This window comes from Brevundimonas sp. P7753, assembly GCF_013386595.1.
GTDB lineage: Bacteria > Pseudomonadota > Alphaproteobacteria > Caulobacterales > Caulobacteraceae > Brevundimonas > Brevundimonas bullata.
This window is the reverse complement of the sequence record NZ_JACARP010000012.1, coordinates 1-56524: the sequence shown is the minus strand read 5'-3', so window position 1 is coordinate 56524 and position 56524 is coordinate 1. Positions and strand designations below refer to the sequence as shown.

Sequence of the window (56524 nt, the reverse complement as noted above, 5' to 3'; positions counted from 1 at the left end):
TCGGCCAACACGATCAGGCGAAGCGTGAACGCGAAGCCCTGGGTCCGCTGGAAACGCCGGAACTGGCGACCGCCCGCACGGCGCTGGAAACGGCGCAAGCCGATCTGACCGCCGCCCGCGAAGCCGTCGAGGCCGCCGAAGCCGCGCGCGGTGACCTGGCCCGTGCCGAGGCCGAGGCCCGCACTGCGGCCCGCGCCGCCGAGGACCGGCTGGGTCGCTTGCAGACCGAGGCGCGGGGCCTGGCGCAACTGCTGGTCACGGGCAAGCGCGACCACCCGCCCGCTCTGGACAAGGTGTCGGCGGCCAAGGGTTACGAGGCCGCTCTGGCCGCCGCTCTGGGCGATGATCTGGATGCGGCGCTGGACGCCCGCGCCACCGCCCACTGGGCCGGCGCCGAGGCCACTTCCCCCGTCTGGCCCGAGAGCGTGGCCCCGCTGGCCGACCATGTGAGCGCGCCCGCCGAGCTGGCCGCGCGTCTGGCCCTGTGCGGCGTCGCCAGCCAGTCCGATGCGGCCCGTCTGGCCAAGCTGTTGCCGACCGGCGCCCGCCTGGTGACGGTCGAGGGCGACCTCTATCGTTGGGACGGTTTCGTCAGCCGCGCAGAGGCCCCGCGTCCCGCCGCCGTGCGTCTGGCCCAGCGCACGCGGCTGGCCGAGCTGGAAGCCGAGATCGACACGGGCAAGCCCGCGCTGGAAGCGGCGCAGACGGCTCAGAAGGCGGCGACCGAGGCCTTCCGCGCGGCGGAAGAGGCGGTCAAGACCGCCCGCCTCAAGCCCTTCGCCGCCGACAAGGCCGTGACGTCAGCACGCGACCGGGTCGAAAGCCTGATGCGCGACCAGACCCGGCGCGAAGCTCGCGCCCAGGCTTTGGACGAGACGGTCGCCCGTCTGGACGGCGAGGTGGCCGAGGCCAAGGCCGCGCTGGAGGCCGCGCAGAGCGTCGAGGCGCCGTCGGAGACCATCGCTGGCTTGCGCGACGAACTGGCTGCGGCTCGCGTGGCGGCGGATGCGGCGCGGCAGGCGGCCCAGACCGCGCGCTCGACCCGCGACGAGGAGGCCAGAGACCGCGCCGGGCGCGAACAGCGTCTGGGCAGCCTGAGCCGGGCCCACGCCGGTTGGGCCGGGCGCTCCAAGGACAGCGCCGCCCGCGTCGCGGCCCTGGGCAAGGACGCCGACAAGACCTCAGCTCTGCTGAAACAGGCCGAGATCGCGCCCCAGGGCTTCGCCGAGCAGCGCGGCGCCTTGATGGACGCCCTGATCGCCGCCGAGACGCGCAAGAGCGCCGCCGCCGAGGCCCTGTCCCTGGCCGAGAGCACGGCGGGCGACAGCGACCGCGCCAGCCGCGCCGCCGAGGCCACCGCCGGCGCCGCGCGCGAGGCCCGCGCCGGTCTGGCCGTGCGCGCCGAGGCCGCCTCTGAACGTCTGGTCGAGGCCGAAGCCACCCTGCGCGAGACAGCGCAGATGTCGCCGGACGAACTGGGCCAGAAGCTGCTGGACGACGCCATCGCCCGCCCGCCCGACACGGCCGGCGCCGAGAGCCTGCTGTCCGGGCTGGAGCGCGAGCGCGAGGCCCTGGGCGCGGTCAACCTGCGCGCCGAGGAAGAGGCCGCCGAATACGGCGAACGTCTGGGCGCCATGAAGTCGGAACGCATCGACCTGACCCAGGCCATCGCCAAGCTGCGCGACGGCATCGACGAACTGAACGCCGAAGGCCGCGAGCGGCTGACAGCGGCGTTCGACGTCATCAACGCCAACTTCAAGGCCCTGTTCGAGGCTCTGTTCGGCGGCGGCCAGGCCGAGCTGAAGCTGGTCGAGAGCGACGATCCGCTGGAAGCCGGGCTTGAGATCTACGCCTGCCCGCCCGGCAAGCGGCTGTCGGTCATGAGCCTGATGAGCGGCGGCGAGCAGGCCCTGACGGCGGCGGCGCTGATCTTCGGCGTCTTCCTGGCCAATCCGGCGCCCGTCTGCGTGCTGGACGAGGTCGACGCGCCGCTGGACGACGCCAACGTCGACCGCTTCTGCCGGATGCTGCACGAGATGCGGTCGCGCACCGACACCCGCTTCATCGTCATCACCCACAACCCGGTGACCATGAGCCGGATGGACCGCCTGTACGGCGTCACCATGCCGGAGCGCGGCATGAGCCAGTTGGTCAGCGTCAACCTGAACCAGGCCGAGCAGATCGTGGCGGGCTAAGGCGCGCGAGACCCCAGCACTTCGATCCGTATGAACCAGCCCAGGATCGCCGGTCCCTCGACGACATAGCGACGAAACATCCGGCGGGGCTGGCTGAGCAGGCGATGGAGCCACTCCAGCGAGAGTTTCTGGAACAGGCGCGGCGCGCGTTGCTGACGACCCGTCAGAAAATCGACCGAGGCCCCGACGCACAGGGCCACGCCATGGGGACGACCGGCCACCCGAAGCGCATAGGCGAACCGCTCCTGCTTCGGAAAGGAGATGCAGGTCAGAAGCACATCCCAATCGGCGGCCAGAACCTCCCCCACGGCCCTGTCCCAGGCGGGTGCGCCGGGCGTCAGAACGGGGGCGTCCAGGAAGCTCAGGCGCGCCTTCCGGTAGCGCGCGGCCAGATCGTCGAAAGCGGCGCGATCAGGGCCGAAGACGGCGATGGCCAGTTGTTCGGCGGCGTCGGAGGCCAGCAGGTCCGCGGTCATGTCCGAGCCCGGATAGACCGCCAGCCGCTTGCCGCGCAGCCGGGCCAGATGGCCCAGGATGCGGCTGTCGCAGAGCTTGAGGTCGGCCCCCTGATAGACCTCACGATCCACCCGGCCTTCCATCAGCTTGACGACATGGTCGACGTTGGGCGTGACGACATAGGCGTAGGGACCACGCGCCAGCCTCGCCACCCGATCCAGCAGGGCGGGGCCGTCGTCGTCGGTGAAATCCAGCGTCATGAAGCGCGTCATGGACGAAGCCTATCGTCTGGCGGTCAACACCCGGTTACGAAGGCGGCATGACCCTCGCCTTGCTGATCCTGAGCCTCCTGACCACCCCGCAGCTGACCCCAGAGCATCGTCTGGTCCTGACCGGCGTCGGGCGCTTCGCCATCTTCGCCGACGTGGCCTCGATAACGCCCGATAGCGACGGGGTGCGGATGCGCTCGCTACAGGTCAGCGAGGAGGACATGGTCATCGGCGACGCGGCCTATGTCGGCGGCTGGTCCTGGTGGCGGTTCGACTGCGCGGCCCAGACGGCGGACCGGCTCGACTTCGCCTCGCTGAAGGCGGACGGGACCGAGGGGCCGATCACGCCGACGAAGTCAGCGCCCTACGCCATCGCGCCCGGCGGGGATGCGGCGGAACTGGCGGCGGTGGCGTGCGGGGCCGATGCGCGGGCGATTGATGCGGTCAGCACGGCCGATGCGGTGCGGATCGGGCGCGAACGGATGCAAGACTGAGGTTCTCGTGCCCATCTGCCGTCATCCTCGGGCTTGACCCGAGGATCGGGTTATCCGCTTCCGCGACATCGGTAAGGTCGAGCGAGCCCCGACACTCGATCCTCGGGTCAAGCCCGAGGATGACGGCGTGACTGCGAGCGGCTTAGACGCCCTGCCCCAGTTCAGGATCACGAGGCGTCGCGTTCCGATCCAGGTCCACCCGATCGCGCGGCAGGGCCTGGGGACATTCATCGCGCATGAAGGCCAACATCTTCTCGCGCACCTCGCAGCGCAGGTCGAAGGCGAGCGAGGCGTTTCTGGCGCTGGTCAGGCAGCGGACCTGGGCGACCCGCTCGGTGATGTCCGTGACCTGCAAGGAGACCACGTCGCCGTCCCACAGCGGCGAGGCGTGGGCGATGGACTCCAGCTTGACCCGCAGCCGGTCGATCGGCGCCTCGTAGTCCACATAGAGGAAGGCGACCCCGATCAGGCTGGCGTTGTCGCGGGTCCAGTTCTGGAACGGCTTCTGGATGAAATAGGTCAGCGGCAGAATCATCCGCCGCCAGTCCCACAGCTTGACCACGACATAGGTGGAGGTGATCTCCTCGACCCGGCCCCATTCGCCCTCGACGATGACGGCGTCGTCAAGGCGGATCGGCTGGGCCGTGGCGATCTGGATGCCGGCGATCAGGTTGGTCAGGAAGGGTTGCAGCGCCAGACCGGCGACGATGCCGACCACGCCCGCCGAGGCCAGCAGCGACATGCCCCACTGGCGCACGCCCGGAATGGTCAGCAGGGCCAGCCCCAGCGTGACCAGGCCGATCAGGATGGCGGCGACGCGTTGCAGGATGCGCGTCTGGGTGACGTGCTTCCTGGCGTAGAGGTTGTCCTCGGCCTCCATGTTGAACTTACGCAGATGGACGATGGCCCCCATGTCCACCGCGCCCGCGATCATCCAGCCGCACACCAGGATGAAGGCGAACAGCAGGGTCCGGCGGATGAACAGCGAGGGTTCAGGGTCCAGCGGCGACACCGTGACGGCCAGGGCCAGGGCGATGATCATCACCGCGATGCGGACCTTGAGCCGGGCGCGGCCCACCATGCCTTTCCAGAACAGGTCGCGCTTGCGCACGGCCAGCTTGAGCAGGGCGAAGACCACCTGGTTCGCCGCCCAGCCGATGAAGACGAAAACCGCGGTGATGATGGTGATCACTGCCCATTCCGGCAGCCAGTAGAACTGGTTCCACAGGGCGAAGACTTTGTTGGTCAGGTTGGTCACGAACTGGGGCATGAGCGCAGCCTAGCCAGCTTCTCCGCGCACGGCCACGCCCTCTTTCCTCCCCACATCGTGGGGAGGGGGACCGCTTAGCGGTGAAGGGGGCGGCACAGAGGGTCGACGTCGAGTCGCCCCCTCCGTCTCGTCCGCTGCGCGTCCGATCCACCTCCCCATTCGCTCCGCGAACAGGGAGGAAAGACGCGGATCAGATTGCCGCTTCGACCAGGTCGGCCAGGCGCGCGGCGGCGTCTGGAATAGCCACCGAGCGGGCGGCGGCGGACATGGCGGTCAGCTTCGTCGGGTCGGACAGGATATCGCTAAGGGCGGCGGTCAGGCTGTCCACCGTCACGTCGTCCTCGGCGATGACGCGGGCGGCGCCGGCGTCGGACAGGGCGCGGGCGTTCAGGGTCTGGTGGTCGTCCATGGCGATCTTCAGCGGGATCAGCACGGACGGAAGCGCCGCGACGGCCAGTTCCGAACAGGTCGAGGCCCCGGCGCGGCCGACGACCAGATGCGCCCTGGACAGGCGGTCGGCCATGTCGCGGAAGAAGGGGGCGACCTCGGCGTTGATGCCGGCCTCCAGGTATATCTGACGCGCGCTTTCCAGCGTCTCGGGGCGCGACTGCTGCTGGACCTTCAGGCGGTTGCGGATGGCCTCGGGCAGGGCCGCCAGCGCGCGGGGCGCGGTCTCGGACAGGATACGGGCGCCCTGGCTGCCGCCGGTGACGAGGACATGGATCGGGCCGTCGCCGGCGGGCGCGACATAGGCGCGGTCGAACAGGGCGCGGATGTCGGGGCGGACCGGATTGCCGACCAGCTTGGCGCGGGCCTTCACCTTGGCCGGGGCGCGGCCCAGGGTCGGGAAGGCCGAGGCCACCGTGCCGACCGCCGGAGCCAGCATCCGGTTGGTGCGGCCCAGCACCGCATTCTGTTCATGGATCAAGGTCGGGCGACGCGTGGCCACGGCGGCGACCAGAGCGGGGGCGGAAGGGTAGCCGCCGAAGCCGACGACCACGTCCGCGCCGATGCGGGCGAAGGCGGACTGCGCCTGCCCCACCCCCTTGAGGATGGCCAGGCCCGCCTTCAGCAGGCCGATGGGGCCGCTGCCGGTCGCGGCGTCCAACGCCAGACGTTCCTCGGCGGGAAAGGCGTGGGCGTACTGCTCGCCGCGCGCATCGGTGGCCAGCACCACGCGCCAGCCGCGCGAGGCCAGCTCGCGGGCCAGGGCCTCGGCGGGGAACATATGACCCCCGGTGCCCCCGGCGGCGACGACGCAGACCTTGTTCTTCTCAGTCATGAGAACCTCAAATCAGATAGTCATCCCGGCCCGTGCCGCAGGCCAAGAGCCGGGACCGCCACAAACGCGGCGTATGGAGCGGTCCCGGATAGCCATTTCGGGCTTCCGGGATGACGAAGACGCGTCAGGGCAGCAGGCGACGACGCGGCGGGGAGATGTTGGAGCCTGGCTCATAGGCCCCCGGACGACGCCGCGTCAGGGCCAGCGCAAACCCCATGGTCAGGCCCATGGCCATCATCGACGAGCCGCCATAGCTGATGAAGGGAAGCGTCATGCCCTTGGTCGGGATCAGGTTCAGATTCACCGCGACGTTGATGCAGGCCTGAAGCCCGATCAACATGAAGAGGCCAGCCGCCGCCGTCTGCTCGAACGGGTCGTTCAGCTTCATCGCCTTCTTCATCCCGCGGATGACGATGAAGGCGTAGAGGCCGATCATGAACAGGCTGAGGATCAGGCCGAACTCCTCGGCGCCGACCGAATAGATGAAGTCGGTGTGCAGATCGGGCACCCGGCGCTTCATCACCCCCTCGCCGATGCCGCGCCCGACCAGGCCGCCGGCGCGGATGGCCTCGGAGGCGCGGTCGATCTGATGGGTGTCGGTCGTCTCGGGCGACAGGAAGCGGCTGAGGCGGTCGCGCATGTGGCTGAAGGTGAAGTAGAGCGACACCACCCCGCCCGCCCCCATGGCGGCGATGACGGCGACCCATTTCAGCGGAACCCCGGCCATGAAGAAGACGGCCATGAAGGTGGTGGTGATCAGCAGGGTCTGGCCGATGTCTGGCTGAATCAGCAGCAGGCCGACCGTCAGGGCCCATAGGCCGAAGGCGATGCTGACGCCCGGAACCCCCTGCCCCTTCTGGGCCTCGGCGAACATCCAGGCGGCGAAGACGATCAGGCCGGGCTTGGCGAACTCGGACGGCTGAAGGCTGAACGGGCCGAGGTTCACCCAGCGTGCGGCGCCCTTCACCGTGTCGCCTATAAACGGCAGGGCCGCCATGACCACGATGGCGCCGAACAGGGCCAAGACGGCGATGCGCCGCACCCCGCGCGGCGACAGTAGGGACGCCGTCAGCATGACGGTCGTCCCCATCGAAGCCCAGACGATCATCCGCCAGGAATAGTGGAAGGGATCGGTGATCGACTCGTCGGCCAGGATGGCGGCGGGGCTGGAGGCGAAGCTGAGCGATACGCCGAGCGCCACCAGGGTCAGGGCCGCGCCCAGCAGGCCACGATCCACGGTCCAGAACCAGCGCGCGATCAGGCTCTGATCATTGCGCGAAAAGGGATGGCTGTAGCTCTGGCTCATGCGGCGGGCTCCGCTTTCGCGCCCAGCGCCAGGACGGCGGCGCGGAAGGCTTCGCCCCGCACCTCGAAATCGGGGAACTGGTCGAAGCTGGCGCAGGCCGGGGACAGGAGGACGACCTGCTCGCCCCCGGCCTTCGCGGCGTCGGCGGCGGCCATTTCGACCGCGCGCTCCATGGTGTGGGCGACGATGTGCGGGGTGCCGCCGAGGGTTTCAGCAAACGCCTCGGCGGCCTCGCCGATCAGATAGGCCTTGGCGACGTGGGGGAAGAGGTCGCGCAAGGCTTCGATGCCGCCCTCCTTGGCCTTGCCGCCTGCGATCCAGAAGACGGAGGGGTAGGAGGCGAGCGCCTGACGCGCGGCGTCGGCGTTGGTGCCCTTGGAGTCGTTGATGAAGCGGACGCCGTCGAGACGGCCCACGGCCTCCATCCGGTGCGCCAGACCGGGGAAGGTCATCAGGCCCTCGACCGCCGCGTCATGCGACACGCCCAGGGCGCGGGCGGCGGCATAGGCGAAGGCGGCGTTCTGGGCGTTGTGACGGCCGGGGAGCGAGCGGGCGGCGGCGAGGTCGGCGACGGGCTGGCCGTCGAGGCTCAGCCTGCCGGGCGCGGCTTCCATGCCGTCATTCCGGGGCGGCGTAGCCGAACCCGGAACCCAGGCCTCGGCGACATGAGCAACCGTCTGGGTCCCGGGTTCCGAACGCTGCGCGCCCGGCCCCGGGATGACGGAAAGGGTGGAAACCGTGCAGACCCGCCGTCCCTGCGCGCGCAAGTCGCTTGCGATCCCCTGCCCCCAGGCCTCGTCAACGCCGACCAGCGCCAGCGCTTCCGGCCCTTGCGCCTGGAAGATGCGTTGCTTGGCCGCGACATAGCCCTCCATGCCGCCGTGGCGGTCCAGATGGTCGGGGCTGATGTTGGTCAGGATGGCCACGTCGGGCGCGAAGCTGGTGGTCAGGTCCAGCTGATAGGACGAGACCTCGATGACATAGACGGCGTCGGGCGTCGGGGCCGGCAGGGCCAGGACGCCGATGCCGATATTGCCGCCGATGTGGACGCTCAGGCCTGCCGACTTCAGCACCCAGCCGATCAGGGCCGTGGTGGTCGACTTGCCGTTGGTGCCGGTGATGGCGACGACGCGGGGGCGCTGGTCCTTGGGCAGGGCGTCCAGGGCGCGCGCGAACAGCTCGACGTCGCCGATGACCGGCACGCCCGCCGCATGGGCGCGCTCGACGGTCCAGTGCGGCTTGGGATGGGTCAGGGGCGCGCCCGGCGACAGGACCAGGGCGGCGAAGCCCGACCAGTCGGCGCGGGTCAGGTCCTCGACGAGGAAGCCCTCGGCCTCGGCCTGCATCCGGCCCGAGACGCCGTCGTCCCACAGGACGGGGACGGCGCCGCCGGCCTGAAGCGCGCGCGCGGCGGTGATCCCGGACCGGCCCAGGCCGAAGACCGCGACGCGTCTGCCCTCGAAGCCGGGAACCGGGATCATCCCTGACCTCCGTCATCCTCGGGCCTGTCCCGAGGAACCAGAAGCGCAGACGCCAGCCATCCTGCCTCAACGTCGAACGTCGAGGGTCTGGATCCTCGCCACAAGGGCGAGGATGACGCAGCGGAGAAGGCTGTCATCGCAGCTTCAGCGTGGCCAGACCGAGCAGCGCCAGCATGGCGGCGACGATCCAGAAGCGGATGACCACGGTGGATTCCGGCCAGCCCATCTTCTCGAAATGGTGGTGGATGGGGGCCATCAGGAAGATGCGCTTGCCGGTCAGCTTGAAGTAGCCGACCTGGATCATGACCGAGGCCGCCTCGACCACGAACAGGCCGCCGACGATGCCCAGCACCAGCTCGTGCTTGGTGGCCACGGCGATGGAGCCGAGCGCGCCGCCCAGGGCCAGCGAGCCCGTGTCGCCCATGAAGATCTTGGCCGGGGGGGCGTTGTACCAGAGGAAGCCCATGCCGCCGCCGATCATGGCGGCGCAGAAGATGGCCAGCTCGCCCGAGCCGGGCACGTGGTGGACCTGCAGATACTCGGCGAAGACGAAGTTGCCGACCAGATAGGAGATGATGCCGAAGGCGCCCGCCGCCATCATGACCGGCACGATGGCCAGGCCGTCCAGACCGTCGGTCAGGTTCACGGCGTTGGAGAAGCCGATGATGGTGAAGGCGGCGAAGGCCACATAGAACCAGCCGATGTTCAGCAGGACCGCCTTCAGGAAGGGAAAGGCGATCGAGGTCTCAAGCCCCGGCGAGGTCGGGGAATAGGTCATCCAGACCACGGTCAGCACGCCGGCGATCACGGCGACGACCGCCTGGGCCGCCAGCTTCTGTTTCGAGGTCAGACCCGCCGAGGTCTGCTTGGTCACCTTGGCGTAGTCGTCGATGAAGCCCAGCACGCCGAACGCCGCCGTCACGCCAGAGACGATCCAGATATAGGGATTGGTCAGGTCGCCCCAGAGGAAGACCGCCACGCCGATGCCCGCCAGAATCATCAGCCCGCCCATGGTCGGGGTGCCGACCTTGGACAGGTGCGAAACCGGGCCGTCCTCACGGATCGGCTGGCCTCGGCCCTGCTTGGCGCGAATCCAGTTGATGAAGCGGCTGCCCATGGCGACCGCGACGATCATGGCTGTGGCCATGGCCAGGGCGACGCGCACGGTCTGATACTGGATCAGGTGCAGCAGCGGATATTCCTGCGCAATGTCCGCGTAGTAGAGATAGAGCAGGTAGAACATTCTTGAGTGACCCTATCGCGTCGCGCGCGGCGCGCCGCTGCCTGAGGGGTTGTTGCCTTGATCGGCTGAGCCGAGATTTGCAAGCGCGGCCGCGACCAGCGAGGCCTTGGACCCGTTCGAGCCCTTGACCATGACGATGTCGCCGGGGCCGACCAGCTTGTTCGCCTCAGCGGCCAGTTCGGCGGCGGTGGCGCGCCACAGGCCGCGCCGCGACGGGGGCAGGGCGTCGTGAAGACGGCGCATCTCCATCCCGGCGGCGTGGACGACGTCCAGACCGGCGGCGGCGATGGGCTGGATCAGGCCTTCGTGCAGGGCGCGGCTGTGCTCGCCCAGTTCCAGCATGTCGGTCAGGATGACGACGCGGCGTCCGCCCTCAGGCACCGGCCTGGCCCCTAGGCTGAGGAAGCCCGCCTTCATCGACAGGGGATTGGCGTTGTAGCTTTCATCGATCAGGGTGAAGGTGCCGCCGGGGATGGCGACCGTCTTCAGCTGGCCGCGTCCCGCCAGAGGCTGGAAACCGGCAAGCGCCTGCAAGGCTGTGTCCAGCGACACGTCCAGCGCCCGCAGCATCAGGATGACGCAGAGGCTGTTCAGGCCCCAGTGCACGCCCGACTGGGCCAGCCGGTAGTCGAGGCGATGGCCGTCGATCTCGGCGGTGACGCGCGCGCCCTCGGCGTCGGCCTTGAAGCCCAGCAGACGGGCGTCGCAACCCGCGCCAGAGCCGAAGGTCTGAACGACCGCGCCGGCATCCACCGCCGCCTGACGCACCAGATCGGCATGGGCGTCAGCGGCGTTGATCACGGCCACGCCGCCGGGGACCAGGCCCTCGAAGATGGTCGCCTTTTCGCGCGCCACGCCGGCCTCTCCGTCGGCGAAGGCTTCGATATGGACCGGGCCGACCGTGGTGACGCAGGCGGCGTGCGGGCGGACGAACTTCGACAGAGGCCCGATCTCGCCCGGCGCATTCATGCCGATCTCGAACACCGCGCGTTCCGTGCCGTGCGGCATCCGCGCCAGGGTCAGCGGCACGCCGATGTGGTTGTTGTAGCTCTTGATCGAGGCGTGGGCAGAGCCGGCGAGGTCGAGGCCCGCCTTGATCGCCTGGGTCACGCTGGTCTTGCCGACGCTGCCGGTGACGGCGCCGCGCAGGCGGGCGCGGTCGCGGGCGGCGACGCCCATGGCCTCCAGCCCCTTCAGCGTGTCGGGAACCAGGACGTAAGGCCCGCCCTCGACCGGGCGATCGACCAAGGCCATGGTCGCGCCGGCGGCGAAGGCGGCGGCAGCGAACTCATGCCCGTCGCGGGCGCCGTGCAGGGCCAGGAACAGGTCGCCGGGCGCGATCTCGCGGCTGTTGTAGGTCAGGCCCGAAACGCCAATGTCTTGGGCGGCGTCGGGTCCATGAAGTGTCCCCCCGGTCGCCGAGGCGATGGCTTCGGCGGTCCAGAGCGGGGTTTGGATGTCAGGCATGATCGCGCAGGGCTTCAGTCGCTTCGGTGGCGTCGTCGAAGGGATGGATCACCCCGGCGACGATCTGTCCCTGTTCATGCCCTTTTCCGGCGATCACGACCACATCTCCTTCACGCATCAGCGATACGGCGTGGCGAATGGCTTCGCGGCGGTCGCCTATCTCCAAAGCGTCGGGGCAGCCGGCGCGGACCTGGGCGCGGATGGCGGCGGGGTCTTCGGAACGCGGATTGTCGTCGGTGACGATGGCCACGTCGGCCAGACGACCGGCGATCTCGCCCATCATCGGCCGCTTGGCGCGGTCGCGGTCGCCGCCGGCGCCGAAGACGACGATCAGACGGCCCGTCGCGTGCGGGCGCAGGGCGTTGAGCACTGTCTCCAGACCGTCAGGCGTGTGGGCGTAGTCGACATAGACCTCGCCGCCGCGCGCGCTTTCGCCGGGGATGCGTTGCAGACGGCCCTGGGCGCCGCGAATGAACGCCATCGCCGGGATGACGCGGTCGGGGTCTTCGCCGCCCGCAATGCACAGGCCCGCCGCGACCAGAGCGTTCGAGGCCTGGAAGGCCCCGGCCAGCGGCAGCAGGATGTCGTGGATGCGGCCGCGCGCATCGATGGTCAGGCGCTGGCCTTCCGGCGTGGCCCGGCGCGCGATCAACGACAGGTCGCGCCCGCGCTCGCCCACGCCCATGACGCCCAGACCCGCCATGATCGAAGCCGAGGCGAAGGCCGAATAGGCGTCGGAGTCGGCGTTCAGCACCGCGGTCCGGCCGCGCGGCAGCAGAGCCTCGAACAGGCGCAGCTTGGCGGCGCGGTAGGCGGCCATGTCGCCGTGATAGTCGAGGTGGTCTTGGGTCAGGTTGGTGAAGCCGGCGGCGCGAATGGCCACGCCGTCCAGACGGCGCTGGTCGATACCGTGCGACGAGGCCTCCAGCGCCAGGTGGGTCACGTCCTTGGCGGCCAGTTCGGCCAGCAGGCGCGCGGCTTCGGCGGCGTCGGGGCTGGTCAGGCCGGGGCCGGTCAGGGCGTAGGTCTGCTCGCCCTTCTGACCGACGACGCCCAGGGTGCCCATGCTGGCCGACTTGTGGCCGAGGCCCGCCCAGATCTGGCGGCAGAAGTTGGCCACCGAGGTCTTGCCGTTGGTGCCGGTGATGGCGACGCAGGTCTTGGGCTGGGCGCCGTAGAAGCTGCGCGCGGCCAGGGCATAGGCGCGGTGCACGTCGCCCGAAGTCACCAGCAGGGGCGCGGCGCCCGCCGGGGTGTCGGACGGGGCCAGGATGGCGGCGGCGCCGCGAGCCAGAGCTTGCGGGATGAAGGCGCGACCGTCGGCGGCCGAGCCCGGCAGGGCCACGAACAGGGCGCCCGGCGCGACCTTGCGGCTGTCGGACGTGACCGAGGTGATCTCGGGGTCCGAGCTGACGTCGCGACGCAGCAGTTCAGAGAGACGCAGGGCGTTTTGGGGCGCGCTCATCGGCCGTCGCCCTCGACGTCCTGGAACTCGGGGATCTTTTCGCCGAGAGCGGTGGACCAGCGGTCGGCCTTGCGCTCGACGCCGAGGAAGGGGGCGATGCGGTCGGCGATCTTGCCGACGGCGGGCGCGGCGACATAGCCGCCGGTGCGCGGATAGGAGGACGGCTCGTCCACCAGGACGAAGATCGTATAGCGCTTGGCCGTCACCGGGCCGTCGGCGGGAAAGACGGCGGCGAAGGAGCCGACGGCGTGGGTCGGGTCATAGCGACCGTTGACCAGCTTGTTGGCCGAGCCCGTCTTGCCGCCGACCCGCAGGCCTGCGGCATCAGCGAATCGGCCCGAGCCGCGCGTCACGTTGCGGCGCATCAGGTCCAGCATGGTGGCCGAGGTCTCGGGCGAGACGACCTGACGCGTGCGGGCGTTGGGCAGGCCGCCCTTGCGCAGGGTCAGGGGCACATAGCGGCCCCCGTTGGCCAGGGAGGCGTAGGCGGCCACATACTGGATCGGCGTGACCATGATGCCGTAGCCGAAGGACAGCGAGGCCAGGGTCGAGTCGTCCCATTTGCGGATGTGCGACGGACGGGCCGATTCCTTCAGTTCGATCGGCGCCGCGTCCAGCAGGCCCAACCGCTGGAAGTATTCACGCATCACGTCGCCGCCCATTTCGACGGCCAGACGCGAGGTGCCGATGTTGGACGAGTGCAGATAGACCTCTTCCAGCGTCAGCACCTTGTTGGTGGCGTGGAAGTCCTTGATGCGGCGCTTGCCGATCTGCAGGGCCTGGGAGGCGTCGAACAGGGTGTTCATGTCGGCGCGGCCGGTGTCGATGCCGGCGGCGACGGTGAAGCTCTTGAACACCGAGCCCATTTCATAGTGGGCCGAGGTGACGCGGTTCAGCAGGGCCTCTTCGGGCGCGCTGTTGCGGCGGTTGGCGTCGTAGGTCGGCCAGCTGGCCATGGCCAGGACCTCGCCGGTCTGAACGTCAGTGACCACGGCGACCGCGCCCTTGGCCCCGGCGGCCTCGGCGGCGGCGGCCAGCTCGTTCTCGACCACGCCCTGAACGCGCAGGTCGATCGACAGCTGGAAGTCCTCGCCGGCGGCGCCCGCCGCGCGGATTTCCTGATTGAAGGCCAGCTCAGAACCCGACACGCCCTCGCCGCCCGTGTCGGCGCGGCCGATCAGGTGGGCCGCCGAGGTGCCCAGCGGATAGACGCGGCGATCCTCGGGCTCGAACGAGACGCCGCCCAAAGCCAGGGCGTGAACCGCGCTGCGCTCGGACGGGGTCAGGCCGTTCAGGGCCAGCAGACGACGGTCGCCGCTGAGCACGCGGTCCAGGCGCTTGGCCGAGATGCGCGGCACGGCGCGGCGCAGCTGGGCCTTGGCGCTGGCCGGGTCCCAGATCTCGCGCGGGTCGATATAGAGGCCGTAGTGGGTGATGTTGGTGGCCAGCAGCTGGCCGTTGCGATCCACCAGATCGGCGCGCGTCAGGGCGTTGGCGTTGAAGCCCGCGCCCGCCGCGCCGCGCGGCGCGAACAGGGCCGCGTGGGCCGCGCCCAGGGCCAGACAGGCGAAGACGGCGCAGAAGACCGCCATGATCAGGAAGATGCGGACGCGGGTGTCTTCTTCCGGGCGACCGTCGGCGCGGGCGCGCTCGAACGAGTGCTCCATCCACCAGACGCAGGAGGCGACCCAGCGCCCCCAGGCGGCGAAAAGACCGCCGACCGACGGGCCTTGAGCGCGCGGCTGCGGACGGCCCGGCGCGGGACGGCGATAGTCCATGCCGTGGTGATCATGCACGCTCAATGCAGGCTCCCCTCGACTACGGGTTCAGCAGCAGGCGCTGCGGGCGCGACCGCCACGGGCGCGGGCGCAGCGGCGACGACCGGCGGCGGCGCGATGGCGGGCAGACCGGCCTCGACCGCCTGACGACGGACATCGACCGGCCCCAGGCCGATTTCACGCGACAGAGCCTCCAGCCGGGCGGGCTGCTCCAGCCGGGTCGCCTCGGCGCGCAGCAGGCGGACCCGCTGGCGGTTCTCGCGGATCTCGCTCTCGATGCGGCTGATCTCGGCGCTTTCGCGCGCGGCGGCGGCCTTGGCGATATAGACCGAGAAGACCAGGGCGGCGACACAGACCACGCCGATGATCTCGACGCAGCGCACGCCGCGGACCTTCCAGTCGAACAGGCGCTTGACCGGGACGGGCACGGCGATCATGCGCGTTTGCCCTTGCCGGCCCGACCCTCGATCGCGCCCCAGGCCGGCGCCTCAGTGCGGATCGCCGCGCGCAGCTTGGCCGAACGGGCGCGGGGGTTGGCGGCCAGCTCGGCCTCGCCCGCCTCGCGCGCGCCCTTGAACATCAGGTCGAAGCTGGGCTTACGCAGTTCCACCGCGACCGGGGCATGGCGCGAGCCGCCGGGCGCATTGCCGGTGCGCTCGGTCATGAAGGCCTTGACGATGCGGTCTTCCAGCGAATGGAAGGTGACGACGACCAGACGCCCGCCCGGCGCCAGGGTCGCCTCGGCGGCTTCCAGGCCGCGTTCCAGCTCGCCCAGCTCGTCGTTGACGGCGATGCGCAGGGCCTGGAACACGCGGGTCGCGGGATGGATCGGCGCGCCGCGACGACCGCCCAGGGCCTTTTCGACCACTTCAGCCAGATCCAGCGTGCGGCTGAACGGCTGCTCGACGCGGCGGCGCAGGATGGCGGTGGCGACGCGGCCCGACTGACGCTCGTCGCCGTACTGCTTGAAGATGTGGGCCATCGGCCCGTGGTCCCAGGTGTTGACGATGTCGGCGGCGGTCGGCCCCGTATCGCCCATGCGCATGTCCAGCGGCCCGTCGCGCATGAAGGAGAAGCCGCGCTCGGCCTGATCCAGCTGCATCGACGAGACGCCGATGTCGAAGACGGCGCCGTCCAGTTGGGCCTTGCCGCTCTCGGCGAAGGCTTCAGACAGACCCGAGAAGGGCGTGCGGATCAGCTGGAACTGGCCCGGATAGGCGGCGGCCACCGCATCGGCGTGCGGCTGAACGGTCGGATCGCGATCCAGACCGATGACCTGGGCGCCGCGATCCAGGATGGCGCGGGTATAGCCGCCGGCGCCGAAGGTGGCGTCGATGACGACATCGCCGGGCTGCGGGTTCAGGGCTTCAAGAACTTCGGCCAGCAGGACAGGAGCGTGAGGCGACGTCATGCTGCCCCTCCGGTCTTGGCGACCGCAGCCTGACGGCGCATTTCACCGAACTGCTTCAGGCCCTCGCGCGCCATGCGGCGCTGCTCCGCGCGGTGCGCGGCCCACTTGTCCTTGTTCCAGATCTGGAAACGCTCGCCGACGCCGTAGATGACGACCGTGTCGGACAGCTCGACCTCGGCGCACAGATGTTCCGGCAGAGTGATGCGGCCGCCCGAGTCATAGGCCAGCGGCTTCTGCTCGCCGAAGATCGAGGCTTCCAGCGCCGAGCGGTAGGGGTCGCCGAAGGGCAGACTTTCGATGACGGCGCGGTATTCGGCGAACAGCTTGTCGCCGCCCGCTTCCAGGCAATCGGCTTCGATGGAGGGGAAGCAGAAGACGCCGTGTTCCGCGCCGTTTTCGGCCGTGCGGAATTCCTGGGGGATCAAGAGACGGCGCTTGCCGTCCAGCTGCTTCTCGTAGGTCGAGAGAAACACGCTTTGCCCAATCGAGCCGTTCGGCCCGCCCCTGAAGTCCGTTGAAACATCCACGCGTCGGGCGACAGCCCCTACTCATGAGGCTGTGGGATAGCATGGGATCAGATGGGCCTCAATGGGATTAGTTGACACCCTTTAACCAAATTTGCAGTTCGACGAACGCTTCAGCAAGTGTAAAATGAGAACATACAAGCAACATCAAGAGTATTCACAGCCTGTGGACGGCTTTTTCCGCCATGTTTTCAACGCAGGAGTTAACGCCGCCCTCTCCCGCTGGGAGAGGGCTTGAGCCTCCAAGAGCGCAGCGATTGGCAAAGGCGAAAGGGTGAGGGTTCGCGATTAAAGTCGGCCGAAGGCCGTGGCGCGACGGCTTGCGCCGACTGAAACGCCAGCCCCTCACCCTTTCGCGCAAGAACGATCACCTCCGGCTCTCGTGCGCTCAAGCCCTCTCCCGCCGGGAGAGGGAGGAGACAGCAGGCCTCAAGCCGGTAGGCCCAAAACAAAACGGGCCTCAAGTAGCCCAAAGGGCGATAGGCCCAAGAAAAAATGCCAGACGGCCTGTAAGCCGGGTTCTGTTCCGCCCCGAAAGGCGGCGACGATCATTCCTCTGGACCGCCCATTGCTGGACGGTTCTCGCGACCTACCCGGACGCCTCGGGCGGTGAACCCTGCGGGCGAACCCGCGCGACGTCCCTATTCGGTCTTGCTCCAGGCGGGGCTTGCCATGCCGCCGACGTTGCCGCCGACGCGGTGGGCTCTTACCCCACCCTTTCACCCTTCCCCGGGCCGGAGCCCAGGCGGTTTGCTTTCTGTGGCGCTATCCCTCGGGTCACCCCGGGCGGGAGTTACCCGCCGCCTCTTCACCGTGGAGCCCGGACTTTCCTCGACAAGAGCAAGCTCTCGCCGCGACCGCCCGGCCGTCTGGCGGGGGCTAAGTGCGCGCGAACGCGGCGCGCGTCAATCCAGAACGCCGGTGACGCTCTCGACGCTGGCCAGTTGCAGCAGACCGACCAGGCGGGCGCGGGTCTCGCCGTCGGCGACGCCGTCGATGCGGTCGGGCCGCCAGTGGCGCTGGAAAGCCTCGACCGTCAGGCGGGTTTCGTCGTCGTATTCGCCGCCGGGTTTCACCCCGTAGCCCAGTCGATGCAGCCCCGAGCGCAGGACGATGACGCCCAGCCCCTCGTCGCCCGGCGACAGGTCGCTGCCCAGGGCGGCGATGCGTTCGGGCGCGGGATCGAACCACAGGCCGTGGCCGGCCTCAGCCAGACGTTTCCACGGGAAGAGCTCGCCTGGGTCCTGCTTGCGGTCCGGGGCCGCGTCGGAATGGCCGATGATGCGGGCGTCAGAAATGGTCCAGCGCGAGCGGATGTCGGCGATCAGAGCGATGACCGCCTGAACTTGCGCCTCGGGAAAGGCGCGATAGCCGAACTCATGGCCCGGATTGACGATCTCGATGCCGATGGAGGCGGCGTTGACGTCGGTCTCGCCCTGCCAGACGCCCCGGCCCGCATGCCAGGCGCGGCGCTCTTCCGGCACCAGACGCAGGATCACGCCGTTCTCGTTGACGACATAGTGGGCCGAGACTTCGGCGGCGGGGTCGCGAAGCCGAGAGACAGCCTCATCCGCCGTCTGCATCCCGGTGTAGTGCAGCACCAGCATGTCCGGCAGCCCGCGCCGGGCGTTGAAATTAGGCGACGGGGCGTCGGTGAAGGTCAGCATGACGCCCGATCAGCGCCCTTCGCGTTCCCAGCCGTAGGCGACCCAGGTGTCGCCGACCTTCTGAGCGTCGATCACGCCTTCGTCCTGACGCGCCTTGGCCGTGCGAGCCCGTCGGGCGCGGAAGGCAAAGCCGGCGAAGAAGACGACCACCCCGGCGATCAGGGCGATCACGGCCACGGCGGCGGCTGTCAGCACGGCGAGCACCGCACCCACGGTCAGGGCGAGGGCCGTAGCCACCAGCCCGCCGAACCAGACGAAGGGCGCCATCAAGCCGCCGCCGGTGCGGCGCCGGGCGTTGAAGCCGATCTGGGCGAAGGGGTCGGACTGAATCATGGAACTGCCTTTCATGGCGCACCGATGAAGGAACGCCCGAACCTCAATGTCGGTCCATCGACCTGAACGGTCAATGGACTGCGACATCACGGCTCAGTCAGGAAACGCCTCAGAAGGCCGGCTGGTCGGCCAGCACCACGGCGCCGCGGCTGCGCATCCGGTCAGCCTCGACCCGATTCAGCACCGCCTGGGCCGCCGGATCACCCATGACCTGACCGACCGAGACCATGGCCTCGGCCGCCTGACCCGAGGCGCCGAAGGCCGAGGCCAAGGCTTCCCACGGCGACTGTGGCGTCGGGAAGCGCTTGAACCGCACCGATTCGCTGGTCGGGATATTGGCCAGCTTGCGCGCCTTGATGACGGCTTCGTTCAGACCGCCCAGTTCGTCGACCAGACCCAGACCCTTGGCCTGGGCTCCGGTCCAGACCCGGCCCTTGGCGATTTCCCGCACCCGCTCGACCGGCAGCTTGCGGCCCGTCGACACGCGGGCCACGAAGTCTTCGTAGACCCGATCCATCGAGGCGGCGAAGGCGGCGCGCTGGGCTTGGTCAAAGCCCTGCACCGGCGAGAAGGCGTCGGCGTAGTCGCCGCCGACCTTGAGGCCGCGCATGTCGACGCCGAAACGACCCAGGGCGTCGGCCAGCACGAACTTGCCGCCGAAGACGCCGATGGAGCCGGTCAGGGTCGAGGGCTGGGCCACGATCCAGTCGGCTTCCGAACTGACCCAATAGCCGCCCGAGGCCGCATAGGCCCCCATGGAGACGACCACCGGCTTGCCCGCCGCCTTGGCCGCGCGCACGGCGGCCAGGATCTGTTCCGAGGCCTCGGGCGAACCGCCAGGCGAGGAGACGCGGAAGACGATGGCCTTCACGGCCTTGTCCTCTATGGCGTCATAGATGGCCTTGGCCGTATCGTCGGAACGGATGTCCGAGCCCGAGCCGAAGGGCGAGGCGCCCTGGCCGCGTCCGGTCATGATCGCGCCCTCGCCGCCGACGATGGCGATGGCCGACTTGCCCGAGCCGTTGCGTGCGCCCTGCATAGAGGCGTAGTCGCCGAACTTGATGATCTTGGCGTCCTTGCCGGCCTTGGCCTTGGCGGCGGCTTCGGCCTCTTCGACCTGACCGATCTTGTCGACCAGCTTCAGCGCCAGGGCCTGTTCCGCCGAATAGGGGCCGGCCTCGATGGTCGCTTTCAGGGCCTCGGGCGTGGTCTTGCGGTCGCGCGCCGTATTGGCCAGGGCGCCGTCGTAGATGGAGGTCATCCAGGCCGTCATCGCCTCGCGGTGCGGGGCGGTATAGTCGCTCTGAGTGTATTCGTTGACGGCGTTCTTGTACTCGTAGCGCTGCTCGAACTCGGGTTTGACGCCGTATTTTTCGAAGGCGCGGCCCAGGAAGAGGCTGTCGCTGGAGAGGCCCACAGCCTGGAAGCTGGCGGTGTTCTGTATCCACAGCTGGTCGGCGCTGGCGGCGACCATATAGCTGGAGACCACCGCGCCGATCGGCATGAAGCCCTGGCTGTGGGCGATGACGGTCTTGCCCGAGGCGCGGAAGCGGTGGATCGCCTGACGCACTTCGTCGGCGGCGGCGGGGGTCATGCCGCCCTCCGGCGCGCGGACCAGCAGCACCTTGACGCTGGCGTCCTTCTCGGCTTGGGCCAGGGTGTCGACGATGTGGATCACCGACAGGCCCGAACCGCCGAAAGCAGCAAAAGGATTGGTCGGCTGCTGATCCGTCAGCCCTTCGCGCAGGTCCAGCTCCAGCACCGAGTTGGCGGGCGCGGTCGGCTTGGAGGCTCCGGCCGCCGCCGCGAAGAACAGCAGGGCCGCAATCGGCAGGACGATGAAGAAGGCCACGAGCCCGGCGAAGACGCCGAGCATGGTCAGGAAGAACTGTTTCATGAAAAAGGCGGCCGTCCCGTCAGTGGCCACGCGCGGCCTGCCGCGAGCATAAAGCGCGGATGGTGGCCGTCAAATGAAGGGGCGGTAATGAAACGCGAAAAGGGCCCGCCGTCGCCGGCAGGCCCTCCCCTCGTCTTCGTTTCAGCCGATCAACGACCGATGTCGTAGGTCCCGCTGATGTCGATGCGGACCGTCAGTTCGCCAGCCGACACCGGGGTCGAGGCGCTTCCGGCGTCCATGGCCATGGCGCGGGCGTACATGGGACGCGGCGGTTCCGGCATGTAGCCGCCGCCCTCGGTCAGGGTGCGCACCCCGCCCAGCTGGACGCCCAGAGCCTGGGCATACAGCCGCGCCTTGTCCTGCAAGGCGCGCACGGCCAGCTGGCGCGCCTGATCCTCGGCGGCCTTGGCGTCCTTGAGGCCGAAGGCGATGCCGTCGATCTGGTTGACGCCGGCCGCGACCACGGCGTCGGCGGTCGTGCCGACCTTGGTCAGGTCATTGATGATCACGGTGACGCGGTTCGTCGCCTGATAGCCGCGCAGCTTGGGCGGTTCGTTCTGCTGATAGTCGTACTGCGCCGACAAATTCAGGCCCGAGGTCTGGATGTCGCGCTCGTTGATCCCGGCGCGGCGCAGGGCGGCGACGACGCGGGTCATCTGCTGCGCGTTCTGGGTCATGGCCTCCTGGGCCGTGGCGGCCTCGGTGACGACGCCGAAGTTGATCGTCGCCTGATCCGGCGCGACCTTGACCTCGCCGAAGGCCGACAGGTTGAGGGCGGGCTGTTGCGCCATGGCGTGCACCTGCATCGGAGAAGCGCCCGTCTGGGCAAGGGAGACGGCGGGAACCGCCAGGGTCATCAGGGCCGTGCCCAGCATCAGGGCGCGTGCGGTGCGGGTCATCATCGTCTCCGTGGAAATCCATTGGCCGGACGTGTTCGCCAGCCACGACCTACCTTGGCCGTTTCAACCTGAACAAACGCAAAAGCCCCCAAAGCAGGTTCCATTCATCGACATGAAAAGCGTGACAGGTCCGGGGCGGCTTTGCAGCGAGCGCATCCCCTGCTAGGCACGTCATCCCTGCTTCGGGGGCCTGTAGCTCAATGGTTAGAGCCGACCGCTCATAACGGTCTGGTTGGGGGTTCGAGTCCCTCCGGGCCTACCACCCTCTCCTCGCATCGCGGCCTGCGCCGCGCCTTCGGCCAGTCGGTGCAGTTCCCGCCCCGAGCAGCGCGACCAGTCGACGCCCTCCAGAAGACGCTCCAGCGATGCCGGACGCCTCACGCTCATGACGGGGTCGACCCGCCTCGCGTCATGCCTGCGACCAAGCCAATCAACAGTCCCACGGCCAGAGCCCGGTTGCCGGGATCACCGGCGCGCGCCTCCTCGACCCGCAGGGCCAGTTCGCGATCCAGCCACGCCAGATGCCGCGCGAAGTTCTCATCCGCCTGCGATGCAGTGCTCATCCCCACTCTCCCGAAACAGCCCGCCCAGGCAGGCTTGAAGGAAGCTACGCACGGCTTGTGACACCCTCAAGTCAATTGTTCGCTTTTTGTTCTATTTTCTCGCTACGCGTCGCCCGCCCCTTTGTGCCGCGAGGCTGGAGCCTATATGGCGATCTCCCGAAGGAGAGCCGCCATGTCCTACATCGCCCGCGACGACCGCCCCGCCGACAAGGCTGAACGCTACGCCGAGGTCGAGGCCGAGATTCTGGCCGTGCTCGACGGCGAGCCGAACCGGACGGCCCGGATGGCGACCGTGGCCGCCATGCTGGCCGACGCCTTTCCCGCCTTCTTCTGGACCGGCTTCTACGTCGTGGACGAGGCCAAGCCGCAGGAACTGGTCGTCGGGCCCTATCAAGGGACGCTGGGTTGCCTGCGCATTCCGTTCGGGCGCGGCGTCTGCGGCGCGGCGGCGCGCGACCGCCAGACCCAGGTGGTCGAGGACGTCCACGCCTTCCCCGGCCACATCGCCTGCGACAGCCGCTCGGCCAGCGAGATCGTCGTGCCGGTGCTGGATGCGGCGGGCGAGTTGATCGCCGTGCTGGACGTGGACGCGACGGAGATCGCCGCCTTTGACGCCGTGGACGCCGAGGCGCTGGAGCGGCTGATGGCCAAGGTCTTTGCTGCATGAGCCGCGCCCGCAGCGTCCTCTACCTGCCCGCCTCCAACGCTCGCGCGGTGGAGAAGGCGCGCGGTCTGGCTTGCGACGTCGCGGTGCTGGACCTGGAGGACGCCGTTGCGCCCGAGATGAAGGCCGAGGCGCGAGCGGCGGCGGTCGCCGCGGCGCGGGAAGGCGGCTTCGGGCCGCGCCTGGGCGTGCGGATCAATGGTCTAGACACGCCTTGGGGCGCCGACGACCTGGCGGCGCTTCGGGATGCGCCGGTGGATCTGATCGTCGCGCCCAAGGTCGAGAACGCCGCGACCGTGCGCGCCCTGTCTGACGCGATGCGCCCCAGCGTCGAGCTGTGGGCCATGATCGAGACGCCGCGCGCCCTGGTGGATCTGCGGGACATCGTCGAGGCGGGCGGGGCGTTGAAGGGGCTGATGCTGGGCGTCAACGATCTGGCCAAGGACCTTAAGATCGGCGCTGCGCTGGACCGCGAGCCGCTGAAACCCTGGCTGGCGGCGGTCGTGACCCATGCACGGGCCAACAGCCTGAGCGCCATCGACGGGGTCTTCAACCGGATCAAGGACGAGGCTGGCTTTGGGGCCGAATGCGCGCAAGGGCGACTGTACGGCTTTGACGGCAAGAGCCTGATCCACCCGTCGCAGATCGAGGGGGCCAATGCGGCGTTCGGGCCGACTGCGGAAGAGATCGCCTGGGCGCGGAGGGTGGTCGCCGCATTCGCCGCGCCCGAGGCCGAGGGCCTGGGTGTCCTCCGCGTCGAGGGCGAGATGGTGGAGCGGCTGCATCTGGCGGCGGCGCAGGATTTGCTGGCGGAGTTATGAGCCTTCCCCCCTTGCGGGAGAAGGACGCTAGGGAGTGGCGCGCAGACTCTACAAACCGTAGACACGGCTGATGACCGCACCGCTTCCGACACCTTCCAAAACCCGCGCCTGGGTCTGCGCGCCCGGCGTGCTGAAGGTCCCCTTCCTGTCGGCCTTCCTGCCCGACTATGACCTGTCGGCCCTGCCCGGCTCGCAGACCGAGGCCGTGCTGGGCTGGGGAATGAAGCCGACGGCGGCGGCGGGGCGGCGCTGGGCGGCAAAGCAGGGCAAGCCCTATGTGGCGCTGGAGGACGGCTTCCTGCGCTCAGTCGGGATCGGCGAGAGCGGGGCGACCAGCCTCAGCCTGATCGTTGACGACATCGGCGTCTATTACGACGCAACCCGGCCCAGTCGGCTGGAGCAACTGATCGCGACAGCGCCCGACTGGTGCGACGCGGCGATGCGGGTCCGGGCGCGCGGCCTGATCGACCGCATCGTGGCGTCGGGCGTTTCGAAGACCAATATGGGCGGGCCGCTGGACGCCGCCCTGCTCAAGCCCGGTCGGCGGGTGCTGATCGTGGATCAGACCTTTGGCGACGCCTCCATCGGCTATGGGCTGGCGACGGAAAAGAGCTTCTCGGACATGCTGGCGACGGCGCGGCGGGACGAGCCGGACGCCCAGTTGATCGTCAAGCGCCACCCGGCGGTGGCCGCGGGGCGCAAACAGGGATGCATCCCGGCCAGCGAACTGGACGGCGTCACCTTGATCGACACGGACGTACGGCCCGCTGACCTGCTGGCGGCGGTGGACGCGGTCTATGTCGTGACCTCGGCCCTGGGGTTCGAGGCCCTGCTGCGTGGCCTGCCCGTGCGTTGCTTCGGCGCCCCCTTCTATTCGGGCTGGGGTCTGACGACGGACGCGGTTTCGACCGGGCGGCGCGGCGTGGCGCGTGATCTGGATCAGGTCACGGCGGCGGCGCTGATCGCCTACACCCGCTATGTCGATCCTGTCACCGGCCAGCGCTGCGAGGCCGAGCAGGCGCTGGACAGGCTGATTGCGCTCCGCGACCGCGCCGACCGGCTGGCGGGCGACTGGGCCGCCGTCGGCTTCGCCCCGGCCAAGCGCCCGCCGGTGCGCCGCCTGTTGAACTCGCCCAAGGGCCGCGTGCGCTATTTCTGGCGATCCAGCGCCGCCGTCGCCCATGCGCGGGCGACGGGCGGCAAGCTGATCTGGTGGGCCGGCAAGGAGACGCCGCAGATCCGCGCCGCCGCCGACGCCTTTGAGGGGCCGGTCGTACGCATGGAGGACGGCTTCATCCGTTCGCGCGGCCTGGGGTCCGACTTCTTCGGCGCCCTGTCGGTCGCGCTCGATGACCAAGGCGTCTATTACGACCCGACCCGGCCTAGCCGTCTGGAGAGCCTGATCGAGGCGGGCGAACCGTCGCCGGATCAGACGGCGCGCGCCGAAGCCCTTCGCGCCCGCGTGGTCGAGGCGGGCCTGTCGAAATACAATCTGAAGGGCGCGGGCGTCCCGGCCCATTGGCCGAAAGACAAGCCGATCCTGCTGGTCGTGGGTCAGGTCGAGAATGACCGCTCGATCATGATGGGCTGCGGGCCGGACCTGCGCACCAACTCGGGGCTGGTGAAGGCGGCGCGGGCCGACCACCCGGACGCCTTCCTGATCTACCGCAACCACCCGGACGTGACGGCGGGCAACCGGCCCGGCCTGCTGGATCATGCGGCGATGGAGGAGGTGGACGCCTCCGCCGACGATCTGGACATCGTGGACTGCCTGAACGCCTGCGGCCGGCTGGCGACCCTGACGTCGCTGACCGGGTTCGAGGCCCTGATGCGGGGCAAGGCCGTCAGCGTCTATGGCCGGCCCTTCTATGCGGGCTGGGGCCTGACCGACGACAAGTTGGCGTTTGATCGCCGCACCCGTCGCGCCAGCCTGCAATCCGTCATCCACGCCGCCCTGATCGGCTACCCGGTCTATGTCACGCCTGAGGGTTGGCCGTGCGAGGCCGAGGACCTGGTCGAGGCCCTGATCGCCGCGCACGATCATCCCCTGCCCGCCCCGCCGCGCGGCCGCATCAACAGATGGTGGCGCGGCATAAAAGCCAGTCTCGACCGGAGCCTTCCACCGGCCTATTGAGGTCGTTCGTCATCGCAACGGACTTTATCCTAGTGCCCCAAGCCGTCATCTCCGCCACCGGCCTGTTCACGCCGGAGCAGTCGATCTCGAACGCCGAACTGGTCGCCGCCTACAACGCCTGGGCGGAAGGCTGGAACGCCGAGAACGCCGAGGCCATCGCCGCGGGCGAGTTGGAGCTGAAGACGCCCTCGTCAGAGGCCTTCATCGAAAAGGCCTCGGGCATCCAGTCGCGCTTCGTCATGGACAAGTCGGGCATCATCGACCCCGAGCGCATGCTGCCGCACCTGCCCGCGCGCGGCGACGACGAGCTGTCGATCCTGGCCGAGATGGCCGTGAAGGCGGCGCAGGACGCGATCAAGGCCTGGGGCAAGCCGGTCAGCGAGATCGGCGCCGTCATCTGCGCCGCGTCCAACATGCAGCGCCCCTACCCCGCCATGGCCATCGAGGTGCAGCAGGCCCTGGGCATCGAGGGCTTCGCCTTCGACATGAACGTGGCGTGCAGCTCGGCCACCTTCGGCATCAAGACGGCGGCGGACTTCGTGGCCTCCGGCTCGGTCAAGGCCGTGCTGATGGTCAACCCCGAGATCTGCTCGGCCCACCTGAACTTCAAGGATCGCGACAGCCACTTCATCTTCGGCGACGTGGCCACCGCCGTCATCATCGAGGCCGAGGATCAGGCCGGACCGGGCGGCTGGGACATTCTGGGCACGAAGCTGAAGACCAGCTTCTCCAACAACATCCGCAACAATTTCGGCTTCCTGAACCGCGCCGCCCTGCCGACAGGGGCCAGCGAGCCCGTGTCGTCCGACGGCCTGACCGACAAGATGTTCGTCCAGCAGGGCCGCAAGGTCTTCAAGGAGGTGGTGCCCATGGTCTCGGAGATGATCCTGGACCACGCCGCCGAGTTGAACCTGGACCCGCACGGCCTGAAACGGATGTGGCTGCACCAGGCCAACATCAACATGAACACCCTGATCGGCAAGAAGGTGCTGGGCCGCGAGCCCGAGCCGGAAGAGAACGTCATCATCCTGGACGACTACGCCAACACCTCCTCCGCCGGATCGATCATCGCCTTCCACCTGAAGCACGACGGCTTCGCGCCCGGCGATACGGGCCTGATCTGCAGCTTCGGCGCCGGCTATTCGGCGGGCACGGTTTTTGTGCAAAAGCGGCCCTGAAACCAGATAACGGGAATCATTATTTCCGGCCCCGCTTGCACTGTTCGGAAAATTTTGCAAACCGTTACGGGTGTCGAGAACCTGGGGGACGACGCCCGAATGACTCAGACAGTTTCACCGTGGGCAGAAAAGCTCAGCGATCCGTTGGCTCATGACGTGGCCACGGTGCTGAAACATATGGGCGGCTCGGCCCATCAGGACATCGTGGTCAACTGCGTCGCGGCGCTGAAGCGCCAGCGCGGCGAGTCCGTGACCCAGGACCTGAAGGCCAAGATCGTCGAGGTCTTCGAACGCTACCGCGACTTCTTCATCAAGCCATTCGGCGAGAACTCGCTGCGCTGGGCCCTGGCGCCGGGCGTCGCCTAGACCTCAGCCTTTTTCAGGCAAACGAAAAGGCCCGCTCCTCTCGGAGCGGGCCTTCGTCGTATCTAGCGCCAGACTTGGAGGTCAGGCCTTAGAAGCGACGGATGTAGCTGACCGAATAGGCGTCAGCCTCACCGCCGTTGTCGCGGAAGTCGCGACGGGTCCAGTCGGCGCGGACGCCGTTGACGCCGTCGACGTAGTAGTTGGCGCCGACGCCGTAGTTCCAGCTGTCGCCGCCCACGTCGGTGTTGGCGCCGGGGAACTCCTGCTTCAGCTCGGTGTGGCCGTAACCGCCGCGAGCGAACAGTTCCAGCTTATCGCTGACCGGGTATTTGCCGACCACGTAGCCGGCGGCGTCCCACTCATGCTTGATCGAGCCGTCGATGCCGGCGACGGTGAAGTCGTCGTCCTTGACGCCCACGGAGGCCTCGGTTTCGACGGCCAGGTAACGGTTCAGGTTCACGCCCAGGCGGCCGGTCACGGCGCCGGTCGTGGCGGAGTCGCCTTCCAGATGCGTGTAGCCCAGCGAGCCGTAACCACGGGCATCAGGACCAGATTGAGCAAATGCCGGAGCGGCGATTGCAGAAATAGCGGCGGCGGCGAGAAGAATGTTACGCATTGTTTCTATAACTCCTAGTAAAACCAGATGTGGTGACTTCTGCGGTCACCGGCCCCATCCAGCGAGGAGTTAAATGGGTATTCCGCCGAGGTGTTCCATAGGCGAATGAATACACGGGCGTAACCGTGCGCTACCAGACACATACAGCGTTACGCTGATAACGACTTTATTCGGGCGTGAAAAAGGCGGCCCCGAAGGACCGCCTTTGCACGCTCAAGCCTGAGAGGGACTCAGCGGTCTTTTTCGCGCTCTTCACCTGAGCGCGCCGCCAAGGCGGCCTGGGCCGCCGCCAGACGGGCGATCGGCACGCGGTAGGGGGAGCAGGAGACGTAGTCGAGGCCCACGCTCTCGCAGAAGGCGATGGACGACGGGTCGCCGCCGTGTTCGCCGCAAATGCCCATCTTCATGTCCGGCTTGACCGCGCGGCCGCGCTCGGCGGCGATGCGGATCAGGTCGCCCACGCCGTCCTGGTCCAAGCGCACGAAGGGATCTGTCTCGAAGATGCCCTTGTCCAGATAGGCCTGCAGGAAGTGGCCCGAGTCGTCGCGGCTGATGCCGAAGGTCGTCTGGGTCAGGTCATTGGTGCCGAAGCTGAAGAACTCGGCGTACTCGGCCAGGTCGGCGGCGCGAAGCGCCGCGCGCGGCAGTTCGATCATGGTGCCGACCAGATAGTCGACGCTGTCGCCCGCGTCCGCGAACACGGCCCGCGCGGTGCGGTCGGTCAGTTCGCGCAGGTACTTCATCTCCAGACCCAGGGCGACCAGCGGGTGCATGATCTCAGGGATCGGAGCGACGCCCGACGTCTTCTTCACCTCCAGCGCCGCCTCCAGGATGGCGCGGACCTGCATCTCATAGATCTCGGGATAGGCCACGCCCAGGCGGCAGCCGCGGTGGCCCAGCATGGGGTTGGTCTCGTGCAGTTCCCGCGCGCGCCGCTTCAGCTTGGCGGCGTCCAGACCCGAACCGGCGGCCAGGGCGTCGATGTCGGCGTCGGTGTGCGGGATGAACTCGTGCAGCGGCGGGTCCAGCAGGCGGATCGTCACCGGCAGACCGGCCATGATGGTGAACAGGTCGGCGAAGTCGGCCTTCTGGAAGGGCGCGATCTTGGCCAGGGCGATGCGGCGGCCCTGCTCGTCGTCGGCCAGGATCATCTCGCGCACGGCGGCGATGCGGGCCTCGTCGAAGAACATGTGTTCGGTGCGCGACAGGCCGATGCCCTCGGCGCCGAAGCCGCGCGCGGTCTTGGCGTCCAGCGGGGTCTCGGCGTTGGCGCGGACTTTCAGGCGGCGCACGCCGTCGGCCCAGGCCATCAGGGTCTGGAAGTCACCCGTCAGCTCCGGCTCGATCATGGCCACGGCGCCGTCCAGCACCTCGCCCTTGCCGCCGTCGATGGTGATGACCTCGCCCGCCTTGAAGGTGCGGCCGCGCGCGGTGAAGGTCCCGGCCTTCTCATTGATCGAGATTTCGCCCGCGCCGGAGACGCAAGGCCGCCCCATGCCGCGCGCCACGACAGCCGCGTGGCTGGTCATGCCGCCGCGCGCCGTGACGATGCCGCGCGCCGCGTGCATGCCGTGGATGTCCTCGGGCGAGGTTTCCTCGCGCACCAGGATGACGGCGTCGCCGACCTGCGACAGGCGCTCGGCCTCGTCGGCGTCGAAGACGATCTTGCCGGTGGCCGCGCCGGGCGAAGCCGGCAGGCCCGCCGCGACGACGGTCCGGGCGGCGTTGGGGTCCAGCGTCGGGTGCAGCAATTGATCGAGCGCGGCGGGTTCGACCCGCGACACGGCCTCTTCCTGCGAGATCACGCCCTCGGAGGCCAGATCGACGGCGATCTTCAGCGCCGACTTGGCGGTGCGCTTGCCGTTGCGGGTTTGCAGCATCCACAGACGGCCCTGCTCGACCGTGAACTCGATGTCCTGCATGTCGCGGTAGTGGCTTTCCAGCCGCCCGACCACGTCGACGAACTCGGCGAAGACGACCGGCATGGCCTCTTCCATCGAGAGAGCGGTCTCGCCCATCTCCTCGCGGCCCGCCTTGGTCAGGGACTGCGGCGTGCGGATGCCCGCGACCACGTCCTCACCCTGGGCGTTGATCAGGAACTCGCCGTACAGCTTGGCTTCGCCTGTAGAGGGGTTGCGGGTGAAGGCCACGCCCGTGGCCGAGGTCTCGCCCATGTTGCCAAACACCATCGACTGGATGTTGACGGCGGTGCCCCAGCTTTCGGGGATGTCGTGCATGCGGCGATAGAATTTCGCGCGGTCATTCATCCAGCTGGCGAAGACGGCCGAGACGGCGCCCCACAGCTGGTCGTGCGGGTCCTGCGGGAAGGGCTGGCCCAGCTCGCGTTCGACCAGGACCTTGTAGTCGGCGACCACCTTTTCCCAGTTCTCGGCGGTCAGGTCGGTGTCGATCGAGACGCCCAGACGATCCTTGTGGTCGTCCAGAACCTCTTCGAACTGATCGTGGCCGATGCCCAGCACCACATTGGAATACATGGTGATGAAACGGCGATAGCTGTCGAAGGCGAAACGGCGGTCGCCGGACAGCCTGGCCAGCCCCTCGACCGTCAGGTCGTTCAGGCCCAGGTTCAGCACCGTGTCCATCATGCCCGGCATCGAGGCCCGCGCGCCCGAGCGCACCGAGACCAGCAGGGGGTTGGCGGCGTCGCCGAAGGTCTTGCCGACAATGCCCTCGACGGTCTTCAGCCAGGCGGCGGCCTGTTCGGCCAGCTCAGCCGGATAGGTCTCGCCGTTGGAGTAATAGTGGACGCAGGCTTCCGTCGTGATCGTAAAGCCGGGTGGCACCGGAAGGCCGAGAGAGGACATCTCGGCCAGGTTCGCACCCTTGCCGCCGAGAAGGTTCTTCATCGACGCATCGCCGTCAGCGGAGCCCCCGCCGAAGCCGTACACCCACTTGGTCATCTTGCAGTCCCTGAGCCGTGGTCAGTCGTCGCAGGATCGAGTCCCGCTTACGGTGGCCCTGACTAGCGTGCTGCAAGCGCGAAGGCGAGGCCGTGGGTGTAACAATCCGTGTGAGGATGTGTCGGGATGCAGATTTTCAGCCTTCTGCGCCGCCCCCTCCGTCTCGTCGGCTCCGCCGCCGATCCACCTCCCCATCGCTGCGCGACAGGGAGGAAAGACACGCGCCCTTTCCTCCCCACGAGTGGGGAGGGGGACCGCGAAGCGGTGGAGGGGGCGACGCGACGGTCGGTAGGGAGAGCCCCTACCCCGCGATCTGGCCGAAGTCCGCCACCCGGCCCATGACGCCGCGCACCTGACCCAGCAGCTTCAGGCGGTTCTCACGCTCCTCGGCCACCTCGGAGTTGACCATGACGCCGGTGAAGAAGGCGTCCACCGGACCGCGCAGGCGCGCCAGGGCCGTCATGGCGGCGGCGAAGTCTTCCGTCTCCAGCGCGGCGTCCACAGCGGTCGCGGTGGCGGCGGCGGCGAAGGCCAGCGCGGTTTCTTCCGCCGGCTGGTTGGGCAGGCCGGTGGCGACGGCGCCTTCCGGCAGCGGGCCTTTCTTTTCCTCGGCCTTGAGGATGTTCGACGCCCGCTTGTAGCCGGCCAGCAAGTTGGCCCCGTCGTCCGTGGCGAGGAAGGCGGCCAGCGCCTCCACCCGACGCACGATCCGCACCAGATCGTCGTCGCCCAGAGCGAAGACAGCGGCCACGAGGTCATGGCGCTGGCCCTGATCGCGCAGCAGGACGGTCAAGCGGTCGGCGAAGAAGGCGCTGAGTTCAGTTTCAAGCGACAGCTTATCGACCGCCCGCTGAACATTGTCCTTCTCCAGAGCCGCCATGGCCGCCGAGAAGGCGTCGCCGCGAAGGCCGATACGAGCGCCGCTCTCCAGCACCAGCCGGATCACCCCCAGCGCCGCGCGGCGCAGGGCGTAGGGGTCGCGTGAGCCGGTGGGCTTTTCGTCGATGGCGAAGAAGCCGACCAGGGTGTCCAGCTTCTCGGCGATGGCGACGGCGACCGTGACCGGGGCGGTCGGGACGCTGTCGCCCGGACCTTGCGGCTTGTAGTGGTCGCGCACGGCGTCGGCGACGGCGACGGGGTAGCCGGCCAGACGGGCGTAGTAGCCGCCCATGATCCCCTGCAATTCGGGGAATTCGCTGACCATGCCCGAGGCCAGATCGGCCTTGGACAGGCGCGCGGCCTGTTCGGCCTGATCCGCGTCGGCGCCGACCAGAGGCGCGATTTCACGGGCCAGAGCGGCGATGCGGTCAACCCGCTCGGCCAGGGTGCCCAGCTTGGCGTGGAAGGTGACGCCCTTCAGCTTGTCGTTCCAGGCGTCAAAGCCGACCTTTTGATCCTCGTCCCAGAAGAAGCGGGCGTCGTTCAGGCGGGCGGACAGGACGCGGCTGTTGCCGGCGGCCAGGGCCTTGCCGCCATCGGTCGCCTCGACGTTGGCGACGACGAGGAAGTTGGGGGCGAGACCATCCTTGGCCGGATCGCGCACGGCGAAATACTTCTGGTGCACCTTCATCGACAGGCGGACCACTTCGGGCGGCAGGGACAGGAACTGCGGGTCCATGTCGCCCAGGATCGGCGTCGGCCATTCGGCCAGACCGGCGACCTCGTCCAGCAGACCGTCGTCATCGACCAGCACCAGACCACGCGCGGCGCAGGCGGCCTTGGCGGCTTCCAGAATACGCAGCTTGCGGTCGGCCACGTCCAGCAGGACGAAGTCGCGTTCCAGCTTGGCGCGATAGTCGGCGAAGTCCTTGACCGCGAACGGCTTGCCGCTGCCGAGGAAGCGATGGCCCTCGGTCACGTCACCCGATTGGATGCCGTCGATCTCGAACGGCACGACCGCCCCGTCGAACAGGGCGATGATGCGCTTGATCGGGCGCACCCAGCGCAGGCTTCCCGTGCCCCAGCGCATCGACTTGGGCCAAGGGAAGCTTCGGACGATCTGATCGACGGCCTCGGCGAAGACCTCGGTCGTCTGCCGGCCCTGGCTGCTGATCTCGGCGAACCAGACGCCGTCGCGCTCGACCAGTTGCTCCTGCGTCAGGCCGGTCTTGCGCAGGAAGCCTTCCAGAGCCTGAGCCGGAGCCGAGGTCTTGGGCCCCTTGACCTCTTCGTTGCGGTCTTCGGCGGCGACCGGCAGGCCGTCGATCACCAGGGTCAGGCGACGGGGACCGGCGAAGACGTTCAGCGCCTCCCACGTCAGGCCCGCGGCCTTCAGACGCTCGGAGACCATGCGCTCCAGGTCGCGCGCGGCGCCCTGCTGCATACGGGCGGGGATTTCTTCGGAGAAGATTTCGAGAAGAAGCTGGGGCATTCGATTAAATTCCGTCATCCCCGGACAAGTCGCGGAGCGACGCCGATCCGGGGACCCAGACGGCGGAGTTTAAAGCAGAAGGAGCCGTGCGGAGCGCCGGCGCCTGGGTTCCGGGTTCGGCTACGCCGCCCCGGAATGACGGCAGGGAGAGGCTCACGACGACGCCTTCTCATGTTCGACTTGTGCGAGCGCGCAGGCTTTGCACAGGTCGCGGATGCGGCCGATGTAGCTCTGGCGTTCGGCGACGGCGATGGCGCCGCGAGCGTCCATCAGGTTGAACAGGTGCGAGGCCTTCAGCACCTGGTCATAGGCGGGCAGGACCAGCGGCTGGCCCTGCGGCCCCTTCATGGTCAGGAAGTGGGCGGCTTCGCGCTCCATGTCCTCGAAGCGGCGCTTCAGCGCGGCGACGTCATAGCCGTGGAAGTTGGCTTCGGACTGCTGACGCTCGTTCTCGAGGAAGACCTCGCCGTAGGTCAGGCCCTCCTTGTTGAACTTCAGGTCATAGACGTTGTCGACGCCCTGAACATACATGGCCAGACGTTCCAGCCCGTAGGTCAACTCGCCCGAGACCACGTCGACCTCGATGCCGCCGACGCCCTGGAAGTAGGTGAACTGCGTCACCTCCATGCCGTCGCACCAGACCTCCCAGCCCAGGCCCCAGGCGCCGACGGTGGGGTTTTCCCAGTCGTCCTCGACGAAGCGGATGTCGTGCAGCTTGGGGTCGATGCCGATGGCGGCCAGGGAGCCGAGATAGAGCTCCTGCAGGTTGTCCGGGTTCGGCTTCAGGATGACCTGATACTGGTAATAGTGCTGCAAGCGGTTGGGGTTCTCGCCATAGCGGCCGTCGCCGGGACGGCGCGAGGGCTGGACATAGGCGGCCTTCCACGGCTTGGGACCCAGCGCCCGCAGCACAGTGGCCGGGTGCAGGGTGCCGGCGCCGACCTCGATGTCATAGGGCTGCAGAATGGCGCAGCCCTGGTCGCCCCAGTATTTGTGCAGGGTCAGGATCAGGTCCTGGAAGGCGAGGGGTTCGGTGGTCACGTCGGCTCGTTTTCGCAGCGCAAAATTTGAGCGCGGACCCTAGAGGGCGGCGGGGCCGAGTTCAACCGGACCGCCCCTCCATTCCGTCATCCCGGGGCGGCGCAGCCGAACCCGGGACCCAGACGGCAAGTTCAAACTGATGATCGCCAGCCCGGATCAAACGCCTGGGTCCCGGATAAGCGCTTCGCGCTTTCCGGGATGACGGCAGAGGTTAGCGGGCTCCGGCCAGCACGCAGGCGCGCACCCACCAACCGGAGCGTTGCAGCGAGCCAACAGCATGGCTTGCAGAGGCCGCATCCTCGAACAGACCGAAGACCGTCGCCCCTGAGCCCGACATCCGCGTCAGGCGGCAGCCCGGCGCGGCGCGCATGGCGCTCAGGGCCTCGGCTATCCCCGGCGTGACGCGCAGGGCGGGGGCTTCCAGATCATTGCGCTGGCCCTTCAGCCAATCGATCACGGCGGCGGGCGACCAATCAGCGGGGGCCTCAGGGCAATCAGCCCCGCCAGCGGGCGCATCGTCGTAGGCGCGGTACACCGCCCCCGTCGGCGACGCCACGCCGGGGTTCAGCAGAACCGCGTGCAGCGGCGGCAGGCGCGGCTCGTCGCGCAGATCGTCTCCCCTGCCCGTCGCCCAGGCCGGGCGGGCGCGCAGGCACATGGGACCGTCGGCGCCGACCACGCCCGCGACGGCTTCCAGCGCCGCCTCGTCCAGATCGAGGTCCAGCAGTTGCGCCGCCAACCGGATGGCCGTGCCTGCGTCCGCTGAGCCGCCGCCCAGACCGGCGGCGATGGGCAGTTGCTTGTCCAGCGTCACGGCGACCGGCGGCGCGCCGATCCCCGCAGCCTCGCCCAGCGCCCGCAGGCCGCGCAGGATCAAATTGGCGCCCTCGCCCGCCAAGGCTTCGCCAAACGGGCCGGTGACGGCCAGCGACAGGGCGCCCGCCCGCGTCACCGTCAACGCGTCGCCCACATCGGCGAAGGCGACCAGACTGGCCAGGGGGTGATAGCCGTCGTCCGCCACCGGGCCGACGTGCAGAAACAGGTTGATCTTGGCCGGAGCCAGGCCGCGCAGCGTCACCGGATCAGTCCGCGACGCCCGCGCCGGTGTCGTCGGTCGGTTCCTGACCCAGTTTGTCGCGCAGCTTGGCCTCGACCTCGGCCTTGCGCTCGGCCTCGACCTCCAGCGTCAGGACGCGATTCCATTGGAAGCCCGCCTCGCGCTGACGGCCCACGGCCCAGTAGGCGTCGCCCAGGTGGTCGTTGATCTCGGCGTTGGCGGGCTCCTTGGCCACGGCCTGTTCCAGGGTTTCCACCGCTGCGTCGAACTGGCCTCGGCGATATTGCGACCAGCCCAGCGAGTCCTGGATATTGCCGTCCGACGGATCGGCGGCGAAGGCGCGGGCGATCATCTCGGCCCCCTGCTCGACCCGCGCGCCGGTGTCGACCCACAGGTAGCCGAGGTAGTTGAGCACGGTCGGGTTGTTCGGCTGCTGCTGGAGCGCGGCCCACAGCTCGGCCTCGGCCTCGGGCTTGCGGCCCAGCGCCTCATAGGCCGCGCCGCGCAGGAAATGCACCTCGAAGCCCTGATCCGCCGTCATCAGCAGCGGCCCGTTCAGAACCGTCAGCGCTTCGTCGAAGCGCTTCATCTGCACCAGTTGCCCGGCCAGCAGATAGGCGATGCTGGCCTCATCGGGGCGAGCCTCGGCGGCGCGGCGCAGTTCGGCCAGAGCCTGTTCGGCCTGCCCGTCCTTTTCGTAGCTGAGCGCGCTCTGCACGCGAGCCGCGGCGTAGAGCTCGACATCCTGTGACCCGACCTGGGCCAGGGCGGCGCGGGCCGCAGGTTCCAGCTCGGCCTGTTGCAGGGTCTGGCCGATCAGGAAGCGGTTCTCGTCGGTGGGATCAAGGTTCAGAGCCAGGCGCAGGTAGACCACGCCGAACTCCAGCGCCCGCTGGGCGATGATCTGATCGGCGGCGGTCTTCAACGCCAGGGACGCGCCCTGACGATAGTTGGGGGCCGCAGGCGGGCGACCCTTGGCCAGGACGCGGGCGCGCGCCGCCATGGTGGCGCGGTCGGTGGAACCGGCGGTGGCAGCGGCCTCATACTGGACCAGAGCCTCGTCGCGCTTGCCGCGCCGCTCCAGGAACTCGCCGTAGGGCAGGCGGAACAGGCGCGAGGCCAGGGCGTGGCTAGTCAGGTCGCGCCACTCGGCGTCGGCCTCGTCATGGCGGCGGCGCAGCTCCAGCAGCCGTGCGCGATTGGCGCGGGCCACCAGGACGCTGATCGGGTCCAGATCAGTCGGCGCCACGGCCAGGGCGCGGTCCCAGTCCCCGGCGGCGGCGGCGATCCACGGCTGGACATAGAGGCCCGCGCGGGCGTGCGGCTCGCCGATGGGGGCGGCCCTGAGCATGGCGTTGGCGCGGCGGGCGTCGCCGTGAACAAAGGTCTGCACCGCCGCCACCAGACGACCGGCCTGGACGATGACGGGCGAAACCCCCTCCCCTTCCGGCGCGATCCGCGCGGCGACGTCGAGATCGCCCGCCAGCAGGGAGGCGGTGAAGGCCTGTTCGCGCACGCGGGGCTGTTCGGGGGTCAGGGCCTCGACGCGCGCCAGATAGTCGGCCCCCGCCTCGCTCTCGCCGCTGGTCAGGGCGTTGCGGCCCGCCAAATAGTAGCCGTAGGCGCTGCGCCCCTCGGCGTCGGTCGGGATCGGGGCCCAGATCGCCGGGATGGGCGGGGTCTCGGGCATCGCCGGCGCATCGGCGATGATGATTTCGGGGTCTTGGCTGTCGGCGTCAGACGGAGGCGAGGCCTCCGGGCCCATCGACGGTTCAGCCTCCACCTGAGCGGGCGCAGCGTCGCTCGGCAGCGTCTGCGGCGCCTCCTGCGCCAAGGAGGGCGCGGCGATGCCCAACGCGATCAGCGAGGCGGCGGCGAACAGGGCGGAACGGCGGAAGGCAAAGCGCATGGGCGGACCCTTCACGCTTTCCCTTCCGCCCGCAAGATCAGCTTCGCCTCTTGCTGTGGTTTCTCTTTCCTCCCCATTCCATGGGGAGGTGGCGCGGCGCGTCAGCGCCGTGACGGAGGGGGCGGCTCCACGGCTCACGTCTGTGTCGCCCCCTCCACCGCGCAGCCTGTCCTTGGGCTCGCCAGAGGCGAGACCCGAGGGCGGTCCCCCTCCCCATGGAATGGGGAGGAAAGGTTCGCCTTACATGTTCGGGTAGTTGGGGCCGCCGCCGCCTTCGGGCGTGGTCCAGACGATGTTCTGCGACGGGTCCTTGATGTCGCAGGTTTTGCAGTGGACGCAGTTCTGGGCGTTGATCTGGAAGCGCGGATTCTGGCCCTGCTCGTCGGTCAGCACCTCATAGACGCCCGCCGGGCAATAGAGCCGCGCCGGTTCGCCGTACTTGGGCAGGTTGACCTTGATCGGCACGGACGGGTCCAGCAGCTTCAGGTGGGCCGGCTGGTCTTCGGCGTGGTTGGTGTTCGAGATGAAGACGCTGGACAGCTTGTCGAACGACAGCTTGCCGTCCGGCTTGGGATAGGTGATCGGCTTGAAGTCCTTGGCCAGGCCCGTCGAGGCCGCGTCCGTCTTGGTGTGCCGCATGGTGCCGAAGACCGAGAAGCCGCCGGTCAGGTGGTTGATCCACATGTCGAACATGCTGACCGCCCCGCCCATCATAGTGCCCAGCTTGGACAGCATGGGCTTGGCGTTACGGACGACCTTCAGCTCCTTGTAGACCCACGAGGTCTTGTAGGCCTCTTCGTAGGCTTCAAGCACATCGCCCGCGCGGCCCGCGATCACGGCCTCATAGGCGGCGTCGGCGGCCATCATGCCGGTCTTCATGGCGTTGTGGCTGCCCTTGATGCGGGGCACGTTCACGAAGCCCGCCGAGCAGCCGATCAGGGCGCCGCCGGGGAAGGCCAGCTTGGGCACCGACTGGAAACCGCCCTCGGTGATGGCGCGGGCGCCGTAGGAGATGCGGGTGCCGCCCTCCAGATGCTCGGCGATGGCCGGGTGGTGCTTGAACTGCTGGAACTCGTCGAACGGCGACAGATAGGGGTTCTGATAGTTCAGGTGCACCACGAAGCCGACCGACACGTAGCGGTCGCCGAAGTGGTACAGGAACGATCCGCCGCCGGTCTTGTCGTCCAGCGGCCAGCCGGTCGTGTGCTGGACCAGGCCGGGCTGGTGCTTGTCGGCCGGGATCTGCCACAGTTCCTTCAGGCCGATGCCGAACTTCTGCGGATCCGAGTTCGCCGTCAGGTCGTGGCGGGCCATGATGGTCTTGGCCAGCGAGCCGCGCACGCCCTCGGCGATGAAGACATACTTGCCGTGAAGTTCCAGACCGGGCTGGAAGTCGCCGGTCGGCTTGCCCTCGCGGTCGATGCCGAAGACGCCGGCGACGACGCCCTTCACCCGGCCGGAGGGTTCATCCCAGACGACGTGACTGGCGGCCATGCCGGGATAGACCTCGACGCCGAGCGCCTCGGCCTGCTCACCCAGCCAGCGCGACACATTGCCCAGGGAGGCGATGTAGCAGCCGTGGTTGTGCATGAAGGGCGGCATGGCGAACATCGGCAGCGAGGCCTGTCCCTGCGGACCCAGCACCAGGAACTTGTCCTTTGTGACCGGCGTCTCCAGCGGGGCGCCGCGTTCCTTCCAGTCGGGGAAAAGCTCGTTCAGGGCCTTGGGGTCGATCACGGCGCCCGACAGGATGTGGCCGCCGATCTCAGCGGATTTCTCCAGCACGGCGACCGAAATCTCTTTTCCGTCCTTCTCGGCGCGCTGCTTCAGGCGGATGGCGGCAGACAGGCCGGCGGGGCCGCCGCCGACGATGACGACGTCGTACTCCATGACCTCGCGCTCGACGCCTTCCAGCGCTTCCGCCGGCGGCAGCTTGTCGATGACGGCTTCCTGCCACGCGTTTGTCGCGCCGCCTTCGATCGCTTGCTCGCCCATAATCCCCTGAATCCTCGTTATCGTCGTGGTTATCTGTCTTATCGTGAGGTGACGCAGCGGCGGTCAAGGCCTATCCCTGTCATGGAATGACGCCCCAGCCCCTCGACCCCGCCGCAACCGAAGCCCTGCTCGCCTTCTGGCGCGATGCGGGCGTGGACGCCTGCTATCTGGACGCGACGGTCGACCGCACCGTCTTCGTCGCTCCGCCCGCGCCCCAGATGCTGCAAAAGGCCTCGGCCACGGTCACGGCCCTGCATGGGGGCCAGCACGGGGGAATGTCCAGCGCGGACGCGGTCGCCGAGGCGCGTCGCCTGGCCGCCGCCGCCACGACCATGGACGAACTGGCGGAGGCGGTGGCCGCATTCGAGGGCTGCCCCCTGCGGGCCATGGGGGCCAAGCAGGCGGTGTTCGCGCGCGGCAATCCCAGGGGCTCCCTCCTGCTGATCGGCGAATCGCCCGGCGAGACCGAAGACCTGCGCGGCGAACCCTTCGTCGGCCAGGCGGGGCAACTGCTGGATCGGATGCTGGCGGCGGCGGGTCTGGCCGATCAGGCCTTCATGACCAACACCGTCTTCTGGAAGCCGCCGGGCGACCGCCTGCCGACGCCGCAGGAGCAGGCCGTCTGCGCCCCCTTCCTGGAACGCGCCTTTGCTTTGATGCAGCCCAGGGCCGTGCTTCTGGTCGGGGCGGCGGCGGCGAAATCGGTGCTGAACACCGAGGAAGGCCTGATGAAGATTCGCGGTCAGTGGCGCGAATGGCGCCTCGACGACGGGAAGGCGGCGGCCCCCGCCATCGTCACCCTGCACCCCGCCTTCCTGCTGCGTCAGCCCCAGGCCAAGCGGGTCGCCTGGGCCGACATCCTGTCCCTGGCGGCGCGTCTGGATACGGCGCAGGTTGAGCCTTCTGTCTGATTCAGGCATGGTTAGCGGCTGACGACCAGTCCACAGAGCGCTGACAATCCCGGCACGATACGGGAGCCGCGCCGACGAAGGGGGCCGCCGCGTATGTACCTTTTCCGCCGCGCGGCTCTCGCGCCTCTCCTTGCTGCTGCGCTCTGCGCCACGGTTGCGCCTGCCGCCCTGGCCCGTGACAAGGGGGCGACGGACAGCGGGGCTGATGGCGGCGGGACGGCCTATGTCGGCAATGACTCCGATAGAACCCCCACGGCCCTGAGCAGTTCCGATCGGCTCAGCTACACCACCGCCTTCGACGCCCTGCGGCGCGGCGATCTGGAGTTGGCCCGCGCCTCTGCGCGGCAGGCCCAGGACCGCGTCCTGCTAGGCCAGGTCGAGTTTGAGCGCCTGTTCCATCCCACCCATGTCGCGACCTATGACGAGCTGGCGGCCTGGCTGGAGACCTATTCCGACCTGCCGATGGCGCCCCGCGTCTATACCCTGGCCATGCGGCGCCTGCCCGACGGCGCGCCCGAGCCCAAGCGTCCCGGCAACCTGCTGGAGCGGACCTGGGCCAGCGTGACGGGCGCCCGCGACGGCGGCGTGACCGATCCGGCCAAGGCCGCCCGCGTGGCGCTGAACAACGACGATCTGGCCGGCGCCTGGCGCACCGGGGCCGAGATGGGCGACTGGTGGAGCGCAGGGCTGGCCGCCTGGCGCCTGCATCAATTTTCCGACGCCTTCCGCGCCTTCGAGCGCGTGGCTCAGGACCCGACCGAGGACCCCTGGGTCCGCGCCGGCGCCGCCTTCTGGACCGCCCGCGCCGCCGCTCAGTCGGGGCGTCAGGACAAGGTGGCCGAAAACCTGCGCCTGGCCGCGCGCTGGCCCGCCACCTTCTACGGTCAGATCGCCCTGCGCCAGCTGGGCGAAGAGCCGGTCATCGAGAACATGGGACCGCGCGCCTATGGCGCCGCGCTGCAACGCGCCAGCCTGACGCCTGAGCCGGCCGGCGTGGACGCCCGTGAACTGAACGCCTTCATCCGCTCGGACGAAACGGCGCGGCGCACGGTCGCCCTCTATGAAGTCGGTCGCCGCAACGAGGCCGAAGAATCCGCCCGCACCGGGATGCGCTCAGCCGGCGACGACAGCGCCCGGCGCCTGTGGGCCGGTCTCTATCGCACGGTGGCCCCCAATCGCGCGGCCCAGTCCGAGGCCAGCCGCATAGACGCCACCCGCTACCCCATGCCGGTGCTGGAGCCCGAGGGCGGCTTCACCATCGAAAAGGCGCTGGTTTACGCCATCGCCCGCAAGGAAACCGACTTCAACGCCAGCGCCCGCTCCGGGGCCGGCGCCTATGGCATGATGCAGGTCATGCCGACGACCGCCGCCCATATGACCGGGGATCAGGGCTATGTGCGCAATCCCGAGCGGCTGTATGTCCCGGCCACCAATCTGAAGCTGGGTCAGGACTATGTGAACCGGCTGTTCCAGATGGAAGCCTTCCAGGGCGACCTGCTGAAGGCCGTGGCCTCCTACAACGCCGGGCCGGGGCCCATGCTGGCGGCGGTGCGCAAGCTGGGGCCTGACGCCGACCCCCTGCTGCTAATCGAGACCATCGACGTGCCTCAGGCCCGCGAATACGTGGAAAAGGTCGTGGCCGCCTATTGGATTTATCAGCGAATGCTGGGCGCGCCGCTGAACACGCTGGACGCCGTGGCCTCGGGCGCCAAGGCCGTGCCGATCCGTCTGGACTATGTGGCCCCGCCGCCGACCGCGCCGATGCAGGTGGCCGAGGCCGCCCCGCTCGCCGGTACGCGCTAGAGCGCTTTAGACCACGCTGGACAACAGCATGGCCCAGACGAAGGCGAAGGCCAGAGCCGCGAGGAAATAGCCCCGCGCTGTCCTGCCCCAATTGGTATTCCGGCTGATCGTCCGCATCGCCCATCCCCCACGGCCCGACGCCGTGAAGGCAGAATGTAACATCACTCGTTAATCGCCGGTTTTCGGCCAAGCTTAAGCGGCGTTAGCCAGAGCCAGGCGCTGCCATTCCTCGAAATCTGGTTGGGCCAGCAGAGCCTCGACATAGGCCCGGGCGACGCCGTCCGCATCGCCATGCCCGCTCAGGTCGATCTGATAATGGCGCACCCGCGCCGCGACGGGGGTGAAGAAGGCGTCGGCGATCGACCAGTCGCCGAACAGCCAGGGACCGTCGGCGCCGAAGCGGCTGCGCATCTGCCGCCACAACTCGACCAGCCGCGCCAGATCCCGATCCAGCGCCGGATCGGACGGCGTCTCGGCCCGCGCCGCCCCGGCCATCGGATGATCCGGCCCCATGCCGCACAGATCGCGCAAGGCCATAAAGCCGGAGTGCATCTCGGCCGTGGCCGAACGGGCCAGCGCCCGCGCGGTCGCATCAACCGGCCACAGCTGCGCCTCGGGATAGTGTTCCGCCGCCCATTCGCTGATCGACAGGGTGTCCCATATCGTCTCGCCGTCGACCTTGAGCAGAGGCACGAAGCCCGACGGCGAAAGACGACGCAACTCGGCCTTCTGCGCTTCGGTGCGATAGGAGACCTCGCGGGTCGTGAACGCGGCGCCGGTCCGCTTCAGCACCAGCCAGGGCCGCAGCGACCAGGTGGAATAGAGACGCGGTCCGATGATCAGTTCCATGGCGAGGCTCCCTATGCGCTCGCCATCAATGGCTGGAGGACAGCTTCAGCACAACCAGGCCCGAGATGATCAGCACCGCGCCCGCGATCCGCATGGGGGTGATCGGCTCGCCCAGGACCGCGATGCCGACCACGAAGGCCCCGACCGCGCCGATGCCGGTCCAGATCACATAGGCCGTGCCCAGCGGCAGGGTCTTCATCGCCATCGACAACAGGCCGAAGCTGATGATCATGAAGACGATGGTGCCGACCGTCTGCCACGGCCTCGAAAACCCGTCCGACGCCTTCATCAGGAAGGCCCAGACGATCTCGAACAGACCGGCGAACAGAAGAAGAATCCAGGCCATGACAGTCTCCCTTGCATGGCGAGCCGGGTCGTCCCGGCGGTCATGCCCTGAAAGGGAGAGGTCGTCCTCTGAGCCCCCTATCTGGGACAAGGGGGCCAGAAGTCAATGGCTGCTCTTTCCTCCCCATTCCATGGGGAGGGGGACCACGACCCGAAGGGCGGCGCGCAGCAGCCAAGTGGTGGAGGGGGCGGCGCAAACGTCGCCCGTCGAGTCGCGCCCCCTCCGTCACGTCGCCTTCGCCGCCGCGCCCGTCGTCCAGGCGCCTCCGACGCCTGTTCCTCCACCCCATCGCTGCGCGACAGGGAGGAAAGACGCAAGTTTGCCCGGTGAACCTTGACTCCCCGCCCTTCCCGCACGACACGACCGATCCATGATCACGCGCTATACCCGCCCCGAAGCCGTCGCCATCTGGTCGCAAGAGACCAAGTACAAGATCTGGTTCGAGATCGAGGCCCATGCGGCTGCCAAGATGGCCGAACTGGGGGTGATCCCGCAGGACGCCTCCGACGCCATCTGGGCCAAGGGCAAGGACGTGACCTTCGACGCCGACCGCATCGACGAGATCGAACGCACCACCAAGCATGACGTCATCGCCTTCCTGACCCATGTGTCGGAAATCGTCGGCGAGGAAGCCCGCTTCCTGCACCAGGGCATGACCTCGTCGGACGTGCTGGACACCTGCTTCGCGGTGCAGCTGGCGCGCTCGACCGACCTGCTGCTGGGCGGCGTCGACCGCGTCCTGGCCGCGCTGGAAGTCCGCGCCAAGGAACACAAATACACCCCGACCGTCGGTCGTTCGCACGGCATCCACGCCGAGCCCGTCACCTTCGGCCTGAAGCTGGCCGGCTATCACGCCGAGTTCCAGCGCGCCAAGCGCCGCCTGATCACGGCCCGCGAGGAAATCGCCACCTGCGCCATCTCGGGCGCCGTCGGCACCTTCGCCAACGTCGATCCGGCGGTTGAGCAGTACGTCGCCGACAAGATGGGTCTGGCCGTCGAGCCCGTCTCGACCCAGGTCATCCCGCGCGACCGTCACGCCGCCTACTTCGCCGCCCTCGGCGTGGTCGCCTCGTCGATCGAGCGTCTGGCCGTGGAGATCCGCCACCTGCAGCGCACCGAAGTCCTCGAAGCCGAGGAGTTCTTCGACAAGGGCCAGAAGGGCTCGTCGGCCATGCCGCACAAGCGCAACCCGATCCTGACCGAGAACCTGACCGGCCTGGCCCGTCTGGTGCGCTCGGCGGTCGTCCCGGCGATGGAGAACGTCGCCCTGTGGCACGAGCGCGACATCAGCCACTCCTCGGTCGAGCGCGGCATCGGCCCTGATGCGACGGTCCACCTGGACTTCGCCCTGCACCGTCTGGCGGGGGTGATCGAGCGCCTGAACGTTTACCCTGAGAACATGCAGAAGAACATCGACCGCCTGGGCGGTCTGGTGCACTCGCAACGGGTCATGCTGGCCCTGACCCAGGCCGGCGTGTCGCGTGAAGACGCCTATGCCGCGGTTCAGGAGAACGCCATGAAGGTCTGGCGCGGCGAAGGCGCCTTCCTCGACTTCCTCAAGGCCGACGCGCGCGTCACCCTGCCGGCCGATCAACTGGAAGCCCTGTTCGACCTCGGCTACCACACCAGGAACGTCGACGTAGTGTTCAAGCGGGTCTTCGGCGAGGGCTGAGACCCTTGTCTGCGGTTGGGCGGTCCGTCGGCTTCGATCCTGTCGTCGACGACCGCACCCGCATCCTGATACTGGGCAGCCTACCGGGCGACGCCTCGCTGAAGGCGGCCCAGTACTACGCCCATCCGCGCAACGGCTTCTGGCCCCTGATCGGCGGCCTGCTGGGCGAGGGTCTGACCGCCCTGCCCTATGAGCAAAGGCTGGATCGCCTGAGGGCGCATGGCGTCGGGCTGTGGGACGTCATCGCCTCGGCGGAGCGATCCGGCAGTCTGGACGCCGCCATACGCTCGCCGGAGGCCGCCGACCTGCGCGGTCTGATCACCGCCCTGCCCGCGCTGCGCGCCGTGGCCTTCAACGGCGGACTGGCGGCGAAGCTGGGGCGGCGCATTCTGGCCGATCGGCCTGATCTGGGGCGGGTAGCCCTGATCGACCTGCCGTCCTCCAGCCCGGCGCACGCAATATCCTTGTCGGCAAAGGCGGAAAGCTGGGCCATACTCGGCGACTTCCTCCCCGAATAAGTCGGCCGCTCGATGATTCTGACCCTGTCCTGCCCTGACCGCCACGGCATCGTGGCGGCCGTCTCCGCCTTTCTGCTGGAGCGAGACGCCAATATTTCCGACGCTCAGCAGTTCGGCGACGCCCTGAGCGGCTACTTCTTCATGCGCGTGGTGTTCGAGCCGATGGAAGGCGACGCCGAGGACGCGATCCGCGCCGCCTTCACGCCGCTGGCCCTGCAGTTCGACATGGACTGGACCCTGCGCGGGCCGGAGCCGCGCAAGGTGATGATCCTGACCTCGCGGTTCGACCACTGCCTAGCCGACCTGCTGTACCGCTGGCGCATCGACGAACTGCTCATGCAGGTGACGGCCATCGTGTCCAACCACCCGCGCGACATGATCGGCCACGTCGATCTGGGCGACCTGCCCTTCCACCACCTGCCCATGAGCGGCGACAAGGCGTCGCAGGAGGCCCAGCTTCTGGCCCTGATCGAGGCGACGGGCACGGAGCTGGTGGTGCTGGCGCGCTATATGCAGATCCTGTCGGACGATCTGACGGCGCGGCTGGCGGGGCGCTGCATCAATATCCACCACTCCTTCCTGCCGGGCTTCAAGGGGGCCAAGCCCTATCACCAGGCCCATGCGCGCGGGGTGAAGGTGATCGGCGCCACGGCCCACTATGTCACCGCCGACCTGGACGAAGGCCCCATCATCGAACAGGACGTGGAGCGCATCAGCCACCGCGACGCCCCCGCCGATCTGATCCGCAAGGGCCGGGACATCGAACGCCGCGTTCTGGCGCGGGCGGTGTCGCATCACCTGCACGACCGCATTCTGATGCACGACGGCAAGACAGTCGTCTTCGCCGACTAAGGTTCAATCGTGATCACGCGCCGCGCCGGATAATTTGAACCATTTGGCCTGCTCGACCGTAGTTCTCCCCGACCCGCCGCCCCTTCGAGCGGCTGTCGATGGAGAGACGACATGAAGATGATCCGTACCGCCAGCTTCGCTACCGTATCCGCCGCCGCCCTGCTGACGCTGGCCGCCTGCGGCAACAATGAAACCAAGGTCGAGAAGGCGCCGGCCGACGCCATGCCAGCCGATTCGGCCGCAATGGCGCCTGTGACCACCGATCCCATGGTCGGCGGCGTGGCCATGAGCCCTGCCGACAACATCGTCACCAACGCCGCCAAGGCGCCCAACCTGACCACCCTGGTCGCCGCCGTTCAGGCCGCGGGCCTGGCCACGACCCTGCAAGGCCCCGGCCCCTTCACCGTCTTCGCCCCTGACAATGCGGCGTTCGAGAAGATCCCGGCCGCCACGCGCACCAGCCTGATGGAGCCGGCCCAGAAGGCCGCCCTGACCAAGATCCTGACCTATCACGTCGTGCCCGGTCGCCTGACCGCCGCCGACATCGCCGCCGAGGCCCAGAAGGGCGGCGGCACGGCCACCCTGACCACGGTTCAGGGCGAGAAGCTGATGGTCAAGGACGCCGGCGGCGGCAAGTGGACCATCACCGACGCCAAGGGCGGAACCTCGACCATCACCCAGGCCGACGTCGGCCAGTCGAACGGCGTGGTCCACGTCATCGACACGGTGCTGATGCCGAAATAATCGCGGCGACGGCCTGAAATAGAAGAAGGGCCGCTGCCATATCCGGCAGCGGCCCTTCTGAATTCGGTCGGTTGGAACCGAGGCCTATTCGCCGGCGCGGATCTGTTCGCGGGCGATCGAGGCCAGTTCGTCCATCTTGGAGCGCAGTTCGCCCTCGGACACCGTCAGGCCCGAGCCCTTGAAGTCGCCGGCGACCTTGCGGAAGACGTCTTCCTCGCCCGGCTGCTCGAAGTCGGCGCGGACCACGGCGGCGGCGTATTGCTCGGCGCTATCGGTCGACAGGCCCATCTTCTCGGCCGCCCACAGGCCCAGCATCTTATTACGACGCGCGATGGCCTTGAACTCTTGTTCCTGATCGAGGGCGTACTTGGACTCGTAGCCCTTTTCCCGATCGTCGAAGGTCGTCATGCGCGTAGTCACTCCAGTGGCGGACGGAATTGGGGTCCGCATCGCCGTCTATAGCCCCCTCGCCTGTGAACGCAACTGGACTCGCGGTCGCGGTTCTGACGCTGCGTTACAGGAGGATATTTGTGTCACAGACGCCCTTCGGTTAAAGGGCGTGCGATCTTATATACCCGTCGTCGATTCAGGATCGCGCCGCCCACAGCCGCCGGGCCGCGCGTTTTTCGTTTTGAGGACAGTCTGTTTTCTTCCCTCTCGGGACACGACCATGAATTCCAAGCGCAAGAAGATCTACGAGGGCAAGGCCAAGATCCTGTACGAGGGTCCCGAGCCGGGCACGCTGATCCAGTATTTCAAGGACGACGCGACCGCCTTCAACGCCCAGAAAAAGGCCGTGCTGGAAGGCAAGGGCGTGATCAACAACCGCATCAGCGAGTTCGTCATGTCGCGCCTGAACGGCATCGGCGTGACCAACCACTTCATCAAGCGCCTGAACCTGCGCGAGCAGCTGATCCGCGAAGTCGAGATCATTCCGCTGGAAGTCGTCTGCCGCAACGTCGTCGCCGGCTCGCTGGCCACCCGTCTGGGCCAGGAAGAGGGCACCGCCCTGCCCCGTTCGATCATCGAATTCTATTACAAGAAGGATGAGTTGAACGACCCGATGGTGACGGAAGAGCACATCACCGCCTTCAACTGGGCCACGACCCAGGAGCTGGACGACATCCTGGCCATGACCGTCCGCGTCAACGACTACCTGTGCGGCATGTTCGGCGCCGTCGGCATCACCCTGGTGGACTTCAAGATCGAGTTCGGCCGGGTGTGGGAAAACGACTTCGCCCGCGTCATCCTGGCCGACGAGATCAGCCCCGACAGCTGCCGTCTGTGGGACACCGCCACCGGCGAGAAGCTGGACAAGGACCGCTTCCGTCGCGACATGGGCGACGTCATCGAAAGCTACACCGAGGTGGCCCGCCGCCTCGGCATCATGAAGGACATGCCGACCGTGATCCAAGGAGGACTGCACTAATGGCCAAGGTGAAGGTTCACGTCTTCCTGAAGCCCGGCGTTCTGGACGTTCAGGGCAAGGCCGTCGAAGGCGCCCTGCAAGGTCTGGGCTGGGCCGGCGTCGCCAACGCCCGCGTCGGCAAGATGATCGAGTTCGACCTCGACGACAGCGTCGCCGACAAGGAAGCCGAGGTGAAACGCATGTGCGACACCCTGCTGGCCAACACGGTCATCGAAAGCTACCGGATCGAAGTGGCGTAAGGCCGCGACAATCTGACGATCAGGGCCGCTCGAAAGAGCGGCCTTTTTTGTTTTCCTCCCTGTCGCGCAGCGATGGGGAGGTGGATCGACGGCGCAGCCGACGAGACGGAAGGAGCGGCTCGACGGCTGACGTTTGCGTCGCCCCCTCCACCGCTACGCGGTCCCCTCCCCATGATAATGGGAGGAAAAGAAGGCCCTACTGGCAGAGATAATCGCGACTTAGCGGGACCGCCGTCTGCTGCTTGGTCAGCTGCAACTGGAAGACCATGTGCCCCAGCTCGCGGAAAGCGACCTCGCTGGCGGCGAGATAGAACTCCCACATCCGGCAGAACCGCTCATCGTAAAGCGCCAAGGCCTCGTCGCGCCGCGCCAGGAACCGTTCTCGCCAGATCCTCAGCGTCTCCGCGTAGTGCAGCCGCAGCACCTCCATGTCCGTCACCCACAGGCCCGAGCGTTCAATGGCGGGCAGGACCTCGGACAGGGCCGGGATATAGCCGCCGGGGAAGATGTATTTGCGGATAAACGGTTGCGTGCGGCTGGGCGGGGTCTTGCGGCCGATGGAATGGATCACCGCCACCCCGTCGTCGTCCAGCAGCCGGGCGACCGTGTCGAAATACTCCTGATAGTTGGGCGCTCCGACGTGCTCGAACATGCCGACCGAGATGATGCGGTCGAAGGTCTGGTTCAGGTCGCGATAGTCCTGCAGCAGGAACTCGGCACGGTCGGCCAGGCCGCGCGCCGCCGCCCGCTCGTTGGCGGTGCGGTGCTGTTCAGTCGACAGGGTGACGCCGGTGACGCGCGCGCCACGCTCGGCCATCGACAGACCCAGCCCACCCCAGCCGCAACCGATGTCCAGCGCGCTCTGCCCCGGCGCCAGCAGCAGCTTGTCGATCAGCCGCCGCTTCTTGGCCGTCTGGGCCTGTTCCAGGGTGGCGTCCGGCGTCTCGAAGAAGGCGCAGGAATATTGCAGGTCTTCGTCCAGAAACAGCCGGTAGAAGTCGACCGTCAGGTCATAATGGTGATGAACGTTGTTGCGCGCGTGCAGCCGGTCGTTGGCCTGCTCGGCGCCGCGCCGAATGCGTTGCAGCAGGTCCAGTTTTCCACCGCGCGGCCGGATGGCCAGCTGCGACGTCGTCAGCTGCAGGAAGGCGTAGATGTCGCCGCCCTCGACCCGGAAGGTCCCGTCCATGAAGGCTTCGCCCAGGGCCAGGTCTGGGTTGGCGGCGATGGCCAGGGCCGTCTTCGTGTCTTGGATCACCGCCGTCAATTCCGGCGTTCCCGGTCCCGCCGTCAGCTCGCGCCCGTCCGGCAGGCGCACCCGCACGGCTCGCGTCAGGAAGGTCTGATCGAGAAGGGCTTGCAGCATCCGGCGCTCCGCGCTTTGAACCAGGATCAAGCTTGGCTAGGAACAGACTGTCGCTGCGCAACGGTATCAAAGCCGGACCGTTCCGTCCGACAACCAGATCAAGGGAGCGCCTCCGATGACCTTCACCCTCACCTCCGCCGACATCCGCGACGGCGGCGTCCTACCCGACGCCCAGGTGAAGGCTCTGGGCGACACCTCGCCCCAGCTGTCCTGGTCCGGGGCGCCGGAGGGCACGAAGAGCTTCGCCGTCACCTGCTATGATCCAGACGCCCCCACGGGCTCGGGCTTCTGGCACTGGACCGTGGCCAATATCCCCGCCGACGTGACCGAACTGGCGGCGGGCGCGGGCGCCGTCGGCGGCGCCAACCTGCCCCAGGGCGCGGCCCAGGGCCGCACCGACTATGGCGAGGCCGGCTTCGGCGGGGCCGCCCCGCCGCCAGGCCACGGCCCGCATCGCTACATCTTCACCGTCTTCGCCGTGGACACGGACAGGCTGGACGTGACGCCGGACAACTCGGGCGCCGTCTTCGGCTTCAACCTGCATTTCCACACGTTGGCCAAGGCCTCGATCACCGCGACCTACGAGAACACCGGCGGGTGACGGCGGCGACGCTCGACCATCAGCAGAGGCTGGCGACGGTCCCCGACCTGTTCCGCCGCCTGATGGCTCGGCCGCTGGAACCCCTGACGCGGGCGCGACTGCCCGCAGCCGGGGCGGTCTATGTCTTCTATCAGGAGGACGAGCCTATCCATGTCGGCAGCCCGCCCCATCTGGAGGAGCGTTTGCTGGCGCCGTCGCTGCGTCTGGCGCTGGCCGCCCACGTGCACCAGCCAGGCCATGGCGTCCCTCTGATCAGCGTCAGCGAGCCCGCGCCGCGTCCCGGCCGCCGCCAGCCGATCCAGGCCCGCTGGCTGAACGTGCCAGATGGTCACGATCGGCTGCTGCTGGAGCTCTACGCCGCCCAGACCCTGGGCCTGTCGGTGTCGCACCCCAAGGTCCGCGCAGAACTGGCGGCCGCCTGAACCCAGCGCAAACAAAGCGTGATGAGCTGATCGTCCGGCCAAGGTTGCGCCTGCGACCTCGGCCCCTATTTTGCGACGCACTGTAAGTTTGTTGCATTGCGATAGTTCATGGCCCCCACCGACGCCGCCGCCTGTATCGACGAGCGCATCTGCGCGCCGTCATCTGCGATGGAGACGGTCGCCGCGCCGGGCAAGGTGGCCCTGGTCCTGCTGGCCCTGGCCATGGGCGGCTTCGCCATCGGCGTCACCGAGTTCGCGGCCATGAGCGTCCTGCCCGACTTCGCGGCGGGTCTGGGCGTCGATGAGCCCACCGCCGGTCACGTCATCAGCGCCTATGCCGCCGGGGTGGTGGTCGGGGCGCCGATCCTGGCGGTGCTGGGGGCGCGCGCGCCGCGCTGGCTGCTGCTGATCGGCTTCATGGCCCTGTTTGCGGTCGGCAATGCGCTGAGCGCCATCGCTCCCAACTATGAATGGATGCTGGCCTTCCGCTTCCTCAGCGGCATTCCGCACGGGGCATATTTCGGCGTGGCCGCCCTGGTGGCGGCGTCGCTGGTGCCGTTGCGGCTGCGCACCCGCGCCGTCTCGACCATCCTGCTGGGCCTGACCGTCGCCACCGTCATCGGCGTGCCCGTCGCCACCGCTGTCAGCCACGCCTTCGGCTGGCGCTGGACCTTCGCCATCGTCAGCGTTCTGGCGGTCATCACCATGGCCCTGGTCGCCCTGTTCGCGCCGCGCGACCCGGCCCACGCCGACGCCAGCCCCATGCGCGAGCTGGGGGCCCTGAAGCGCGGGCAGGTCTGGCTGACGCTGGGCGTCGGGACCATCGGCTTCGGCGGCATGTTCGCGGTCTACGCCTATCTGGCCTCGACCCTGACCGCCGTGACCGGCGTAGGGCCCGAGGTCCTGCCCTGGGTCTTCGCCATGTTCGGTCTGGGCATGATGGGCGGCAACCTGCTGGGCGCCTGGGCCGCCGACCGCTACGGCATGAAGGCGGCGGGCGGGCTGCTGCTGTGGAGCGCCGCCGCCCTGGCTCTCTATCCGTTCGCGGCCCCGCATCTGTGGGCCATGCTGATCGTGGTCTTCTTGATCGGCGGCGGCGGCGGGCTGGGCTCCATCCTGCAAACCCGCCTGATGGACGTGGCCGGCGACGCGCAGACCTTGGCCGCGGCCCTGAACCATTCGGCCTTCAACACCGCAAACGCCATTGGCCCCCTGCTGGGCGGCATGGCCATCGCGGCGGGCTGGGGCTGGACCTCGACCGGCTGGGTCGGCGTGGCCCTGTCGCTGGGCGGTTTCGCGGTCTGGATCGTCGCCTGGCTGACCGGACGCAAGACAGGTCAAAGCCACGCCTGACATCCTGAACAATTGATGCTAGGAGGCCCGCCCATGAGCGCAGCCGTCATCGTCTTCCCCGGGTCCAACTGTGATCGCGACTGCAAGGTCGCCATCGAACGCTCCACTGGCGAGCAGGTCGAAATGGTCTGGCACGCCGAGAGCGAGCTGCCGAAAGGCCTCGATCTGATCGTCCTGCCGGGCGGTTTCTCCTACGGCGACTATCTGCGCTGCGGCGCGATGGCGGCCCAGGCCCCGATCATGCAGGCCGTCAAGAAGGCCGCCGACGACGGCGTCACCGTGGTCGGCATCTGCAACGGCTTCCAAATTCTGTGCGAAGCCGGAATGCTGCCCGGCGCCCTGCTGCGCAACAGCGGCCTGAAGTATATCTGCAAGCCGATCAGCATCACGGTCGCCAACGGCCAGACCCGCTTCACCTCGGGCTATCAGGGTCAGCGCGAGGTCGTCATGACCCAAGGCAACGCCGACGGAAACTATTTCGCCGACGCCGAAACCCTGGCCCGCCTCGAGGGCGAAGGCCAGGTGGTGTTCCGCTATGCCGACAACCCCAACGGCTCGGTCGCCGACATCGCCGGCATCCAGAACGCACGCGGCAATGTCCTGGGCATGATGCCCCACCCCGACCGCGCCTTCGAAGCCGAACTGGGCAGCGCCGACGGCGCCACTCTGTTCCAGAGCATCTACGCCGCCGCCTGAACGGCCTAGGCGTCGGACGCCTTGTCCAGCTGCTCCTTGTCGTCGACCTGAGCGGTCTTGCGGTCCAGCACGCTGGCGCTGCGGCCCAGTTCGTCGACTTCAAGTTCCGGTTCTATGGGCTCGCCGTCTTCATCCAGCGGGCGTTCCAGCGTGCCGGCTGCGCCGGATTCGCCGATGGCTGCCAGTTCGCGGGCGCCGACGCCCAGGCCCTGTTCCAGGGCGCGGTTGGTTTCGACCTCGTCGGTTTCGAGTGCCGGGTCTTCCGGCAGGTTGTCGGGGTCGGCCATGGTGGGTCTCCTTGATGGGCGTCCTGCTGTTCTAAGCGGAGCGGCGCGCGTACGGTTCCGGTGAACCAAACCCCCGCCCGGCGCGTAGTTGCGGTGAAGCTGAGCCGGAGCCGCCCCTATGTCCGCCATCGAACGCCCTACCCCCGCCCAGAGAACCCGCCGACTGGTGGTGCTGGCCGCGGCTGTTTTCGCCGTCGTGGTTCCGGTCGTGCAGAACCTGGGCGGCTTCGGCCTGTCTCAGGCCGAGTTCGCGGCGGACGGCAATCAGACGTTGCAGGTGGCGGGCTACGCCTTCTCCATCTGGGGCCTGATCTATCTGGGGCTGCTGGCCTATGCCGGACGGCAGGTTCTGCCCCAGACCGGCGAAAGCGTGCTGATCAACCGCATGGGCTGGCCCTCGGCGGTGGCCCTGTTCGGGATCGGCTTATGGATCATCGTCGCGGCGCTGAACCTGAAGGCGGCCAGCGTCATGGTCATCTTCGCCTCGCTGCTGGCTCTGGTGGTTCCCTTGCTGGCCAATGCTCGGACCATCCGCGCGACTAGGGTGATGGAACGCGACCGCTGGTTCCTGATCTGGCCGCTGGCGGCGCTGGCCGGCTGGCTGACCATCGCCGCGCCGCTGAACCTGATCACCACGGCGACGGCCTTTGACGCCCTGCCCGCCTTCCTGTCGCCGACAGGCTGGGCCATCGCGGCCGTCGCGGTCGTGGTTCTGGTCGGAGCGGCGGTGACAGCGAGCCTGCGCACCCTGGCCTATCCCCTGCCGATCGCCTGGGGTCTGGTCGGGGCCTTTGTCGCAGAACAGGAGCGGAATCCGGTGCTTGGCTTCACCGCCCTGGGCGCCGCCTTCCTGCTGGTGGTCGCCGCCGTCATCCTGGTCTTCGGTCTGAAACGCGGGATCGAGCGTCGTCGCTGATCGGACGGGCTGACAGGAGGCTCAGACCCGGCTAGAAGCCCCGCCCATGAGCGCTCCGCAAAAGACCACCGCAGTATTGGCCGCTGAATACGGTCTGGCTCCGAACGAGTATGAGGTCCTGCTGGACCGGCTGGGCCGAGAGCCCAACCAGGTCGAGCTGGGCGTCTTCTCGGTCATGTGGTCCGAGCACTGCTCCTACAAATCCTCCAAGAAGCAGCTGATGAAGTTCCCGGTCACGGGACCGCGCGTCATCTGCGGCCCGGGCGAGAACGCCGGGGTCATCGACATCGACGATGGCGACGCCTGCATCTTCAAGATGGAGAGCCACAACCACCCCTCCTATATCGAGCCCTATCAGGGCGCGGCGACGGGCGTGGGCGGCATCATGCGCGACGTCTTCACCATGGGTGCCCGCCCGGTGGCCCTGCTGAACGCCCTGCGCTTCGGCGAGCCTTCGCATGAGAAGACCAAGCGACTGGTCAAGGGCGTGGTCTCGGGCATCGGCGGCTACGGCAACTGCGTCGGCGTGCCGACGGTCGCGGGCGAGACCAACTTCCACAAGGGCTACAACGGCAACATCCTGGTCAACGCCATGTGCGTAGGCATCGCCAAGGCTGACGAGATCTACTACTCGGCCGCGCCCGAGGCCGGGCATGACGTGGTCTATTTCGGCTCCAAGACGGGCCGCGACGGCATCCACGGCGCCACCATGTCCTCGACCGAGTTCGACGACGAGTCGGAGGCCAAGCGCCCCACCGTTCAGGTCGGCGATCCCTTCGCCGAGAAGCTGCTGATCGAAGCCACGCTGGAGCTGATGGCCTCGGGCGCGGTCGCCGCCATTCAGGACATGGGCGCGGCGGGCCTGACCTCCTCCTCGGTCGAGATGGCCGGCAAGGGCGGCGTCGGCGTCGAGCTGGATCTCGACAAGGTGCCTCAGCGCGAAGAAGGCATGACCGCCTATGAGATGATGCTGTCGGAAAGCCAGGAGCGGATGCTGGCGGTCCTCAAGCCCGGCTTCGAGGACGTCGGCTATCGCATCTTCCAGAAGTGGGGCCTGGACTTCGCCATCATCGGCAAGACGACCAACACCGGCCATCTGGTGCTGAAGCATCACGGCGAGGTGGTCTGCGACGTGCCGCTGGCCCCGCTGTTCGACGACGCCCCCCTCTACGACCGCCCCTGGGTCCAGCCCGAACTTCAGCCGCGCCTGGAGCCGTCCGAGGTTCCGGCGCCGGAAAGCTGGAACGACGCGGTCATCAAGGTCATCGCCTGCCCCGACATGGCCTCCAAGCGCTGGATCTGGGAACAGTACGACCGCCACGTCATGGCCGACACGCTGCAGGACTCGTCCACCGGCGCCGACGCCGGCGTGGTCCGCGTCCACGGCACGGACAAGGGTCTGGCCGTGACCAGCGACTGCACCCCGCGCTATGTCCAGGCCGACCCCTATGAAGGCGGCAAGCAGGCCGTGGCCGAGGCCTGGCGCAACCTGACCGCCGTAGGCTCGCGTCCCATCGCCATCACCGACAACCTCAACTTCGGCAACCCGCAGCGCCCCGAGATCATGGGCCAGATCGTCCGCGCCACTGACGGCATGGCCGAGGCCTGCCGCGAGCTGGACTTCCCCGTCGTGAGCGGCAACGTCAGCCTCTATAACGAGACCAACGGCGTCGCCATTCCGCCGACCCCGACGGTCGGCGCGGTCGGCCTGCTGACCAACTACGACGTGACCACCGGCTTCGGCGGCATGGCTGAGGGCGATGTCCTGGTCCTGATCGGCCAGACCCACGGCGAGCTGGGTTCGTCCATCTATCTGCGCGAGGTTCTGGGTCGTGAAGACGGCGCCCCGCCGCCGGTCGACCTGAAGCTGGAACGCAAGACCGGCGACTTCGTGCGCGGCCTGATCGAAGCGGGCGAACTGACGGTCGTCCACGACCTGTCGGACGGCGGTCTGGTCGGCGCGGCGGCGGACATCGCCCTGGCCTCGGACGTCGGCATCGAACTGAACGCCTCCAGCGCCGCCCACGCCCACGCCTTCCTGTTCGGCGAAGACCAGGCCCGCTATCTGGTCGCCGTTTCCGACGCCGAAGCCCTGCTGGCGAAAGCCAAGGACGCCGGTCTGCACGCCTCGGTCGTCGGCGTCGCCAAGGGCGCGGACTTCGCCTCCTCTGGTCCGAAGGGCGAGCTCTACCGCATCCCCGTCGCCCACCTGCGCGAGTTCCACGAAGGCTGGATGCCGAACTGGATCGAAGGCTGATGCGCGCCGGAGTATTCGCCCTCATCCTCGGCGGCGCGGCCCTTGTGGCCGCCTGCGACATCGAGGGCGGCGACCCGGTCCAGCACGCCTTGCGCGACGCCTCGGCGGCCCGCCAGGCGGCGGCGTTGAAGACCACCGAGGAAGAACAGGCGGCCGCCGCCCGGCGCGCCGCATCCGCCCCCGCCCCCGC

50 protein-coding genes, 1 tRNA gene, 1 other RNA gene and 1 pseudogene (1 of these 53 cut by a window edge) are annotated in these 56524 nt (G+C 68.4%); 23 read left to right on the top strand and 30 right to left on the bottom strand.

The genetic code is table 11. The annotated features are described in order from the left end of the window. Positions 1-2195, top strand: partial view of a chromosome segregation protein SMC gene (gene smc / locus HX774_RS02770; RefSeq protein ID WP_178824019.1) — the 3' portion only. Its footprint begins 1246 nt before the window's first position; the window shows 2195 of its 3441 coding nt (coding positions 1247-3441); the start codon falls outside the window, past its left edge; the stop codon is at positions 2193-2195. Here the strand turns inward: smc and HX774_RS02765 are convergent. After that, positions 2192-2923 carry a WecB/TagA/CpsF family glycosyltransferase gene (locus tag HX774_RS02765; protein ID WP_178824017.1) on the bottom strand — a complete coding sequence of 244 codons (732 nt, stop codon included), beginning with the start codon at positions 2921-2923 and terminating at the stop codon, positions 2192-2194. The genes smc and HX774_RS02765 overlap by 4 nt on opposite strands. Positions 2924-2970: 47 nt before the next feature. Between HX774_RS02765 and HX774_RS02760 the strand changes: the two genes are divergently transcribed. After that, entirely contained in the window at positions 2971-3414 is a 444-nt protein-coding gene (locus HX774_RS02760) for a hypothetical protein (RefSeq protein WP_178824015.1), read from the top strand. 142 nt (positions 3415-3556) lie between these two features. Here HX774_RS02760 and HX774_RS02755 read toward each other — a convergent pair whose 3' ends face one another. From HX774_RS02755 to HX774_RS02680, 16 genes are all read right to left on the bottom strand, one after another. Further along, entirely contained in the window at positions 3557-4684 is a 1128-nt protein-coding gene (locus HX774_RS02755; RefSeq protein ID WP_178824013.1) for a mechanosensitive ion channel family protein, read from the bottom strand. A 190-nt stretch (positions 4685-4874) separates the two neighbouring features. Then, complete coding sequence (gene murG, locus HX774_RS02750; protein ID WP_178824011.1) at positions 4875-5966, bottom strand: undecaprenyldiphospho-muramoylpentapeptide beta-N-acetylglucosaminyltransferase; 1092 nt, start codon at positions 5964-5966, stop codon at positions 4875-4877. Positions 5967-6090: 124 nt separating this feature from the next. Beyond that, complete coding sequence (locus HX774_RS02745) at positions 6091-7272, bottom strand: FtsW/RodA/SpoVE family cell cycle protein (protein ID WP_114816156.1); 1182 nt, start codon at positions 7270-7272, stop codon at positions 6091-6093. Further along, on the bottom strand, positions 7269-8753 hold the full coding sequence (gene murD / locus HX774_RS02740; protein ID WP_178824009.1) for a UDP-N-acetylmuramoyl-L-alanine--D-glutamate ligase: 1485 nt from the start codon (positions 8751-8753) through the stop codon (positions 7269-7271). The genes HX774_RS02745 and murD overlap by 4 nt, the downstream gene beginning before the upstream one ends. Before the next feature lie 133 nt (positions 8754-8886). Further along, positions 8887-9996, bottom strand: coding sequence for a phospho-N-acetylmuramoyl-pentapeptide-transferase (mraY, locus tag HX774_RS02735; protein ID WP_114816154.1), 1110 nt, complete (start codon positions 9994-9996; stop codon positions 8887-8889). A 12-nt stretch (positions 9997-10008) separates the two neighbouring features. Beyond that, positions 10009-11463: a UDP-N-acetylmuramoyl-tripeptide--D-alanyl-D-alanine ligase gene (murF, locus tag HX774_RS02730; protein WP_178824007.1), complete on the bottom strand. Its 1455-nt coding sequence runs from the start codon at positions 11461-11463 to the stop codon at positions 10009-10011. Beyond that, entirely contained in the window at positions 11456-12928 is a 1473-nt protein-coding gene (locus HX774_RS02725) for a UDP-N-acetylmuramoyl-L-alanyl-D-glutamate--2,6-diaminopimelate ligase (RefSeq protein ID WP_178824005.1), read from the bottom strand. Before HX774_RS02725 ends, murF begins: the two co-directional genes overlap by 8 nt. Next, positions 12925-14706: a penicillin-binding protein 2 gene (locus HX774_RS02720; RefSeq protein WP_255499956.1), complete on the bottom strand. Its 1782-nt coding sequence runs from the start codon at positions 14704-14706 to the stop codon at positions 12925-12927. Before HX774_RS02720 ends, HX774_RS02725 begins: the two co-directional genes overlap by 4 nt. A 20-nt stretch (positions 14707-14726) precedes the next feature. Continuing rightward, positions 14727-15143, bottom strand: a complete 417-nt coding sequence (locus HX774_RS02715; RefSeq protein ID WP_178824000.1) for a cell division protein — start codon at positions 15141-15143, stop codon at positions 14727-14729. Continuing rightward, the gene (rsmH, locus tag HX774_RS02710) at positions 15140-16117 is read right to left on the bottom strand and encodes a 16S rRNA (cytosine(1402)-N(4))-methyltransferase RsmH (protein ID WP_178823998.1); all 978 of its coding nucleotides are present in this window, start codon (positions 16115-16117) and stop codon (positions 15140-15142) included. Before rsmH ends, HX774_RS02715 begins: the two co-directional genes overlap by 4 nt. Next, on the bottom strand, positions 16114-16590 hold the full coding sequence (locus HX774_RS02705) for a division/cell wall cluster transcriptional repressor MraZ (protein WP_178823996.1): 477 nt from the start codon (positions 16588-16590) through the stop codon (positions 16114-16116). The genes rsmH and HX774_RS02705 overlap by 4 nt, the downstream gene beginning before the upstream one ends. A 545-nt stretch (positions 16591-17135) precedes the next feature. Next, positions 17136-17514, bottom strand: an RNA gene (gene rnpB / locus HX774_RS02700) — RNase P RNA component class A. A gap of 32 nt (positions 17515-17546) precedes the next feature. Next, positions 17547-18308 carry an N-acetylmuramoyl-L-alanine amidase gene (locus HX774_RS02695; protein WP_178823994.1) on the bottom strand — a complete coding sequence of 254 codons (762 nt, stop codon included), beginning with the start codon at positions 18306-18308 and terminating at the stop codon, positions 17547-17549. A gap of 9 nt (positions 18309-18317) precedes the next feature. Next, a complete protein-coding gene (locus HX774_RS02690) occupies positions 18318-18641 on the bottom strand; it encodes a hypothetical protein (protein ID WP_170136943.1) in 324 nt (107 codons plus the stop codon). Between the two features lie 109 nt (positions 18642-18750). After that, positions 18751-20538: a signal peptide peptidase SppA gene (sppA, locus tag HX774_RS02685; RefSeq protein WP_178823992.1), complete on the bottom strand. Its 1788-nt coding sequence runs from the start codon at positions 20536-20538 to the stop codon at positions 18751-18753. A 149-nt stretch (positions 20539-20687) separates the two neighbouring features. Next, positions 20688-21437, bottom strand: coding sequence for an SIMPL domain-containing protein (locus HX774_RS02680; RefSeq protein ID WP_178823990.1), 750 nt, complete (start codon positions 21435-21437; stop codon positions 20688-20690). Between the two features lie 186 nt (positions 21438-21623). Here HX774_RS02680 and HX774_RS02675 point away from each other — a divergent pair. Beyond that, positions 21624-21699, top strand: a tRNA-Ile gene (locus HX774_RS02675). 121 nt (positions 21700-21820) lie between these two features. Here the strand turns inward: HX774_RS02675 and HX774_RS02670 are convergent. Then, positions 21821-22000 (bottom strand): hypothetical protein, encoded by a 180-nt coding sequence (locus HX774_RS02670; RefSeq protein WP_178823988.1) that lies wholly within the window; start codon positions 21998-22000, stop codon positions 21821-21823. Between the two features lie 172 nt (positions 22001-22172). Here HX774_RS02670 and HX774_RS02665 point away from each other — a divergent pair, with 172 nt between their 5' ends. From HX774_RS02665 to HX774_RS02645, 5 genes are all read left to right on the top strand, one after another. Next, entirely contained in the window at positions 22173-22667 is a 495-nt protein-coding gene (locus HX774_RS02665) for a GAF domain-containing protein (RefSeq protein WP_178823986.1), read from the top strand. Further along, positions 22664-23485 (top strand): CoA ester lyase, encoded by an 822-nt coding sequence (locus tag HX774_RS02660; RefSeq protein ID WP_178823984.1) that lies wholly within the window; start codon positions 22664-22666, stop codon positions 23483-23485. The genes HX774_RS02665 and HX774_RS02660 overlap by 4 nt, the downstream gene beginning before the upstream one ends. Before the next feature lie 70 nt (positions 23486-23555). Beyond that, on the top strand, positions 23556-25619 hold the full coding sequence (locus HX774_RS02655; protein ID WP_218650228.1) for a capsular polysaccharide biosynthesis protein: 2064 nt from the start codon (positions 23556-23558) through the stop codon (positions 25617-25619). Positions 25620-25651: 32 nt separating this feature from the next. Further along, positions 25652-26797, top strand: a complete 1146-nt coding sequence (locus HX774_RS02650) for a beta-ketoacyl-ACP synthase III (protein WP_178823983.1) — start codon at positions 25652-25654, stop codon at positions 26795-26797. A 99-nt stretch (positions 26798-26896) separates the two neighbouring features. Further along, a complete protein-coding gene (locus HX774_RS02645) occupies positions 26897-27163 on the top strand; it encodes a hypothetical protein (protein WP_105563065.1) in 267 nt (88 codons plus the stop codon). Between the two features lie 88 nt (positions 27164-27251). Here the strand turns inward: HX774_RS02645 and HX774_RS02640 are convergent, their stop codons facing one another. The 7 genes from HX774_RS02640 to HX774_RS02610 all read right to left on the bottom strand — a co-directional run bounded on the left by HX774_RS02640 (position 27252) and on the right by HX774_RS02610 (position 38968). Continuing rightward, a complete protein-coding gene (locus HX774_RS02640) occupies positions 27252-27779 on the bottom strand; it encodes a porin family protein (protein ID WP_178823981.1) in 528 nt (175 codons plus the stop codon). 230 nt (positions 27780-28009) lie between these two features. Next, positions 28010-30700, bottom strand: a complete 2691-nt coding sequence (ppdK, locus tag HX774_RS02635) for a pyruvate, phosphate dikinase (protein WP_178823979.1) — start codon at positions 30698-30700, stop codon at positions 28010-28012. Between the two features lie 301 nt (positions 30701-31001). Continuing rightward, positions 31002-33071, bottom strand: coding sequence for a glycine--tRNA ligase subunit beta (gene glyS / locus HX774_RS02630; protein WP_178823977.1), 2070 nt, complete (start codon positions 33069-33071; stop codon positions 31002-31004). A gap of 153 nt (positions 33072-33224) precedes the next feature. Next, on the bottom strand, positions 33225-34112 hold the full coding sequence (locus tag HX774_RS02625) for a glycine--tRNA ligase subunit alpha (protein WP_178823975.1): 888 nt from the start codon (positions 34110-34112) through the stop codon (positions 33225-33227). 211 nt (positions 34113-34323) lie between these two features. Continuing rightward, positions 34324-35190 carry a 4-(cytidine 5'-diphospho)-2-C-methyl-D-erythritol kinase gene (locus HX774_RS02620; RefSeq protein WP_178823973.1) on the bottom strand — a complete coding sequence of 289 codons (867 nt, stop codon included), beginning with the start codon at positions 35188-35190 and terminating at the stop codon, positions 34324-34326. A gap of 4 nt (positions 35191-35194) precedes the next feature. Then, on the bottom strand, positions 35195-37078 hold the full coding sequence (locus HX774_RS02615; RefSeq protein WP_178823971.1) for a tetratricopeptide repeat protein: 1884 nt from the start codon (positions 37076-37078) through the stop codon (positions 35195-35197). A 240-nt stretch (positions 37079-37318) separates the two neighbouring features. Next, positions 37319-38968, bottom strand: a complete 1650-nt coding sequence (locus tag HX774_RS02610; RefSeq protein WP_255499952.1) for an electron transfer flavoprotein-ubiquinone oxidoreductase — start codon at positions 38966-38968, stop codon at positions 37319-37321. A gap of 191 nt (positions 38969-39159) precedes the next feature. On the opposite strand from HX774_RS02610, the gene HX774_RS02605 reads away from it, so the two are divergent. Both HX774_RS02605 and HX774_RS02600 read left to right on the top strand, forming a co-directional pair. After that, on the top strand, positions 39160-39984 hold the full coding sequence (locus tag HX774_RS02605) for a uracil-DNA glycosylase family protein (RefSeq protein WP_178823967.1): 825 nt from the start codon (positions 39160-39162) through the stop codon (positions 39982-39984). A gap of 93 nt (positions 39985-40077) precedes the next feature. Next, positions 40078-41787, top strand: coding sequence for a lytic transglycosylase domain-containing protein (locus HX774_RS02600; RefSeq protein ID WP_178823965.1), 1710 nt, complete (start codon positions 40078-40080; stop codon positions 41785-41787). 192 nt (positions 41788-41979) lie between these two features. Here HX774_RS02600 and HX774_RS02595 read toward each other — a convergent pair whose 3' ends face one another. Together HX774_RS02595 and HX774_RS02590 are read right to left on the bottom strand one after the other, a co-directional pair. Continuing rightward, positions 41980-42636: a glutathione S-transferase gene (locus HX774_RS02595; protein ID WP_178823963.1), complete on the bottom strand. Its 657-nt coding sequence runs from the start codon at positions 42634-42636 to the stop codon at positions 41980-41982. Between the two features lie 25 nt (positions 42637-42661). Further along, positions 42662-42982: a multidrug efflux SMR transporter gene (locus HX774_RS02590; protein ID WP_178823961.1), complete on the bottom strand. Its 321-nt coding sequence runs from the start codon at positions 42980-42982 to the stop codon at positions 42662-42664. Positions 42983-43352: 370 nt separating this feature from the next. Here HX774_RS02590 and purB point away from each other — a divergent pair, with 370 nt between their 5' ends. The 4 genes from purB to HX774_RS02570 all read left to right on the top strand — a co-directional run bounded on the left by purB (position 43353) and on the right by HX774_RS02570 (position 46768). Then, positions 43353-44654, top strand: a complete 1302-nt coding sequence (purB, locus tag HX774_RS02585) for an adenylosuccinate lyase (RefSeq protein ID WP_178823959.1) — start codon at positions 43353-43355, stop codon at positions 44652-44654. 5 nt (positions 44655-44659) lie between these two features. Further along, positions 44660-45172 carry a DNA-deoxyinosine glycosylase gene (locus HX774_RS02580; protein WP_178823957.1) on the top strand — a complete coding sequence of 171 codons (513 nt, stop codon included), beginning with the start codon at positions 44660-44662 and terminating at the stop codon, positions 45170-45172. A 12-nt stretch (positions 45173-45184) separates the two neighbouring features. Beyond that, positions 45185-46024 carry a formyltetrahydrofolate deformylase gene (gene purU / locus HX774_RS02575; protein WP_178823955.1) on the top strand — a complete coding sequence of 280 codons (840 nt, stop codon included), beginning with the start codon at positions 45185-45187 and terminating at the stop codon, positions 46022-46024. A 111-nt stretch (positions 46025-46135) separates the two neighbouring features. Further along, entirely contained in the window at positions 46136-46768 is a 633-nt protein-coding gene (locus HX774_RS02570; protein WP_114816126.1) for a fasciclin domain-containing protein, read from the top strand. 84 nt (positions 46769-46852) lie between these two features. On the opposite strand, the gene HX774_RS02565 is transcribed toward HX774_RS02570, so the two are convergent. Continuing rightward, positions 46853-47176: a DUF1476 domain-containing protein gene (locus HX774_RS02565; RefSeq protein ID WP_178823953.1), complete on the bottom strand. Its 324-nt coding sequence runs from the start codon at positions 47174-47176 to the stop codon at positions 46853-46855. A 262-nt stretch (positions 47177-47438) separates the two neighbouring features. Between HX774_RS02565 and purC the strand changes: the two genes are divergently transcribed. Then, entirely contained in the window at positions 47439-48197 is a 759-nt protein-coding gene (purC, locus tag HX774_RS02560) for a phosphoribosylaminoimidazolesuccinocarboxamide synthase (RefSeq protein ID WP_114816124.1), read from the top strand. Next, complete coding sequence (purS, locus tag HX774_RS02555; RefSeq protein WP_178823951.1) at positions 48197-48436, top strand: phosphoribosylformylglycinamidine synthase subunit PurS; 240 nt, start codon at positions 48197-48199, stop codon at positions 48434-48436. The genes purC and purS overlap by 1 nt, the downstream gene beginning before the upstream one ends. Positions 48437-48632: 196 nt before the next feature. Here purS and HX774_RS02550 read toward each other — a convergent pair whose 3' ends face one another. Next, complete coding sequence (locus HX774_RS02550) at positions 48633-49802, bottom strand: cyclopropane-fatty-acyl-phospholipid synthase family protein (protein WP_178823949.1); 1170 nt, start codon at positions 49800-49802, stop codon at positions 48633-48635. A 115-nt stretch (positions 49803-49917) separates the two neighbouring features. On the opposite strand from HX774_RS02550, the gene HX774_RS02545 reads away from it, so the two are divergent. The 4 genes from HX774_RS02545 to purQ all read left to right on the top strand — a co-directional run bounded on the left by HX774_RS02545 (position 49918) and on the right by purQ (position 52874). Beyond that, positions 49918-50403, top strand: a complete 486-nt coding sequence (locus tag HX774_RS02545; protein ID WP_178823947.1) for a YbhB/YbcL family Raf kinase inhibitor-like protein — start codon at positions 49918-49920, stop codon at positions 50401-50403. Beyond that, positions 50400-50825, top strand: coding sequence for a hypothetical protein (locus HX774_RS02540; protein ID WP_178823945.1), 426 nt, complete (start codon positions 50400-50402; stop codon positions 50823-50825). The genes HX774_RS02545 and HX774_RS02540 overlap by 4 nt, the downstream gene beginning before the upstream one ends. A gap of 108 nt (positions 50826-50933) precedes the next feature. After that, positions 50934-52178, top strand: a complete 1245-nt coding sequence (locus HX774_RS02535; protein WP_255499933.1) for an MFS transporter — start codon at positions 50934-50936, stop codon at positions 52176-52178. A gap of 33 nt (positions 52179-52211) precedes the next feature. Then, positions 52212-52874: a phosphoribosylformylglycinamidine synthase subunit PurQ gene (purQ, locus tag HX774_RS02530; protein ID WP_178823943.1), complete on the top strand. Its 663-nt coding sequence runs from the start codon at positions 52212-52214 to the stop codon at positions 52872-52874. A 5-nt stretch (positions 52875-52879) separates the two neighbouring features. Here purQ and HX774_RS02525 read toward each other — a convergent pair whose 3' ends face one another. Further along, positions 52880-53161, bottom strand: coding sequence for a hypothetical protein (locus tag HX774_RS02525; protein WP_178823941.1), 282 nt, complete (start codon positions 53159-53161; stop codon positions 52880-52882). Positions 53162-53279: 118 nt separating this feature from the next. On the opposite strand from HX774_RS02525, the gene HX774_RS02520 reads away from it, so the two are divergent. The 3 genes and pseudogenes from HX774_RS02520 to HX774_RS02510 all read left to right on the top strand — a co-directional run. After that, positions 53280-54077 (top strand): hypothetical protein, encoded by a 798-nt coding sequence (locus HX774_RS02520; protein ID WP_178823939.1) that lies wholly within the window; start codon positions 53280-53282, stop codon positions 54075-54077. A gap of 46 nt (positions 54078-54123) precedes the next feature. Then, entirely contained in the window at positions 54124-56334 is a 2211-nt protein-coding gene (gene purL / locus HX774_RS02515) for a phosphoribosylformylglycinamidine synthase subunit PurL (protein WP_178823937.1), read from the top strand. Further along, positions 56334-56524 (top strand): annotated as a pseudogene (locus HX774_RS02510) (indole-3-glycerol-phosphate synthase); the annotation flags it as partial. The gene purL and the pseudogene HX774_RS02510, both read left to right, overlap by 1 nt.

Coding starts and splice junctions, on each gene's coding strand:
- HX774_RS02765 (WP_178824017.1), bottom strand. CDS start 2,923: ATGACGCGCTTCATGACGCTGGATTTCACCGACGACGACGGCCCCGCC.
- HX774_RS02760 (WP_178824015.1), top strand. CDS start 2,971: ATGACCCTCGCCTTGCTGATCCTGAGCCTCCTGACCACCCCGCAGCTG.
- HX774_RS02755 (WP_178824013.1), bottom strand. CDS start 4,684: ATGCCCCAGTTCGTGACCAACCTGACCAACAAAGTCTTCGCCCTGTGG.
- murG (WP_178824011.1), bottom strand. CDS start 5,966: ATGACTGAGAAGAACAAGGTCTGCGTCGTCGCCGCCGGGGGCACCGGG.
- HX774_RS02745 (WP_114816156.1), bottom strand. CDS start 7,272: ATGAGCCAGAGCTACAGCCATCCCTTTTCGCGCAATGATCAGAGCCTG.
- murD (WP_178824009.1), bottom strand. CDS start 8,753: ATGATCCCGGTTCCCGGCTTCGAGGGCAGACGCGTCGCGGTCTTCGGC.
- mraY (WP_114816154.1), bottom strand. CDS start 9,996: ATGTTCTACCTGCTCTATCTCTACTACGCGGACATTGCGCAGGAATAT.
- murF (WP_178824007.1), bottom strand. CDS start 11,463: ATGCCTGACATCCAAACCCCGCTCTGGACCGCCGAAGCCATCGCCTCG.
- HX774_RS02725 (WP_178824005.1), bottom strand. CDS start 12,928: ATGAGCGCGCCCCAAAACGCCCTGCGTCTCTCTGAACTGCTGCGTCGC.
- HX774_RS02720 (WP_255499956.1), bottom strand. CDS start 14,706: ATGGACTATCGCCGTCCCGCGCCGGGCCGTCCGCAGCCGCGCGCTCAA.
- HX774_RS02715 (WP_178824000.1), bottom strand. CDS start 15,143: ATGATCGCCGTGCCCGTCCCGGTCAAGCGCCTGTTCGACTGGAAGGTC.
- rsmH (WP_178823998.1), bottom strand. CDS start 16,117: ATGACGTCGCCTCACGCTCCTGTCCTGCTGGCCGAAGTTCTTGAAGCC.
- HX774_RS02695 (WP_178823994.1), bottom strand. CDS start 18,308: ATGCTGACCTTCACCGACGCCCCGTCGCCTAATTTCAACGCCCGGCGC.
- HX774_RS02690 (WP_170136943.1), bottom strand. CDS start 18,641: ATGATTCAGTCCGACCCCTTCGCCCAGATCGGCTTCAACGCCCGGCGC.
- sppA (WP_178823992.1), bottom strand. CDS start 20,538: ATGAAACAGTTCTTCCTGACCATGCTCGGCGTCTTCGCCGGGCTCGTG.
- HX774_RS02680 (WP_178823990.1), bottom strand. CDS start 21,437: ATGACCCGCACCGCACGCGCCCTGATGCTGGGCACGGCCCTGATGACC.
- HX774_RS02670 (WP_178823988.1), bottom strand. CDS start 22,000: ATGAGCACTGCATCGCAGGCGGATGAGAACTTCGCGCGGCATCTGGCG.
- HX774_RS02665 (WP_178823986.1), top strand. CDS start 22,173: ATGTCCTACATCGCCCGCGACGACCGCCCCGCCGACAAGGCTGAACGC.
- HX774_RS02660 (WP_178823984.1), top strand. CDS start 22,664: ATGAGCCGCGCCCGCAGCGTCCTCTACCTGCCCGCCTCCAACGCTCGC.
- HX774_RS02655 (WP_218650228.1), top strand. CDS start 23,556: ATGACCGCACCGCTTCCGACACCTTCCAAAACCCGCGCCTGGGTCTGC.
- HX774_RS02645 (WP_105563065.1), top strand. CDS start 26,897: ATGACTCAGACAGTTTCACCGTGGGCAGAAAAGCTCAGCGATCCGTTG.
- HX774_RS02640 (WP_178823981.1), bottom strand. CDS start 27,779: ATGCGTAACATTCTTCTCGCCGCCGCCGCTATTTCTGCAATCGCCGCT.
- ppdK (WP_178823979.1), bottom strand. CDS start 30,700: ATGACCAAGTGGGTGTACGGCTTCGGCGGGGGCTCCGCTGACGGCGAT.
- glyS (WP_178823977.1), bottom strand. CDS start 33,071: ATGCCCCAGCTTCTTCTCGAAATCTTCTCCGAAGAAATCCCCGCCCGT.
- HX774_RS02615 (WP_178823971.1), bottom strand. CDS start 37,078: ATGCGCTTTGCCTTCCGCCGTTCCGCCCTGTTCGCCGCCGCCTCGCTG.
- HX774_RS02610 (WP_255499952.1), bottom strand. CDS start 38,968: ATGGAGTACGACGTCGTCATCGTCGGCGGCGGCCCCGCCGGCCTGTCT.
- HX774_RS02605 (WP_178823967.1), top strand. CDS start 39,160: ATGACGCCCCAGCCCCTCGACCCCGCCGCAACCGAAGCCCTGCTCGCC.
- HX774_RS02600 (WP_178823965.1), top strand. CDS start 40,078: ATGTACCTTTTCCGCCGCGCGGCTCTCGCGCCTCTCCTTGCTGCTGCG.
- HX774_RS02595 (WP_178823963.1), bottom strand. CDS start 42,636: ATGGAACTGATCATCGGACCGCGTCTCTATTCCACCTGGTCGCTGCGG.
- HX774_RS02590 (WP_178823961.1), bottom strand. CDS start 42,982: ATGGCCTGGATTCTTCTTCTGTTCGCCGGTCTGTTCGAGATCGTCTGG.
- purB (WP_178823959.1), top strand. CDS start 43,353: ATGATCACGCGCTATACCCGCCCCGAAGCCGTCGCCATCTGGTCGCAA.
- purU (WP_178823955.1), top strand. CDS start 45,185: ATGATTCTGACCCTGTCCTGCCCTGACCGCCACGGCATCGTGGCGGCC.
- HX774_RS02570 (WP_114816126.1), top strand. CDS start 46,136: ATGAAGATGATCCGTACCGCCAGCTTCGCTACCGTATCCGCCGCCGCC.
- HX774_RS02565 (WP_178823953.1), bottom strand. CDS start 47,176: ATGACGACCTTCGACGATCGGGAAAAGGGCTACGAGTCCAAGTACGCC.
- purC (WP_114816124.1), top strand. CDS start 47,439: ATGAATTCCAAGCGCAAGAAGATCTACGAGGGCAAGGCCAAGATCCTG.
- purS (WP_178823951.1), top strand. CDS start 48,197: ATGGCCAAGGTGAAGGTTCACGTCTTCCTGAAGCCCGGCGTTCTGGAC.
- HX774_RS02550 (WP_178823949.1), bottom strand. CDS start 49,802: ATGCTGCAAGCCCTTCTCGATCAGACCTTCCTGACGCGAGCCGTGCGG.
- HX774_RS02545 (WP_178823947.1), top strand. CDS start 49,918: ATGACCTTCACCCTCACCTCCGCCGACATCCGCGACGGCGGCGTCCTA.
- HX774_RS02535 (WP_255499933.1), top strand. CDS start 50,934: ATGGCCCCCACCGACGCCGCCGCCTGTATCGACGAGCGCATCTGCGCG.
- purQ (WP_178823943.1), top strand. CDS start 52,212: ATGAGCGCAGCCGTCATCGTCTTCCCCGGGTCCAACTGTGATCGCGAC.
- HX774_RS02525 (WP_178823941.1), bottom strand. CDS start 53,161: ATGGCCGACCCCGACAACCTGCCGGAAGACCCGGCACTCGAAACCGAC.
- HX774_RS02520 (WP_178823939.1), top strand. CDS start 53,280: ATGTCCGCCATCGAACGCCCTACCCCCGCCCAGAGAACCCGCCGACTG.
- purL (WP_178823937.1), top strand. CDS start 54,124: ATGAGCGCTCCGCAAAAGACCACCGCAGTATTGGCCGCTGAATACGGT.